The organism is Chryseobacterium pyrolae (assembly GCF_025153485.1).
GTDB classification, from domain to species: domain Bacteria; phylum Bacteroidota; class Bacteroidia; order Flavobacteriales; family Weeksellaceae; genus Chryseobacterium; species Chryseobacterium antibioticum.
Genome location: NZ_JANZQH010000004.1, coordinates 230,332 through 288,002, shown reverse-complemented (window position 1 = coordinate 288,002; position 57,671 = coordinate 230,332). Strand labels below are relative to the sequence as shown.

The window sequence follows — 57,671 nt, the reverse complement described above, 5'->3', positions numbered from 1 at the left end:
TTCTCATGAGGAATCCGGAGAAGTGATTATTGAGGCAACGCAGCAGAATCTGGAACTTTCCAGCCAGAAAAGAGCGATCATGCAGGGGTTTGGGAGGGACGCAGAGAAGAAAGATGAACCTGTTGAAAGTAAATTGCTGGAAATAAAAATTGAAAAAGACACTTTTATCCCTCTTGGAATCCCTAGTTTTAAAGGAAATAAAGAAAATGACAAGATCAAATTTAAAATAACAATTAAAGAAGGGACATTTGAAAAACTAACTTTCAAAATAAAAAATGAGGACGCCGAAATTTATTCAGAAGAAATAACTAAAAGTTTAAAAGCTGGAGATGATTATGACTTGGAATGGGATGGATTCCCCAAAAGTAAAATATATGACAGTACACTTTTTACCAATGATAAATTGACTGCTCAAGTTACTGATGGAACAAATACTTCAGAGGTAAAAATATCCGGCCAATGTAGAACAGAATGGATTGATTTGAAAATAGATGATAACAATAAAAAAGTAGATGTTACTCTTAGAGTGAATTTAAAAGACGGTGGAGTTATAGGAACAAATCCTCCAATCTATACATTCTCCGATTTAGAAAAAATGTGCTTAAATGGAATTAATTTGTATTGGAGTAGAATGAAAAGCAGATCTAGGATCTCTACAGATATTGTAACTATTTCCGGAAAAGAATATAAAGTTGAAGTGAAAGGGATCAACACTCAAGAGAAGTCAATGGACGATGTTTCTTTAGTATATAATGATTCTGATAAATGGCTTCGTTCCAGCAATCCAGGCTCCGTAAGCGGCTTACTTTCTTTGTTCGGACAATTTGCTCCTGAAAGAATAGTGTATAATGCTAAGGAAGCTAATGAGGAAAGAGACTTTACCCTAACATCTGCCCATGAAATAGGCCACGAAATAGTAAAAGAATTTGGAGGTGATACATACTCCTATGGGCATGAAGGAAGTTCCAATCCAATTTTACAAAGTCCTAATACAAATCCACTTCCTGCTTCCGGAGAAGTAAATGTAATGGAATATTATAGCGATGCCTATTATGATTATGACCGTACTATTGCATCAGAAAAAGATGTATTGGGATTATTATGGTGCTCTAAACTTAAAATAAACAAAAAATGAGAAAAACAATCTTTTTTTCAGCAGGTATATTACTGCTGACTTCGTGTACAGGCAGAATAAAAACACCTGATATTACAGGTACGGTATATGAAGCACACACGCTTAAACCCCTTGAAAATGCAGAGATTTACCTTGATGAGGATAGCAAGACAAAGACGGACGCACAAGGACGCTTTCATATAGGGAAAAAGATGTATTCTGAAAAGATTTCAGTCGGCGGAGAAGCACCACCAGTGATTTATAAAATGACTGTGTCAAAGAAAGAATACAAAGATACAATCATTCATTATAAGAATTTATTCGGTGGGGGCAACAAAAATTTAACTGTAAAATATGACAGTATTGTTCTGAAAAAGAAGTAAATAATATTGATTCATTTATGTGTGTTTGTATTTAAAAATTAGACTTATGTCAAAAAAAATCCAAAGGTATAACAGCTACACAAGTTGCAGGTTATTCCATATTTTGGAAAGAAAGTTAACATATACTACTATGAAACAATCATATATCTTCCTTATCTTCCTTATCATTTCATTTAATTCTTGTTTTTCTCAAAAAAAAGAAACAATAAAAATTAAAGAGCAGTACACACCTTTAAAAACATATGAAAATGATAAGAATGTAAAAAACGAAAGTAAAAAAGAAGTTTTTTCATATAATTATAAACTCAGCTCAAAAAGAGATACTATAAGATATTATAATGACACTTATGACACACAGGACAAGACTATCCCGGTAACTTTTATATTAAGCAGGAATAAACAAGAAAATAATGCCATAACCTTGTTAGTAGATGAAGAAGCAAAAGTCTTTGATAGTATAGTTATCAGATTTACCGATCAACAACAAGTCGTAACTATCAATCAAAATGATATGTACTTTTTGAACCTATCCTATTATACTGAACTCAAAAAAAGTATAATCAATGAAAACAATATGTTAGACTTAGTTGATTTGCTGGATGACGGTTTAGGAGATTATCCATATCAATTAAAATATTTAAATAAAATTACTTCTTATAAAAAATATAAAAATCTTGATTTTAAAATATTAAAAGCTGTAATAAAGACAAACAGAACGCAATCCGATGGAAAAGATATGTGGAATGTTACTTATAAGTATAACAATGATAATACACTTCAGTTAGTTACCAAAATATCAACTGATGGCGAATTCGCTTTTGAAAAAAAATTACTATCTAAAAATGGAACCGAGTATAAATACAAAGTTCATAATAACGTAGAGAGCAAGTATGAAGACAATGATGAAGTAACTTTTGATGTCAATAAAAACACTTATTCAATCGTGCAGAATCATTTTCAATTTGGACTGGTAAAAGAAGAGATTTCACAGATAAAAAGAATATTATTCACACAAGAATAAAAGAGCCATATCAAGAATTAATACGGAATCTTTACTAGATGTTGAGAGAATTAAAAACGTTATCCTGCCTTATTAGTTTCTTCATACTGGCAGGCTGTACACAAAAGGAAATTTTAGTGATTAAGGGAGAATCTGTGGACAACAGTGCTCCGAAAATTTATTCTCCGGATTGCTATATAAAAAATTTAAATCAGGAAATATTGATTAGAGAAGGGTTTTTATATAAAAATAATATTTTACAGAAATATATCACCCCTCAATCAGAAAGTTTACTGATTGATAATATTAAAGAAAATGGAAATAGTAAAGAAACTGAACTTTACAAAAGACTTGAATTAAAAAAAGAGAATAAAGAAATAATGCTATTTAATCAAAAATATGAAATTTTACGCGAAAGTGCAGATACCCTATTTCTTTCTCATGATATGATTATCATAGAATCTCCTCAGAGTATGAAATAGGATTTTTATTAAAAAGTCTTCTCAAGTTGTAAAGATAGCACGACTAATAAACCTTAGTCTTTTCCAATAAAAAAACAGTAAGGTCAACCTCTAAATAAATAAATAAATAATAATATGGCAGGAGTAGAATTTGACATAAAAAAAGACACCAAACGTAAAGGCATTGAGCCTACACAGGTCAAAAGCATCAAGCTTCTGACTCCTTTGGAAAAAGGTTCAGATAATGATGGTACTGGAAAAAACTTTAACCAGGACGGAGCTGTGTTTGGAAAGACTTATAAATTTATAGTAGATACTTATACCCATCTTCCCCCTAAGGATAAAAAGAAGATCAAATGGAAGTTTAAATATCATAGTCTTTCAAAGAACAAATGGGTAGAATATACTTCTCCAAAAACAGGCGAAGAATATAGTCTTTATCTGAATGAAAAAGACATCTGTGGAAGAACACTGCATATTATGGCATACATCAATGATGAAGAATCAGAAGGATATCTAAAAGTATGGCACCATAACAGATTTAGATTTTTTGACAGAAAACTGGTTGAAAAACAAGCAGAAGAAAGAGCTAAGGATCCTTGGAAGGTAAAACAGGCCAACAGTTCTCTATGTGGAATGGCTGCCTTATACAATGCCCTTATTAAAAGAAGTTCAAGTTCTTACCTGAAAATTGTTAAAGATCTGTTGAGAACCGGACAATGTACCATTGGTAGTTATGTAATAGCCCCACATCCTCAGGCCCTTGAAATGTATGATGTAAACCCGCAAAAGACTCAGGATTTTAAAGGCATGGGAATGTTTGAAGTAGACTGGTTGGTTTTAGCAACAACAAGAAGTAAAGAAAGTACTTCCAATTTAATTTATAAAGGAAAAGAAAGTGGTAGGATGGACATGCTTAAAGCGGTAAACTGGCCGGATATGCTTGCACGAATGGGAAAACAGGTTGGCGGATTCAGCAGTTCGACAGCACATGGACTAAGTTACAATAGCATCAATAACAAGAAAAGAATATTATCCGGCAGAATTCATGATTATTTTTCCAACAGCGATCTTGAGGAATTATTAGTAATAGATGGTCTTCACAAAAAAGGACGTCATATCCTCATGATGATAGATGCTGATATGATATATAATAAATCAAGCTATAGTTCATTAGCTGATGTTTTCAATGATTCACATTGGGTAGTTTATGAAGGAGGATTGACTTTTTATGATGCTGATAAGAATCCTACTTCAGATTTGGAAAAAGCAGCATCAGTAAGTTTTAAAATATTCACCTGGGGACGTGATCCTCAAACGGGTAAATATTTAACACTTGGCGGAAAGTGGGAAAATGATGCAGATGTACAAAAAATGATTGGAAAACCTGGACTAAATATTAAATCATTTAAAAGTAATTATTATGGATATATTGAAATGTACTAGCTATAAAATTTTCATACTTTATTTTATTTCATTCGCATTTATAGCCTGTTCACAGGAAAGACATTTGAAAAATGAAATATATGTTTATCACTGGAATGATAAAGACCCTATCAAAATTATTTCTCTAACAGAAGTTGAAGGAGAAAAAAAAATAAAAACGTATGATCAAAATATTGAGATAAAAAAGCAATATGACAGCTTAAACAAAACAGCTTATTTACAACTTGTTTTTAAAGATGTAACCCAGTTCCAGCTCAATAAAGATTATGAATTGAAAATTAATACCTCATCATATAGAATCAATGATTTTAAAATGATGTCAAAGAATCAAGGCGGAAATATCATGTACACCATCAATAATGAGCCGCAGGAAATAGGAGATGATAACATTATAAAAATAGAAGCAGGAAAATAAAGCACAAAAATTGAAATTAAAAATTTAAACATGATCTCATCAGCACCAGATCTTTTCCCGACTTCTACCTATTCGGTGCAGGATAAATGCACTATAAAAATAGGGAGAGAGCAGCATGATGCCTTACTCTCCTACACCCTGTACATAGAACCCGGAAAAAAAGACAGTGAAGAAATAATAATCAACAGATCGAATTTTAAGGTCAATGGCCAGAAAATAGACACCAAATTTCTTGAGGTATCCAACACGTATATGGATGCTCTGTTTCCTATAACCTGTAAAATAAACAAATACAGTTTTTCCATTGAAAACCTTAGGGAGATCAGAAAACGGATTCAAAAAGCAGACATCAGTATCTATGATATCTACAGTGGAGAAGGTATCGATCACATTCAAACGAATTTTTTTAGAGCTATCGAAACTGATGAAAAACTCACCCAATTCATCAAACAGCTCCACTTTATCAAAATGCTGGAATATGGCATGCAGAAGTTTAATCCTAAAAGGCAATACGAAACTTCGTGGAGAGTTCTACCCATTGGAACTTCAGAATGGAAAGGGGAAACCCAATATCAAAAAGAAAAAAACACATTGTCTTTTGAACCTAAAATTGACAATGCCCAGGATATTATGAATGATCTGATCAGATACATTCATCAACATGATTATTACGTCAACTTCGACGAAGAGCATCTCCCGCTCTATGCAGACTTTCAGAACAACATCAGCTATACGGGTAAAACCGGAAGGATAGAAAAAGCAGAAACCCAGGTTTGCATTGAAGCAGAAGATAAATTTTATTACCAGCACACCATCACCATAGAAACAAAATAAGAATATGTCAGCACCTATCCCATATACAGTTCAGAGCGGAGAAACGCTGCAGGATATCGCTAAAAAACTAGGTATCAAAGACTGGACAAAGCTTAAACAGTATCATAATGAGCAGGCTGGTTCCGGTCAGCAGACTTCCGATATTCCTTATGCAGGATTCATTCTTCAGACTCCGCCAAAGGATGAAATTTATACCATGAATGGTGAGACTCCTCCACCCGATCCTGTAGAAGAGCAAAAGAGTGCTGAACAGAAGCAAGATCAGGAAAAGAAAAAGGAAGAAGAGGAGAAAAAAGAAGAAAAAGCTTCTAAAAGTGATCATGACGGAAAATATTTTGTCGTCCACAATGCAAAATGCGTGTGTGACAAAGCGGAAAATCCAAAACAAACTGCCGATTTACAGGTTACCACCCATTCCATTATTGTCCTGAATGATGAGCAGGGTAAATTAGCCGCGACCGAAGAGGATAAAACGTTTATCCCTCCCGCCGCCACCTTTGGAAAATGTAAATTGAAACCTTCATCGGGAGGTTATCTTCCCTGTGCTTTAGCTCCTGCACCTAAATGGAGCAAAACCTATGAAAGCACACAGGTCATGGGCAAAAACACCCTTACGGAAATATCCGAACTGCAATGTACCGTAGGTGGAAAAATCACGATATTCAAGCATGGGCAAACCGACTCAGTGAGCAATGCCCACGCCGACAATACCAATCCGGTGGAACTTGCCATGGTCAATCCGGCAATAAATCAGCCTAAGAAAAAAGAGGAATACCCTTCCGTTACCTCTATTGTTTTAACTAAAGTAGAAAACAGAACAGCTTTTAAAGAAATCGATTCTAAAAATAAAAGCAGTATTATTTATCTCCGAAAAGATGAAGATGCTTCTTTTAAGGCCAATCTGAAAAGTGGTAATAAACAACTTACTTCATGGATGGTCTACAGTGATCATCAGGGGAAGAAAGAAAACAGGATTTTCCTGAGAGAACAAATCGGAACAGAGTTTTCGCAGAGCTTTGAGGGACTTGGGAAATTCAGAATAGAAGGTTATGGAAAACCTAAAAACCAGGATTTTGAAAAAGGAAAATATGACAAATGCGATCCTTCCTGCTCTATTGATGTAGAAGTGGTAGAAAATACGCTGATCGATATTGAATGTACTTCCGCGGATTTTACTACGCGAATCGATCCTTCCAAAAACAGAAAATTCCGGAAAGGAGTTCCTTCGGTTTTCAAAGCTAAATTTTTCATTCCCGATCTTACGGCAGAGGAAAAATCAAAACTTACACTATCGGTGCAGGATGGAAGTGGGAATACCATTACGGAAGGCGTTCAGGAGAATGGAGAGATCCTCACCTTCACGCCTAAAAACACCAAAGCAAAATATACCATTATAGCAAGATACACCAATGATCAGGGTGAAGTCATAGAAAAACAGATAGCCGGAGAAACGGAAGGCAATGCTGTATTGGGTATCAGTCATGGCGCAGAGGTTGTAAGACCCGGAACAGCTATGTCTTTCAGTGTTTCCAAGATGAAATATAAATTCGGAGCAGATAATTCCCCGTACGACCTTACTTCTGAAGAATCTTCAGAAATCAAATGGAACCTTAACGGCATTCCTCAGGGAACCGGAAAAAGCTTCACCATAGCAGGCTCCAAACTGATGGCTCCGGGAAAATACATCGTGGAAGCCTACAGCATCTCCGCCAACGCTACCGGAAAAAATGCAAAAAAAGAAGATGATGACTGGCATTTTGAGGTGAAGGAAAATGACGTAGTCAGTTTTACCTTAAGCGGAACTCCGAAGGTAGGAAAACCTATAACAGCCACTGTTGATAAAATGGTATTTGCAGATCTTCTCCCCAATGAAACCGTACACTGGCAAGGATTCTCTACCCCTGTTACCGGAAAATCCATAACTTTCACCCCGAAAACTCCGGGAACTTTAAGTATAACCAGTAAAATAAAGGGTAAGGGAGTAACGCAAAAAGTAAATGTGGTACAGCCCATTATTAACGATATCCAATTTACAGACAGTAACGGAAATAAAATTGAAAAAGCAAGCTGGGGACAAAAAATAAATATATGGATTGACCAAAATGGGCTTTCAAACGAAGAAATAAATGTAGTTCTCTGGGATAATGATACAGTACAAGATGATCCCGTTAAGACCATTACAATTAATCCTTATGATGGAGGATTGATTCCAGTAACACTAGATTCATATATGAAGGATAAAGCCGGAAATCAAGGATTAATTTATGCAAAAGTTTCTGTCCCAAAATTGATTGCAACCGGAGAAGGGCAGAGCTTTCCCAAAACTTATAAACTGGACGTTCAGGACAAAAGAGAAATATATAACGCCATCTTTGGAAGCGCTAATGGAAAAGAAAAACATACCATAGTAGACTATGATGAAATAAGTTATTTGTACGCCCATTCACGAGGTATTTCAGCTAGTGAAAACCTCTACTTGGAAATTCGGGATTCAGTATTCGGTAAAGATCCCTTATTATTATTCCAAACCAATATAAAAGCTGACCAAAGCGGAGTTATAAAGCAAAGAATAGTATGGAATAATATAAAAAACAAAGTAAATTCTCTCACCGTATATGCTATTATTAAGGAAAACAATAAGGAAGGAAAAGTATTATATGATGCAGACGGTGACTTCTCTATGGCAACTGCCAAACTAAAGAAAGGAAGTTCGTTGACAAAACTCGCAGAAAACAATAGTGCAGTCAAAGTGGGTGATGAAAAGATTGTAAAAAATACTGGAACATGTGTTTGTAGAGAACAATATAAAGATTTGATTTGGGGAGAAAAAGTAAGCTGTGAGTTTAGAAAGAAAGTGGTACAAATATGTGCAGAACTTTGGGGAGAAACTAGGAAAATGGAAATGGCCAGTGGTTTAATGGCTGTAATGAATGTAGAAACAGCAGGTTCTTTTAAAGCCCATCAAATAATGGGAAAAGCTTTAGGAGATATAAATTCCATCACAAAAGATGATTTCTGGCTCATAAAAAAAGACAAAAAGACAGGTAAAGAAATCTCCCGTACCTCTCGAGCAGTTGGCTTGATCCAATTTACACAAGCAGCACTACAAGCAATAGAAGAGTTTAAGTCCGGCACTGGATTTGACAAATTACACGAAGTGAAACTTCGTTTCGCAAAAATGGGGGAAATTAAACAGCTTGATTATGTAAAAAAATATTTTGAGCCGTCAAAGAATAAAATAAAAACTCCAGAAGATATTTATCTACATGTTTTCGCACCCAAAGGTGTTAATAAATCCGATAATTATATTTTATATGAAAAAGGAACTGTAGAGTATACTCAGAATAAAAGTGTTGATACACAAAGTAAAGGAATAAATAAAAGTGATGGAAAAATTCAGCGCTCGGAAATATTAGAGAGATATCACGATAGTCATAATCAGGGGGGAGGAACAAACAAAGTTCAAACATTTAATTGTAGTAATTCTCCAACAAAAAAAATAGAAGAAAACACGTCTAAATGTCCAGAAGATTGTTCACAATGTTTTGAATATGCGGATGTTATTGATAACCCTAAACTAAATAACCAAAGTAATAATGTAAATAAAAATAGATTTCATAGAACGCCTAGATATAATAATAAGCATCCAAAAGGATATTATCATACAGGTACAGATATATTAACTGCTCTTGACACAGATTTAAAATCAATGCTTTGTGGTGAAGTTGTGGAAGCACTTGATACAAAGGGGGATTTGGGGAAAATAGTTACCATTAAATCGAAAGATAAAAATGGTAAATTTATTTGGATAAGATATTGTCATTTAAACTCATATTCTGTATCAAAAGGACAAAAGATAAAACATGGAAAGATCATTGGCAAATCAGGGAATACAGGGAATGCAAAAGACATTTTACCACAATATTATCATGTCCACATTGAGGCTTCAACGGATGGTGTATTCTATGGAGGGAATACACGTGTTGATCCAGAACAATTTATGAAAACTAAATTTGATGAAACAACAAAAGGAAATCATATTAAATAAAAAAATGAATAAAATACTTATTATACTTTTAGCTTTTGTATTACAAAGTTGCAATGGACAGGAAAAAAATAAAATTGAAAGTGCCAAAAAAGTTGTTAATACCAAAAGAAATGAAATACCAAACGGTGATGAATCTTCTATTAATTTTCTTGATTCAAAATATCAAACAAATGGTTTTTTTATTCCTGATAATGTTAATTCCTACCCAACATATTCTTATTCAGATAAAGAAATGGGAGTTTTCAGTGTAGATTTTATAGGTAAAAAAAGTGAAACACAATATTTTTGGAATTTTAATAACTCTAAAGGTTATTTTTCAAAATCCACCAGTCCAGAAAATGATGCCCAAAATTCAAAAGCAATAAAAAACCTTATCAAAGAAAAGGATTATTATATAGTTGCTTCTTATCTTCCTCATAAATTTATCTCTTATATAGAAGGAAGTGATGAATTTGAGCCAAAGCAGAATGCCAAAACAATTTTCTATTTATATGAAAATAAAAAATGGAAAAATATAGGAGAAATAGAAACATCTAAAATACCGGAAAATATATTATCATTTGAAACCAGTCTAATTCAAAAAGATCTTTTTAAAGATGTAAAAAGCAATTCTCTACTTTATGATGGCATTCATTCTACCTCAGTAGAAACAGAAGCTACAACTACGGGTATTGCTTCTATTTCTTATAAATTTGATATTAATAAAAACAATGTTTCTCTTTCTTTAAATACATATAAGGAAAATAACCTTTGTGAGGGCAAATACACTGCACTTGAAAAAGATAATCAAATAGAAATCTATTATCTAGGAGATCAATTAGCTTGTGTATCTATTGAACCTAAATTCATTATAAAAAAAGACAAAAATCAATTTTATATTAAAGGTATTGGTGGAGAATCAACTTATAATGAATGGGTGTTAATGAAATAAAAAAGCACTTCCATCTACTATTATAGAAACAACAGGATATAAATGGAGGATATTGTATAATAAGTAAAAAATTTATAAAACTAAATTGGCATGGGTTACAAGAAGAGCAAAAAATATACAAAAACTTTAAAGTCTAACTTATACAAATTGGAAATTAATTTAGAATTATGAAAAAAGTAATAGTGATTTTTATTTTGCTCTTTCTATTATCTTGTCAAGGAAAGAAAAAATACACAAAAACAGGGAAAGAAACTGAAAAAATTGAAGTTTATAATAAGACAATTACTACAGAAAACTTAGTTCAATTAGCCAAAATTAATTGTAAACAAGAGACTTCTGATTTATCTAATTATATCTTAAATTGTGAAAATTTCAATATTTCAAATACAATTATTGAAGGAGTTGATAAAAATAGATATGAACTTATTACTATCGCTTTTTATGATATTGAAAAGGCTATTATTAGGAAAATTAATAATGAAGACTTAGAAACCTCATCTCCGATAATATACTTTTCAAACACTTCTAAAAATTATGTAATATTCTTTCCAATAAATGGAGATAATCATTTTGGATGGAAACTATACCTCTATAAAAATAAAGTTTTATACCCATTGGGACAAAGAGTAATGTACTGGAAGCCTGAATATGAAGAATCCACAACTAATTACTCTGACATATTAAATATCTATGAAAGCAACGATAATATTTTAGTTGAAGTACCTAACAAATACATTATTAAAAATGATAATGATTATAAAAATTATCCAAACTATTCTGACGGAAAATATTATGAGAAAGGCGATAATTTATATTATGAGTTTTCAATGTCAAAAATCGAATATTATAAGAAATATAAAAATGGTCTTTTTGAAGGAGATTACAATAAAATGATCAATAATAAGGTAATTGATTTAATAAAATAGTTTTGCTCCTATTATAAATTCGTTCGATAGCATTTTAATCTATATTGATGATAGACACTTAGAAAACTATTCTAATATCAAAGCTAAAATAATTATAAAAATATTCACAAAGCAGAATGTGAAAAGAATCAACTGGAGATTGACTGTAAAAAAGAAATGCACAAGAATTTTGAGGATTTATCAAAAATTATGAAAAAAGGAATAACTATTTTTATTCCACTCTTTCTGTTATCATGTGACGGTGGGCATAAAAAAGATATAAAAACAGAGAAAGAAATCGAAAAAATTGAGGTTTCAAATAAGAAAATTGCTACTGAAAACTTAGTTCAATCTTCAAACAAAAAAGAAAATAATCTTTGGCAAGGCACTTATAAATTAAATATAGATTATGGAAAATTAGATAATGTCTCAGAAATGTCAATAGACTATGATATAGAGATTACTAATGGGAAGTGTACTTTTTCAGGAATGGGATACAAAACCTACTTTACTGATTTATGCAAAATAGAAGAAAATGGAAATCAATTAACTCTAAAATATATAAAAGCAATCGATGGAGATGGCTTTTCTGACCATTCTAATCTTACTAATCTGGGTTCTATCATACATAAGGAGGGAAAATATTATTTAAAAAGTCCTATTGTAGCTGATAATAAATGGAATTATGATAAAGAGTTGCTGATGGTCAAGAAAGATTAAGGTTGGTGGGAACTTCCTTAAAAACATGGAAACGGCGGTCCATCTTATTCATATTTCTTTCAAAATAACCAAGGACGGTTTATTGTAAATAAAACAATAACACTTCGTAGACCTAGTAGCTGTTAAAATTAAAACAACGGTTTTTAAATTAAAAAAAGATAATGATTGGGAGATCTCATCAAAAGAAGAGAATATGAATTGATTTTGATACAGGTCTTTTTAGAGTATTGCTGACCAAATACAATACTCAAGTCAGAAAAAATAAAAAGAAATGAAATATTTAAAATTAATTTTAATTTTTTTAGTAATAAATTCCTGCAAAGGTCAAACAGATATAACTGATTTAAAAACAACCTGGTATGAAATAAAAAAACAGGGAGACAAATATTCAATTATTGATTGTGGGTATGAAGGAGAATGGTTCAGAATAAAAAATGATTCTATTTTCGAACATGGAGTCATGGAAGACAGTTCATTTAAAGTTCATGACATTACAAAAGGTGATAATTTAGTATCTCTCTACATTAGTGAAAAAGAAAAATATGATATTTCCTGGATTGACAAAAAAAAAGGAATTATAAAAAAAACAAATAATATAGATGGTAGCATTACTAAATATTATGTAAATGAATCACATCTGAACAAAATAAATAAGGTTAAAGGCAGTAGTAAGGATTGCATTTCTTCTGAAGAATTTGATATAGACAAATCAAAAAGTGCAGAAAATAATAATTACTTCATAAATGGAACTTGGAATATAAATTGTGAAAATCCAATAGGCATTACAATCAAAGATAATGAGTTGATTATGACCGTTGAACCTAACCAGTACTATATACATTTAATAAAAATCAATGATAAAACTGAAAAAAATGTTACTAAGTATAAACTAAAATCATTAGAAGGACAAGGTTCAAAGGATGTATATTCAGAAGTCTATTTTAACGACAAGGAAGTTGCCATTGTAAAAAATTTAGGTAATAACAAAATTGAATTTAATTGGCTAGGGTTCTATAACAAAGTAAATAAGCAAAGACAGTATACAGAACCTATTATTAGCAATGATAATCCTGTTATTATGAGTCAGTGTGGAAAATAAGGACTTAAATAAAATTCCCAAAAGGCTGTACGACAGAATTAATTAATTTTAGAATTATAATGATGGATAAAGATGTTAAAATAAAAAAATGGGTACTAGTAATGCTCTATTTATTTTTAATCAGCTGTAAAACCCATGATGAAAATAAAAAACACCCTACAGAAAAGCCCACTACTGAAAATGTAAAACTATCTGAGTCTAAATTTCTGGGAGAATTCTCAGCAGCCGTAGAAACAGAAGAAACGACTTCCGGTACGGCCAATATTACATATCATTTCGTTATAAAAAATGATGTCGCTATTCTAACTACCAGTACTTACCATGAACCTGTCAGATGTAATGGTAACTATAAGGCTATTGTAAATGATGATATGCTGGAATTATATTATTCAGGAAATGAAGAAAACTGTAAGTCTCAAAATGCCAGTTTCAAAATTAAAAAAGAGAACAACAGCTATTTTGTTCAGGGTCTGGGAGGAGAAACTACATTTAACGAATGGATAGAATTATCAAAGTTAAAATGACAAAACTATCTATCAGCTTTTTTTTGATACTATTTCTTATCTAGACTGGATCCGTTTTACATCAAAAAGAAAAGCCCCATAAAAGTTTTCCACAAAGCAATGTGGATAACTCTTAAAACATCTCACAAACACCTATAAACAAACGAAATAAAGAAATTTAAAATTATAGATATTATCCACAATTACCCATCATTTTCATGAATTTCTGTGGATAACCTCAGTATATCCTTAAAACAAACATCCCCGGCGTTCTTCGAACGCCGGGGATGTTTGTACAATATAATTTGCTTAAGCTTTTGCAGCCGGTACAAATACTCTTTGAGATAATTCCTGATCAAAAAGATAGAGTGCAGATGGATTATCGCAAACCATCTTGATTTTTGTTACATACTGCGAAGCACTAGCCTCCTCTTCTACCTGTTCGTTGATGAACCACTGCATAAAAGATGTTGTTGCAAAATCACCTTCATCATTAGCATTTTTTACGATGTTGAAGATGCTTCTTGTTACTTTTTTCTCGTGCTCCAATGCTTTTTCAAAAATATCAGTAGCATTTTCGAATTCATGAGGAGGTTTTGCAATTTCTCCGATGATGATCTCTCCGCCTACATCATTTAAAAAATCAAACATTTTATCCGCATGCATCAATTCTTCCTTGCTCTGAACTCTGAAGTAGTTCGCAATACCGTCAAGATCTTTTCCTGAAAACCAGGCAGACATTGAAAGGTAATATTGTGCTGCATATTGTTCGTGAGCTATCTGTTCGTTAATTAACGTTGCAATTTTTTCGCTGATCATAAGTATAAATTTATAGTCAAAAATAAGCAATAAAAGCCCGAAATCAAAAGTTTTAATGAAAATTAATACAAAAAGGACGGGTATTTCCCCGCCCTTCACACATTAAAAAATCAAAATTATGAACGTTTATTTTGCTTCCGGAGCAGCAGTATTCATAGGCTTTCTCATCATTTTTCTATCCTTCATTGCTGTCTTTCTCTGCTCCATTTTAGCATTTCTGTCGGCCTGCCATTTATTATACTGATCAGGAGTCAGAATCTTCTTCATATCCGCATCCATCTGAGCTCTTTTAGCTTTCATATCTTCCATCTTGGCCTGTCTTACTTCCTTGTTCTTATCAAAGTCAGCTTTCATTTCAGACTTTCTCTTTTCATGAAGTGCTTTTATCTGAGCTACCTGCGACTGGTTCAGGTTAAGATCTTTCTGCATCTGATCCATATGCTCCTGTTGCTTTTGCTGCATTTTTTGCTGCATCTCTGCTCTTCTCGCTTGTTTGTCCTGTGGAGTTGTATTCGTTTGTTGTGCCATTGCAAAACCTCCTATTCCAATAAATGCTATTGCTAAAACTAATTTTTTCATCTTAAAAAATATTTAATTAATTGTTATATACCTTTTTGATTAATAGTTAAAAGATAAGTTAAATCAAACTATTCATAAAAAATGTTAAATTTTAATATTAAAATCATAAACCGAAAAAAAAAAAAAAAAAAATAAAATAAAAAGGACAGATCCTAAAATCTGTCCTTCACACCACTTAAATATAATATATGAAAATTATTATCTGCTTACTAATTTGCTTCTGAAGCCACCATTGTTGCTATTCTGTGGGCTCGAAGTTGAACGTTCAGATCTGGAACCGCCATTGTTTCCTCTAAATCCTCCGTTGTTATTTTCTCTTCTCGGAGTATTTTCTCTTTTTACTTCATTATTTCCTCTGAAGCCACCGTTATTTCCAAGTCCGCCTCTCGTTCCATTATTTTCAGAATTCCCTCTGAATCCGCCGCCGTTATTTCTTACTCCATTATTATCATTACGGAAACTTCCTGAATGCTCATATCTTCCTCCATTATCCGCCTGATTACGGAAACCTCCCGAAGAACTGCCATCTCTTACAGATCCTCTGAATCCGTTATTCGGTCTGTCACTCGTTCTGATTACATTGAAGGTTGGATTATCCATTCTTCTAAACCTTGACCTGTCTACCCTGTACACATTGATATTTACATTTCTGTATCTCGGCATTACTGCATATCTCGGTGCATAATACGTTCTTCTGTAATTCTGGAAATAGGCGATCGGGTTTGTTCCGCGATAATAATTATTTTGGAAAACAACAAATACCCTTGGTCCCAAAATTCTTTGCAGGGCAAAAAATCTGTCATAATACCATCTGTCCGGATTATATCTGTAAAAATTATCCCATGTAGAAAAATTCACATACAGATTATTTAAACTTAAGATCTGATCCATCTGCCATCGGTCTAGCCTGTTTTCTCTAAAAAAGACATTCCAGTTGATATTGGTGATGCTGTTTCTGTAATCATTATAATATCCCTGATAATAATCACCTGGATAATAATCCTGAGGATAGTTGTAATAATAATCATCCGGGAAATAGTTTCTGTCATCTTCATCACTGTAACCTCCTCCATTCTGATAATATCCGTCATCTCCCCATCCGTTATTATTTGGATACTGCTGGGCGGAAGACAAAGCTGCCAGTCCCAAGGCAAATCCCAAAAGTATTTTTTTCATCTCTATAGTCGTTAATTGGTTAGTATATAGTAGAATATCTCTATTCTATCTTTTGGATATAAATAAAAAAAAGAAGTTAAATCCTAAGATCAAACTTCTTTTAAATTATAGTTAACCAATTGATAATCAAATGTTAAATTTACACTCTTCCACTATCTTTTATCCAAGAGGCAATTTTTTTGTTGAACATTTCCTTTTCTTTCAGATCTTCTAGCTTCAGATGCATCCTGTACCGCCAATAATGAGGGAAAACTGCAGGATTATTGATTCTTTCATTGTCCATATTCGGGTTGGTAAGCTCCGGATCCGTTGCCAGGAACTCTTGAATCGGGAAAATGGCCAGCATCGCATCATTATAAAGATGTTGCTTCATAATAATTTCAGCAAGATGAGAATTCATTTCCTCAGGAGCTTTTCCATACTGGATCAGCTGCTGGTTAAAATATTTCTGTGTCAATGCCGGATTTTCCTTCCACCACTGTCTCAGCGTAGAGCTGTCATGGGAAGAAGCCGTAACCACATTCATATAATCCGCATTTTTAGGATTGTAAAACGGAATATTATCTGACGGCATACGCTGTACTTTCAACGCAATAATAGCCAGTTCATCCATCGCCACTGGTACGCATGCGGGAACCATTCCCAGGTCTTCACCACAGATCAGCATCTTTGTAGCATTCAGAATAACCGGCAGCTTTTCCATCGCTTTTTCTAACCATAGATGATCCTGTCTTCTGAAGAAATAATCGTGATAGAGGTCATAGATCGCTTTCTTCTCCCATTCAGGCAGATAGGCATAGGAATCCGTATGGTAAACATTAAATCTTGGGTGATATACTGTTTCGCCGTTTCTTTCCTCAGTCAGGAACAAGACATTAGCACAGAGAGAAACAAGCTTTTCTTCAATAGCGCCCTTCGGATTCTTTTTGAAAAAATCGGTCAGCTTCCTTTGGGTATCAAATTCTTCCTTGAATGAGTACGTTCCGTTATGATGATTATGAATAAATTCAAGGGCCTGATTAATGTTTTCACCAAAATATTCCCAAAGAATTCTATCATTAATATAAGGCTTACAATAGCGGTTAAAATCAAACGGGATATGCCTGGCTTTAAATTCCTCCGAAACAACAGGAACAGCAGGATAAAAATACCCTAAAATCCCTTGTGTCGCAGAAACAGGCATTCTCCAAATTCTGAAAAACCCTAAAATATGATCAATCCGCATCGCATCAAAATACTGCTCAAGCGCTTTGAATCTATTTTTCCACCATCGGTAATCGTCTTCTTTCATGGCTTCCCAGTTGTACGTAGGGAATTCCCAGTTCTGCCCCAGTTCCGTAAACTGATCCGGTGGTGCGCCCGCCTGGAAATCCATACCGAATAATTCAGGCTCCGTCCATGCTTCCACAGAATACCTGTAAATACCGATCGGAAGGTCACCTTTCAACGAAACACCTAAGCTATGGGTATAATCTACAGCATCCTTCAACTGTAAATGAAGCTGATATTGTACCCAGGCATGAAGCATTGAAGCATCATAATCCTTACTCTTTACAGCAAAAAATTGCGAAATTTTTCCTGCAATATATTTCTTATGGGTTTTCCAGTCGTTGAAATTGGGCGTTTTATATTTGTCCCTCAACACACAAAAAGCAGCATAAGGAACCAGCCAGTATTCATTATCTTTTATAAACTTCTTGAAGTTCCTGTCTTTATAGATTTTCTCCTTTTCCGAATTAAAAACTGCCTTTAAAAACTTCCATTTGCCAGCAATCACCTTTTCATAATCAATCAGATCAAGGGCGTTTAATGCCTCCTTCTCAGACTGGTATTCAGAAACTAATTCTTCCGGTAAAGCAAAATCAAGATATTCCAGTGAAATATACTGCGGATGCAGCGCATACACGGAAACCGCTGCATATGGATAAGAATCCGTCCATGAATAATTCGCGGTTGTATCATTAATCGGAAGAATCTGGATAATCCCCAGGTTGGTTTCATTCGTCCAGTCAGCAAGCTTTTTCAGATCTGAAAACTCCCCTACTCCGAAACCGTTTTCACTTCTCAAAGAAAATACAGGAACTGCTACTCCGGCATCATGGTACATTTGATAGGACCTGAATTTAAAATAATGATTGGAAACGATTTGCAGAACATCCGGAAGCGGATTGGCAAGCGTAAACCTGTTTTCTCCGGTCTCAACATCAATAACGCGCCCTTCTTTTTTGTCGAAAATACAATACTTATATTGGATAAACTCGTTCTCAGGAATCTCAACAGAAGCTTCCCAGATTCCAAAATCAGTCTGTGAAAGATGGATTACTTTTTCATAATTCCAGTTTCCTAAAGATGCTGTATTGCCAAACAATACAATTTTCCAGTCCGGATTGTAAACAGGAGCCTCGATCCTGAATAAATGGGTGTGCTTTTTTAAGACCACCGCTTTTTCAGGAACAAACTGATTAAGTTTATTATAAAGAATTTTATTGTTTAAATAATTCTCAGGAAAATTTTTATTATTCCATTCATCGAAAATAATAAACTCCTTGTAATTATGAGGGAAATTAAGATGGTGCAGTACAAACTCTTCTCTCAGAACGTTTCCTTTTTCGTCTGTAAGCTGATATTTGTATGAAATTGATTTTGAGAAATAATCTACCTCACATTTCCAAATGCCGTTTTCTGCATAAAATAGGGTATGAGTCTGGACAGCAGCACCTTCACCATCTGCAATCAATAGCTGCAGATTCTGTCCGGCCTTTGCATTATATCCCACATTAAAGTATAACTTCATCTATATTTTTTTATAAAAATACATTTTAATATCGAAAAATAAAACTTATTGAAGATCAAATAATCATTAAAAAACCTTCTCAAAATAAGTTGAAAAGGTTTTATATTTTTATTAAACTCAAAATAAATTTTGGCCAATAATTGAAATGTTTTATTCTGTAACTAAAATTTTCTTGTTTAGAAGAACCTTTCCTGATTCCTCTGTGATGTTCACGATATATGCCCCGCTGATAAGGCTTTTCAGGTAGATCTGCTGGTTGAGTGAACCGTCTTTCACAGACAGATTCTGCTTCATTACATTTTTTCCGGAAATATCAAAAACAGTCAGGATAAGATTTCCTTTTATCGCTTTATCATTTACATTAACGTTGATTAAATGCTCATCCACTTTGGTTGGATAGATATCAATATTGGCCAAGGTATTTATTGAAGAAGCCCGGTCATTGGCAAAATATTTACTCGCCAAATCATAAATATGAGGTTTTTCTTCACCAGGAAGAGGTTTTGCCTGCAATGTTTCAAGATCTACTTCATATAAACGGTCTCCTTTGGCACTCGCAATGACTACTTTTCCTTTGGCGTTCACTGCAGATCCGTTCACTGAATAATGTTCAGGAATACCGGAAATCTTACCAACAAATTTCGCTTTTAATTCTTTAGCAATGATTTTAAAAACATTTCCTGAAGCCGAAAAAACATAAAAATTATTTTCAGCATCGGCAACCATATCGCCTCCGAAACCTGTTTCCATTGCTGTAAACGAATTCTTTCCGTTAGAAGCATCATCTTTAATGATTCCAAGATCATTAACGGTATATTGACCTCCTTTTTTGCTGATCTGTATCAGCTGCGTTCCCGCATTGTTAAGTGCGTAAATATTTCCGTCATACCCAGCCGTCATTCTTGTGATGTGGGAATTGATATCACAAGAAGTCACTTTTGTCACCGTATTTTCAACCAGCGTAATGTCTTTTGTCTTCGCATTTAAAATATAAATATTGGACGAAAACATTGGCATATACACCAGATTATTGTTCATCGGATCATAAGCCAGAGCGGCCATGGTAACCGACTGTGAATTGCCGTAAGAATTTTTGTCTTCCGACACATTACCTTTTCTTTCCTGAGAAAATACTTTTGCCGTAGCATCAGCTGAGAACAGTTTTTCTCCGGAAGTACCGTTGACCACATCCATCACACGGAAATCACTGAAAACAATACTGGAAGTATCTTTTCCTGCGATTGCAAAAAAATCCTGCTGTGCCTGAACATTAGCACTTAGCACAAACAGGAAAAGAGGGAATAAATGTTTTTTCATACAATGTAGAATTTAGATTCGTAATCATTTTAGTATAACTAAGTTACACAATTAAATCATTGAATCATAAAAAAATACAAGTATTCACATAACATTTATAATCATTTAATCTAAACATTGATATTATGATAATTTCAATGTTTAAACACAAATACCACAAATATTTCCACAAATCTAGCTACTTAATGCCCCGTATATTTATGTCCTTTATAAAAAAGATTAGTGCAATTAGCTTTTTTAACGCAAAGTTTGATGATTAAGTTGTATTAATTTAAAGAAGCAAAGATTGTCGGCTCCGCCAACTTAATTAAGTTGCCGATTTTAAAAAAAATTAAGTAGAAGTAGGAAAAGCTGCGAAAGATGATTATCAAGATCACTGGATCACAACAAAAAACTCCCGCTGATTACACGGATTACAACAGATTGTATGAGATGATCTGTAGAATCCACGCTATCAGCGGGAGCGGTATCATTTATTTTGAGATTTAATTCAGAACGTAACTTGTTCCGTCTCTTCCGTCTTTCAGTTCAATGCCTTCAGCAAGCAGTTTATCTCTGATCTGATCTGAAAGGTCAAAGTTTTTTGATTTTCTGGCCTGATTTCTCAGTTCAATTAAAACTTTTAAAGTCTGATCAAGCTTCTCGTTATTGTTTTCTTCAATATTCTGAAGTCCTAAAACATCAAATACAAATCCATTCAACGTTGACTTTAAGTCTTCAAGATCTTCAGCAGAGATTGTCTCTTTCTCATCATTTAAAGCGAAAATATATTTTACCGCTTCAAATAAATGAGCGATCAGAACCGGAGAATTGAAATCATCAGTTAATGCATCATAAGCTTTGTTTTTCCACTCTTTAAGATCAAAGCCAGATTGTTTTTCATTATCCGGAGTGATAGAGTTCAGTACTTTAATAGCTTCCATTAATCTGATAAAACCTTTTTCGCTTGCAATCATCGCATCATTGGAAATATCCAGCACACTTCTGTAATGTGCCTGCAGGAAGCAGAAACGTACGATGGTGGGATGGAAAGGTTTCTCAAAAAAGTCGTTTTCTCCAGTCACCAACTGCATCGGAAGAATGTAGTTCCCTGTAGATTTACTCATACGCTGGGAATTCATCGTTAGCATATTGGCGTGCATCCAGTAATTAACCGGAGCGGTATCATTGCAAGCTTTCCCTTGTGCAATTTCACATTCGTGGTGTGGGAATTTCAAGTCCATTCCGCCACCGTGGATGTCAAACTTTTCACCTAAATATTTCGTGCTCATAGCAGTACATTCAAGGTGCCATCCCGGAAAACCTTCGCCCCAAGGAGAATTCCATCTCATGATATGTGCAGGAGATGCTTTTTTCCATAAGGCAAAATCCTGTGGATTTTTCTTTTCACCCTGTCCGTCAAGATCACGGGTATTGGCAAAAAGTTCTTCTATATTACGTTTTGAAAGTTCACCGTAGTTTAGGCCTCTCCTATTGTATTCAAGAACATCAAAATACACAGAGCCGTTGCTTTCGTAAGCAAAACCTCTTTCGATAAGCTTCTGTGTCAGCTCGATCTGTTCTACGATATGACCGGTCGCTGTAGGTTCAATATTGGGAGGAAGCAGATTGAACATTTCCAGTACTTTATGAAAATCCACCGTATATTTCTGTACGATTTCCATAGGCTCCAGCTTTTCCAGACGGGTCTGCTTTACGAACCTGTCGTTTTCTACATTTCCATCGTCTGTAAGGTGGCCTGCATCGGTAATGTTTCTCACATATCTTACTTTATACCCTAAATGGATCAGAGTACGGTAGATAAAATCAAAGGAAAGGAAGGTTCTTACATTTCCCAAATGCACATTGCTGTACACAGTAGGTCCGCAGACATACATTCCAACGTTTCCTTCTAAAATGGGTTTAAATATTTCTTTTTCTGCTGTTAGAGAGTTATATAATTTTAATTGCATTTTTTTAAATTAAAAGATTCAATGATTAAAGGATTTAAAAATTAGTTAAAATAATTCTATCCACAACAAATAATTGTCGTGAGAAAAATTTTATTGGACACTTTTTTAAATATTACCATTATTAAATTGCTTTTAAGTGATACTGCAGATGATCGATATAATCCTGGATAATATATTCCAGTGTGAATGCCTGAGGAACCGTTTTTGTGGTGTCACAGGTTCTTTGCAGAGCTTCGTCCGGAATATTTTCTACGGTATGGACAATCTGAAGATTCAGCGACTTCCAAAGGCCGATGACCTCTGAAAACGGAACATTCTGATAATTCTGCGCTTTCACCCAAAAATCCTGATCATATACAATATTATCATTTTCTTTATACTGAGTCACTACAAATCTTCTGATATTCGTCAGTGCACTATCGCAAAGATGCCCTAAAATTTCTTTTTTAGACCACTTTTCAGGTGAAATTTTATACGCCCATTCTTCCTCAGAAATGGTTTCAAATCTCTGAAGTTCGGCATCTACAATATTTTTAAGAATCTGGTAGTTCATCTATTTACTAATAATCAAGTTTAGCATGGCTTCCTACATAATGCAGGAATTCCTGTCTGGTAATAGGATTGGTTCTGAAAATACCACTCAATTCTGCCGTGATGGTAGAACTTGCGGTATCTTTTATTCCTCTGCAGTTAACGCATAAATGTTTTGCATCAATAATACACGCTACATCTTTGGTACCAAGCGCTTCTTTTAAAGCATCTACAATCTGCATCGTCAGTCTTTCCTGAACCTGCGGTCTTTTTGCATAATAATCCACAATCCTGTTGATCTTGGAAAGGCCAATCACTTCGCCGTTTGAAATATAGGCTACATGGGCTCTTCCGATAATCGGCAGAAAGTGGTGTTCACAGAAAGAATATACGGTAATATCCTTTTCCACCAACATCTGGCGGTATTTGTATTTATTGGAAAACGTGGAAATTCCCGGTTTGTTTTCAGGAAGAAGTCCTCCAAAAATTTCATTCACATACATTTTGGCAACACGCATCGGTGAATCTTTTAAAGAATCATCCGTCATATCCATCCCCAGTGTTTCCATAATCTCACCAAAAAGTTCGGTAATTTTTTCTATTTTTTCCTGTGGCGATTTATCAAATGCATCTTTCCTAATAGGCGTATGTTCTTTTCCAGTGAAAATATCATCGTCGTTATCCGTAAAATCAACCATTTTTATTTAATTTGCAACAAAAATACGGATAAAATCTGTTCATCGATTTCAATTTGGACGAAAAACATTATCCATTCTCAACTTAGCCTATGATTATTGTCGAAGAAGTACAGACCGAAAACCAGAAAAAGAAATTTTTAGAATTTCCCGCCCAGCTTTACCAGCACGACAAAAACTATATAAGACCCCGAAATCAGGATATCGAAGAGATCTTTGATCCTGAAAAAAATAAATCTTTCCAGGAAGGAGAATGTGCACGGTTTTTATTTAAAAACAAACAGAATGAGACGGTAGGAAAAGTGGCCGTTTTCATCTCTCCTCTTTATGAGCAGAAACAGCCGACAGGAGGCATTGGATTTTTCGACTGTATCCATGATCAAGCAACAGCCGATTTTATTTTCGATCATTGCAAAAGCTGGCTACAGAAAAGAGGGATGGAGGCGATGGATGGCCCGATCAATTTCGGGGAACGGGATAAATTCTGGGGACTTTTAACGGAAGGGTTCGCTGAACCTCTGTTTGGAATGAATTATAATTTTCCTTATTACAAAGAACTTTTTGAAAACTATGGTTTCAGGATGTATTTTGAACAGCTTTGCTTTTCACGACCTATTTTCGCTGATGTTTCCCGGATTTTCACCCTCATGCATACCAAGCACAGCAGAAATCCCGCGATCTCCGCAAGGCCGATGAAAAAGAATAATCTGCCGAAATTCGCAAAAGATTTTACAGAAATTTATAACCAGGCCTGGGCCTGTCACGGAGAAGGTAAGCAACTGGAAGAAGCAAAGGTTCTGAAAATGTTCAGGACGATGAAGCCTATCATCAATGAACATATTTCCTGGTTCGTGTATGAAAATGAAAAGCCTATTGCGATGTGGATGAATCTTCCGGATGTAAACCAATGGTTCAAATATCTGAACGGCCGATTTGGAATTGTGGAAAAGCTGAAATTTTTGTGGATAAAACAATTCACCAAGAATGAAAAAATGGTAGGTCTTGTTTTCGGTGTGGTTCCGGAATGGCAAAAGAAAGGGATTGACGGCTACATGATCTGGGAAGGAACGCAGCATTTGAGAAAGCACACGGATTTCAAAACAACGGAGCTTCAGTGGATCGGAGATTTTAATCCTAAAATGATAAAAATAGCTGAGAGTCTTGATACAACTGTTACCAGAAAACTGGCTACGTATCGGTATTTATTTGACCGTGATAAAGAATTTGAAAGACATCCTATCCTTTAAATAAAAAACCCTGCCGTTTATTCAACAGCAGGGCTCCTTTCATTAGATACTCTATTAGAATAGCTCTCCGGCTACTTTTTTTATGTTATCACTTTTCCCCATGGAGTAAAAGTGCAGTACAGGAACTCCAAAATCAAGCAGTTCTCTGCATTGGGTAATGGCCCATTCTATCCCGATCTGTTTTACAGCTTCATTGTTTTTGGCTTTTTCCACTTCGTTGATCAGTTCTTCCGGAAGATCGATCTTGAATATCTGTGGCAGAATTTTTAAATGCTTTTTTGTAGCAATCGGCTTGATACCCGGGATAATAGGTACTGTAATTCCCATTTCCCTGGCTTTTGTCACAAATTCAATAAATCTTTTATTGTCAAAAAACATTTGGGTAACGATATAATCTGCTCCGGCATCTACCTTTTGCTTCAACCATTTCAGATCATAATTCATAGAAGGCGCTTCCATATGCTTTTCAGGATAACCTGCTACTCCGACACAAAATTTATTGAGCTCGTCACAGGCTAGCTCATCATTATGAAGGTATTTCCCTCTCCCTAAATCATTGATCTGATGAACAAGATCCATGGCACTGGTGTGACCTCCTGGTGTAGGCTCAAAGTATTGATGCCCTTTCATAGCATCGCCTCTCAAAGCCATGATATTATCTATTCCTAGGTACATACAGTCTACCAACAAATATTCTGTTTCTTCTTTGGTAAAACCTCCGCAAAGAAGATGGGGAACAGTATCTACATTATATTTATGCTGGATCGCGGCACAAATCCCTAAGGTTCCGGGACGCATTCTTGTGATACGGCGCTCCATGAGCCCGTTCCCTTTATCAAGATAAATATATTCTTCTCTGGACGTGGTGACATCAATAAAAGGAGGCTTAAACTCCATTAGCGGATCTATGTTGGTGTACAGATCTTCGATTCCAATTCCCTTCTGGGGTGGAACCACTTCCAGAGAAAATAAGGTCTTCCCGTTTGCGTTCTTAATGTGTTCAGTGATCTTCATTTTATAGTTTAGTTATTTTTATCTGATTGATGGTTGCTGTTTGTTTGTGACCTATTAATCATTAACGCACACAACTCAGACAGCCCTTGACTTTTAAGCCAGATTCGGGGATAGCCACCTTCTTGCTTCATCAATTGAACAGCCTCTTCTTTTCGCATAATCTTTAAGCTGATCTTCCGTAATTTTTCCGAGACCGAAATATTTCGCATGCGGACTTCCGAAATAATATCCGGAAACAGCTGCTGTAGGAAACATCGCCAGACTTTCGGTAAGGAAAACGCCAGTATGTTCTTCTACTTTTAAAAGATCCCAGATGGTTTTCTTTTCCAAATGGTCCGGGCAGGCTGGATATCCCGGCGCGGGACGGACTCCTTTGTATTTTTCTGCGATTAAATCTTCATTGCTCAGACTTTCCTGATTGGCATAGCCCCAATATTCTGTTCTTACTTTTTTATGTAAAAATTCAGCGTAGGCTTCTGCGAATCTGTCTGCAAGAGCTTTTACCATGATGGCATTATAGTCGTCGTTGGCTTTTTCATATTCATCCGAAAGTTCATCTGTTCCAAATCCGGTACAGACACAAAAAGCCCCCACATAATCAGTTTTGCCTGAACTTTGAGGAGCAATGAAGTCACTTAATGCCAGATATTCTTTTCCTTTAGAACGCTGAGCCTGCTGTCTTAGGGTTAGGAACCGGGCTTGTTCTTCATTATTTTCATTAAAAATTAAGATATCATCCGTTTCATTGGAATTCGCTTTGAAAATCCCGAAGACGGCTTTTGCCTTCAGTAATTTTTCATCAAGAATTCTCTTTAAAATAACCTGTGCATCTTTAAACAATTCTTTAGCCTGAGTTCCTACCACCTCATCTTCCAGAATATTTGGATATTTCCCGTGAAGATCCCAGCTTCTGAAAAACGGAGACCAGTCGATAAAAGGCAGCAATTCGTTCAAATCCTGATCTTCCAGTACGGTTACCCCTAAATTATTCGGCGTAAAGATCTCTTCGTTTTCCCAATCGATGCTGAAATGACTTTTCCGTGCCTCTTCAATAGAAACATAGTCTTTATCAACCTGTCTGTTTAAAAACTTTTCTCTGAAATCAGAATAATCACTTTTTAAATCATCTACATATTCTTTATTTCTGTCCCCCAATAAGGAACTCACAACATTTACCGCTCTAGAGGCATCATTAACGTGAACGACAGCATTTTTATATTTTAAATCTATTTTCACAGCGGTATGTGCTTTTGAAGTGGTAGCACCACCGATCAATAAAGGAAAATTGAGATTTTGTCTTTCTAATTCTGAAGCGATGTATACCATTTCATCAAGACTTGGCGTGATCAACCCGCTCAAACCAATGACATCAACCTTATGTTCTATAGCAGCCTGAATAATTTTTTCAGCCGGAACCATTACTCCAAGATCAACAATTTCATAATTATTACAACCCAAAACAACACTCACAATATTTTTACCAATATCGTGAACATCACCTTTTACGGTAGCCATCAGAATTTTTCCGTTGGCTGGTCTTGACCCGTCTTTTTCATCCTCAATGAAGGGTTGAAGGTAAGCCACTGCTTTTTTCATGACCCTCGCAGATTTTACCACTTGTGGAAGGAACATTTTTCCGCTTCCGAAGAGATCTCCTACAACGCCCATTCCGGTCATCAAATTAATTTCAATGACATGAAGTGGTTTTGCGGCAACCTGTCTGGCTTCCTCTACATCTTCTTCTATAAAACGGTCGATTCCTTTTACTAAAGAATGCGTAATTCTCTCCTGTAGAGGCCTGGTTCGCCATTCAAGTTCTTCGACTATTTCTTTTTTAACAGATTTATTCTTTTCAGAATAATCTAAAAGTCTTTCTGTAGCATCTTCTCTCTTATCGAGAATTACATCTTCTACAAGCTCTAATAACTCTTTATTAATTTCGTCATAAACTTCCAGCATTGCAGGATTCACGATTCCGATATTCATTCCTGCCTGAATGGCATGGTAAAGAAATACAGAATGCATCGCTTCTCTCACGGTATCATTTCCACGAAATGAGAAGGAAACATTGCTTACTCCTCCACTCACCGATGCATAAGGAAGATTTTGTCTTACCCATCTTGTCGCTTCAATGAAATCAATGGCATTTCTTCTGTGCTCATCCATTCCTGTCGCCACAGGGAAGATATTTAAGTCGAAAATGATATCTTCTGCGGGGAAACCAATTTGATTAACCAAAATATCATACGACCGTTTTGAAATTTCAACTCTTCTATCAAAATTGTCTGCCTGACCTTCTTCATCAAAGGCCATTACGATCACTGCGGCACCGTATCTTTTGACGGCTTTTGCCTGTTTGATAAATTCTTCTTCCCCTCCTTTTAAGCTGATGGAGTTCACCACACATTTCCCCTGTGCAACCTGAAGTCCAGCTTCCAGAATCTCCCATTTGGAAGAGTCTATCATGACCGGAATTCTTGCGATATCCGGTTCTGAAGCTATTAAATTCAGGAATTTGATCATCGATGCTTTTCCATCGATCAATCCGTCATCAAAATTGACATCAAGGATCTGGGCACCTCCATCTACCTGATTCCGGGCAATATCGAGTGCTTCAGAGAATTTCTCCTCTTTTATCAGTCTTAAAAACTTTTTGGACCCGGCAACATTAGTCCTTTCACCAACATTGATGAAATTACTTTCCGGTGTTATGATAAGAGGCTCAAGGCCTGATAATCTTAAATATTTCATTAATTTTTTATTCTGCTAAATTATAATAGGCACTGTCCGCATTCGGTCTCGGCAGATCTATAGCTCTGCTTAAAGTTGTCAACAGCGGAAACGTTTTATAAGCCAGCTTCTATTTGTTGTTTTAATAAAAACTACCTGATCACACAAATTCTTTTGCTTTTCTTGGCGGATATTGCGCCACCAAATCCGAAATTGCTTTGATATGATCGGGAGTTGTACCACAGCATCCACCAATAATATTGATTAATTTTTTCTCAACATATTCCTTGATCTGTCTTGCCATATCTTCCGGTGTCTCGTCATATTTCCCGAAAGCATTGGGAAGTCCGGCATTTGGATAAGCAGACACATAGAATTCTGAGTTATGGGCCAAAGTTTCCAGATATGGCGTGAGCTGATCTGCTCCTAAAGCACAGTTAAATCCTACGCTTAACAAGTTCAGGTGGGAAATTGAGATCAGGAACGCTTCGGCAGTTTGCCCGCTCAATGTTCTTCCAGAAGCATCTGTAATCGTCCCGGAAACCATGATCGGAATTTCTATATTTCTTTCTTCCTGAAGTTCATCAATGGCAAACAATGCAGCTTTAGCATTCAGGGTATCGAAAATGGTTTCTACCAAAAGGATATCTGAGCCCCCATCCAGCAAAGCTTCACACTGTTGTTTGTATGCTATTCTTAATTCGTCAAAAGTAATTGCTCTGTAGCCGGGATCGTTAACATCCGGACTTAAACTCGCCGTTCTGTTGGTAGGGCCTATGGAACCTGCTACAAACCTTGGCTTATCAGGATTTTGAGCAGTAAATTCATCACAGACTTTTCTGGCAATTTTCGCTGATTCATAGTTCAGTTCATACACGAGTTCTTCCATGTGGTAGTCTGCCATCGCAATGGTAGTTCCCGAGAATGTGTTGGTTTCTATGATATCTGCTCCGGCTTCAAGGTACTTTCTATGAACTTCTTCGATAGCTTGTGGCTGGGTAAGAGAAAGAAGGTCATTATTTCCCTTCACGGAATGTTCCCAGTCTTTGAAACGTTCTCCACGATAGTCTTCCTCCTCGAATTTATAACGCTGAAGCATGGTTCCCATAGCGCCATCCAGAACAAGAATTCTTTTTTCCAGTTGAGCATTAAGAGATAAAAGTTGAGCGTCTTGTCTACTATTTTTCATGTTCTATTTTCTTATAATAATTGGTAAATCCGCTGATTAGCTTTTTACATAAAAGGATTTTTGAGGTTACCTTCTCAAAATCCTTCTTCGAGATATAGTTCTGGTCTAAGGAACCATAAAGCTGAGTTTCCAGTTCATACAAAGATCCTCCTGCAATATGCAGAAACTGCAATGTATCTTCTGAGGTCTGGCTTTTGCATCCTTCAGCAATATTTGATGGAACTGAAGTAACGGCTCTTCTGATATGGCCGGTCAAATCAGACCATTCTTTCTTGGGATTCTTTTGGATGAAACTGTCTAACAGAACCACCAATTTTCTGCCTTCATTCCAAACCTCAAGTTGTGTATAATCTCTGCTCATAGGTATAAACTTTAACTATTAATTCTCAATTAATCTAAAGCCTGCTTCAGATCAGCAATGATATCATCTATATGTTCCAAACCTACTGAACAACGTACAAGCCCTGCCGTAATTCCCACTTCATTTCTTTCTTCCTCAGTCAGTTTTGAATGGGTCGTTGATGCAGGGTGTGTTACGATAGTTCTTGTATCTCCCAAATTGGCAGAAAGTGAACACATTTTTATTTTATCCAGGAAATTTCTTCCGCCTTCTATTCCACCTTTGATTTCGAATGCAACAATGTTACCTCCCAATTTCATTTGCTTTTTAGCTACTTCATAGCTCGGATGGGATTTTAAGAACGGATATTTAGTCAGCTCTACATTTGGGTGACTTTCTAAAAACTCTGCAACCTTCAATGCATTTTCACAATGCTTTTCAACACGGATAGCCAATGTCTCAAGACTTCTTGACAATACCCATGCGTTGAATGGTGACATAGCAGGTCCCGTATTTCTTGCAAAAAGATAGATTTCTCTGATCAGATCAGCTTTTCCTACAGCTACGCCTCCTAATACTCTCCCTTGTCCGTCAATAAGTTTCGTGGCAGAATGTACAACAACATCTGCACCATATTTAATAGGTTGTTGTAAGTAAGGTGTTGCAAAACAGTTGTCTACAACAAATATCAGATTGTGTTTTTTCGCAATTTTTCCAAAAAACTCAAGATCCAGAATTTCAATAGCCGGATTGGTAGGCGTTTCAAGGTATAAGATCTTGGTATTGGGTTTAATGTATTGTTCAACGTTTTCGGCATCTTCGGCTTTGAAATAGGTGGTTTCGATATTCCATTTCGGGAAATACTTCGTAAACAAAGTATGGGTAGATCCGAAAACTGACTGGCAGCTTACGATATGATCGCCCGCATCCAGTAAAGTGGCAAATGTGGAATAAATAGCCGCCATTCCGGTTGCAAATGCATATCCTGCTTCTGCACCTTCCATTTTAACGATCTTATCTGTGAATTCTGTCACATTCGGATTTGAAAAACGGCTGTACAGGTTTTTAGATTTTTCTTCAGCAAAACTTGCTCTCATATCTTCTGCATCCTCAAAAATAAAACTGGATGTAAGATATAAAGGCGTAGAATGTTCGTCAAACTGAGTTCTTTCAGTTTGGGTTCTTATTGCGGAGGTTTCAAAATTTTCCATATAGTTTAATTATCAATGTACCAATGAATCAATATAACAATGTACCAATGATTGCTAGACTGTTACATTGCTATATTGTTACATTATTAATATTATTTAGTTTCACTTACTCTTAAAATATCACCGAAAACTCCTCTTGCAGTTACCTGAGCTCCGGCACCGGCTCCCATGATTACAATCGGGTTTTCTCCATAGCTTTCTGTATAAATCTCAAAGATAGAATCTGACCCTTTAAGCTGCCCTAAAGCAGAACTTCCCGGTACAGAAACCAATTTCACATCAAGCTGACCTTTGTCTTTCTGAAGGTCTCCGTGAAGGTCTCCTACATAACGAAGCACGTGTCCAGGCTCTTGCCCTTCTTTGATTTTCTGGTATTCTTCATCCAGCTCATCCAGCCTTGAGATAAATTCATTTTTATCTACTGATAAAAGATTTTCCGGAATTAAATTTTGGATATCGATATCCTGGAATTCATTGATCAGGTCTAGTTCTCTGGCCAGGATCAACAGTTTTCTTGCCACATCATTTCCCGAAAGGTCTTCCCGAGGATCAGGTTCTGTATACCCTTTTTCCATTGCTTCTCCGATGATGGTTGAAAACTTATCGTTTCTCACAGAGAAGTTATTAAAGATATAGCTCAATGAACCGGAGAATACCCCTTTGATCCTTGTGATATTTTCTCCTGAAAGATGTAATAATTTTATGGTGTCAATTAGCGGAAGCCCCGCCCCTACATTGGTTTCATACAGGTATCGTCTGTTGTTTTTACTCAACGTATATCTTAGTTTACGATATTCCTCGATGGGAAGTGTATTGAAAATTTTGTTAGAAGAAACCAGGTCAAACCCATTTTCAGCCAGGGCGTGATAGTTTTTTACAAAATCTTTGCTCGCTGTATTATCTACGACGATCAGGTTTTCCAGCTGATTTTCTTTGGAAAAGTTGATCAGTTCTTCAACATTTGATGGATGTTGTGCTGTTAAAACCTCATCATTCCAATCTGCATTAAAACCTTTTTTATTGAAAGCAATTTTTCTGGAATTGGCTACTGCTACTACTTTAAGGTCAATTTTCTTACGTCTTCTGATTTCTTCAGAAGATTGTAAGACCTGTTCTATTAAAGTCTTTCCAACATTTCCATGACCGATAATTGCTAAATGAACGGTTTTTGGTTTTTTGAAAATTTCAGATTCAATAACATTTTTCGTTTTCTCATCCTGTGACGAGGTCACTACAATATTCACTCTGTTTTCTCCTGCAACCTGGTTTAAAAGAAGGGGAAAAACATTATTTCTGGCCAGTTCTCCCAAAACTTTATTGAAATCTTCCGCTACAAATCCAAGTACGGAAACATTATTGATGCTATAGATTTGTGAAACTTTTCCTGATTTTCTTTCTTCTTCAAATTCATCAATAAGACAAGCAACTGCTTTTTCTGCATCTGCCTCATTGACCAGAATAGAAAGCCCATTTTCAATGGCCTGCTGGGAGATCACCCCTACACTGATTCGCGCTAAGGTAAGCGCCTTAAAAATTCTCCCGTCGATCCCGATTTCACCCAGGAAATCTTCTCCTTCAAATTTGATGATTGATCTGTTTTTTAAAAACTTGATTTCGTTCGCATTTCTCATCTGTTCCTAATTTTTTGTTTGTCATTGTCAGATAAAATTTCGCTTTCGCGCCATTCCATTCTAAAAATATTATGTATGATATTATTTAATTGTTCGTATTCCATTAAGAAGGCATCATGCCCGTGAATTGACTGTATTTCATGATAGAAAACATCTTTCTTTTTCTCTTTCAGGTGCTCAAAGCACATTCGGATTTCTGAAGCTGGAAAGAATAAATCGGTATCTACAGCGATCAGGTGCATTCGTGCTCCTATTTTCTCCAGTTTAGAATTGTCCGTATTGATATTCATCAGCAGGTGATTCATCAGCTTGTATGAATTCAAACTAAACCTTTCGTTTAATGAATTCCCGTGATAAATGAGCCAATCTTCTGACTCTAAGCGCTGATTTTCATGATGATATCTGTTTTGAAACCTGTTGTTTAAGGACTGTGGAGTTCTGTAACACAGCATAGCGTGAATTCTTGCTTTCTGCAAGGGTTCATCGTTTCCGTTCAGCAGAAATTTCTGAACCAGACACTGGGCGTGAAGCCAGTCATGAGTTTTAAGATCGCAGGCAATGGGGATAAATATCTCAGCGAGTTGTGGCTGCTTGGCAAGCATTTCCCAGGCAATTCCTCCTCCGAGAGAACCTCCAATAATGGCATATAAGTTTTTGATATGTAAAGCTTCAAGACCTTTCAAAAATATTTCTGCAATATCTGAAGGGGTGAAGTCTTCGTATTCGTCAATTAAAAAATGATCATATCCGTTTCCGGGGATATTGAAACAGAGAACGGTGTATGTATTCGTATCGATTGTCTTATTTTCACCGATCAATTGTTTCCACCATCCTTTTTCTCCGGAAACATTCGAATTTCCGGTCAACGCATGATTGACCAATATAATGGGTGCTGTAAACAGGTCTTTCCCGAAGATCTGATAGCTCAACGGGATATGGTATTCCTTTTGGGAATAAGTCTGATACGAAAGATTAATATAGTTTAGTTCTGTTTTCAATTCTATTATTATTTTAATACAATTGAAAATGCCACAGGAAATGGCTGAAAAGAACTTCAGTAAGTTATCTGTCCAAAATAAATTGGTAGAACGTAGCACCTTCTTTGCTTGCACAAAGGGTTGCTAAGGTTTCATAGGGTCTAATCCCTCAACCTTTCTTGATAACATTTTCAATATTTGAATGAACGCTCTGCAAAGATATGTCTTTCTTTCTAATTTTTCAAGAAAAAATATTTAATATTAAAAAATCCTGTAATGATAAGTGTTTCAAGGCTATGTTAAGAATTCTTCAGATGAAAGGAATTGGAATTATTTTTCAAAAAAACTACCTTCGTATTGAAAAAAGTGATGAAATATGATTGTTGAGAAAGAAAGATTACAAGATTCCAAATGGAAAAACTGGGGTCCATACGTAAGCAACCGGCAATGGGGAAATGTACGTGAAGACTACAGCCCGAACGGAAATGCATGGCATTACGCTAACCATAATAACGCAGAAAGCTACGCCTACAGATGGGGAGAAGAAGGCATAGCCGGGATTTCCGATGTAAAGCAGATCTTCTGTTTTGCGTTTTCATTCTGGAACAAAAAAGATAAAATAGTAAAAGAACGTTTCTTCGGTCTGAGCAACCCTCAGGGTAACCACGGAGAGGATATCAAGGAGATTTTTTATTACCTGGACAATACACCCACCCATAGCTATATGAAAATGGTGTATAAATATCCAATCAATGCATTCCCATATGACGATCTTGTTGCTGAAAACGGAAGACGCAGCAAACAGGAACCTGAATACGAGATTTTTGATACCGGAATTTTTGACAATGATGACTATTTCGATATTTTCATTGAATACTGTAAAGCCGATCACAATGATATTCTGGCCAGAGTAACGGTTCACAACAGAAGTAAGCAGGATGCTCCTATCGTTATAGCTCCTACTGCATGGTTCAGAAATAACTGGAAATGGGGCTACAACACCTATAAAGGACAGATGAATGCTTCTTACGACGGATGCATCGATATTAACCATGACAGCATTTCAATCAAAAAGCTCTATTCGAGAAACCTGGCTGCGAAAAGTGCTTTCTGTGAAAATGAGACCAATGCACCAAAGTTATATGGGGCCCCCTATACCGGGAATACTTATTTTAAGGATGGAATCAATGATCATATCGTTTACGGAAGTAATACGGTAAATGCTGAAAAAAGAGGGAGCAAAGCTTCTTTTATAATTGATGAAATCATTGAAGCAGGACAATCTAAGACTTTTGATTTCAGATTATGTCCTAATGAGACGGATGAACCGTTTAATCAATTTGACGAGGTCTTTACTACAAGAATTGCTGAAACCAACGAATTTTATCAGGAGGTTCAGAGTGAAACGACAAACGAGGATGAAACAAATGTCCAGCGGCAGGCTTTTGCAGGACTGCTTTGGAATAAACAATTCTATCATTATAATGTCGGGAAATGGCTGAAAGGCGATCCGAATCATAATGCGCCAAGAAACTTCAATGATTATGTAAGAAATACGGAATGGAATCATCTTCACAATAAGGATATTATATCTATGCCTGACAAATGGGAGTATCCATGGTATGCAACCTGGGATCTGGCGTTTCACTGCGTTCCTTTTTCTATCATTGATGCTGAATTTGCCAAGGGACAACTTCTTCTTTTAACCAAGGAATGGTATATGCACCCGAATGGACAGCTTCCTGCTTATGAATGGAACCTGAGCGATGTGAATCCGCCGGTACATGCATGGTCCTGCTTCAGGGTTTTTAAAATTGATGAAAAGCAAAACGGTAAACCCGATCTTTTATTTCTTGAAAAGGTTTTCCAGAAACTTCTCCTGAATTTCACCTGGTGGGTCAACCGGAAGGATCAAAGTGGTAACAATATTTTTGGTGGCGGTTTCCTTGGACTGGATAATATCGGAGCTTTTGACCGTAATATGGAACTGAAAGACGGGCAACATCTTGAACAAGCGGACGGAACGAGCTGGATGGCCATGTACGCGCTTAATATGATGCGTATTGCCATGGAACTCGCCCAGTACTATCAGGTGTATGAGGATATGGCTATTAAGTTCTTTGAACATTATCTGTATATCGCGGAAGCAATGGAAAACTTAGGGGATGGCAAAGAAGGCTTATGGAATGAGGAAGACGGCTTTTTCTATGATGTGCTGCAACTGGGTAACGGCGAAAGTGTTTCTTTAAAATTAAGAAGTATTGTGGGGTTGATTCCAATGTTTGCCGTAGAAATCATAGACCATAAACTATTGGATAAGATGCCTAATTTCCAGGCTAGGATGGAATGGGTATTAAAAAATAAGCCCGAGCTAACGAAACTGGTTTCGCACTGGGATGAGGAAGGACAGGGCAGAAAACACCTGATGAGTATCTTACGTAAGAACCGACTGACAAAGGTTTTGAGGAGAATGCTTGACGAGAATGAATTTTTAAGTTCTTACGGAATCCGTGCGATGTCAAAAGTTTATGAAGAAAATCCGTTTGTGTTTTCAGTTCACGGTACGGAAAATGTGGTATACTACACTCCTGCCGAAAGTGACAGCCGCATGTTTGGAGGAAACAGTAACTGGCGTGGACCGATCTGGTTCCCCATCAATTTCCTGATCGTGGAAAGTTTACAGCGTTTTCATTTTTACTACGGAAACAGCTTAAAAGTGGAATTTCCTACAGGAAGTGGTGAAAAAAAGAATCTTGATGAAGTGGCACAGAATATCAGCAAAAGACTCTGCTCGTTATTTTTAAAGGATGAAGACGGACAGCGTCCTTTCAACGGCGGAAATGCCAAGTTCAATTATGATGAACATTTTAAGGATTACATTACGTTTTTTGAATATTTCCACGGGGATAATGGCCGCGGTGTAGGAGCTTCTCATCAAACCGGATGGACAGCAACAGTAGCCAAGCTTATGAAACCTAGATTAACAGTATAAAATGCAGATGCCGGCCCGAATGGGCCGGCATCTTATCATTAATTAAAAAGATTAGACTTTCTCTCCATTGACAAGAACTTCATATCCAATCTCTACGTTGGGTTCTAAAGTTTTTGATACGGAACAGTATTTTTCAAAAGACAACTGAGCTGCTTTTAATGCTTTTTTAGGATCAATATTTCCTTCCAGAAAAAATCTTACTTTAATAGATTTAAACGGTTTTGCATCATCTACAGGAATTCTTTCTCCTTCTACTTCTGCCTGAAAACCTGTGATTTCCTGACGCTGTTTTTTCAGGATAGCCACCACATCTATTCCACTGCATCCTGCAACGGCCATCAATACACTTTCCATGGGAGAAACACCTTTCGCTCCAGGCTGTGAAGTATTATCCAAAAGAATTGAATTCCCTTGAGAGTTGGTACATTCAAATAAAAAATCGTCGTTGATTCTGTTTAGGGTTATTTTCATTGTCCGGATTTATATTTCAGTATTTTTAAATATTCTTATTCAAATATAAAAAACTTTATGCATTAAACCCTAGCTAAGACAGGATATCAACTATAGCCTGAAAAAGATTATCGGGATTTTCTGCAATTCGGTTACACATGTACAAATACCATTCATCACCATACACAATATATTGTCTGCATGGGTAACCTCCTGTATGGATTTCATCCAATAGGCCTTCCTGTATTCCCAGTAACATTTCAAATTCATACTTGGATTTTGGAACGTCATATTTTTCAATGAGTTCTTTAACTCTATTTTGAATTTTATTATGATGTGTAGCAATAGAACATCTTCTATTTTTAAGGAAAAGAGTTTCAATATATTTAATGTACAGATCATCTAAGTGCTCTCCTCTCTCTACAGCATGTCCCGGAGGAACAGCAAAAGCACCTTTTACAATTCTTATTTTCCCTTGTGTTTCATTTAATATTCGTTCAAGATCTTTTGGAGTACGGTTTAAATAAGCCTGAAGAGTAATTCCCACATTTGAAAAATCAGGAGATATTTTACAAAAGGTATTAATAATATCATCTGTTCTTTCAACTCCTTCTGCGCTAATCACTACTTCAATATCCTTTTTGTGAGCTGATTCTGCTAATTCCACCAAATTACTATAAGCCAGATCTTTATCAACTGCAAGCCCAATGTGTGATAAATCCAAAGAAATGATAGAATCGATGTTCTCTTCTTTCACTTTGTTGATCAAATTAAGGAAATGTTGGGTTGCCGATTCTGATTCTCCTACTGAACGGGTACTTTCTCCCATAAACTCTAGTGAAGTAGGAAGCCCTTTCTCATTAATTCTTTTAGCAGTTGCTAGAGCTTCTTCCATCTTCTCGCCTCCGATGTATCTTTTAGCTGCTTTCAGTAGGAATTTAAAGAGCTCAGGATTATTAAGAATATAGTCTTTTGCACCCTCATTTAATGCTGCTATTTTCAACAGTGCACCTGCTCTTTCTCTTGTCTTTAGTTCCATTATTTTTTTTTGTACTTAAACTGTTTTTATAAGATTCCCCGCGCTTTTATCTCCAAATATTTATTGATAACGTCAATATTTAAATTTTCAGGCAAAGTATATACCGTATAGATCCCATACTTTCTAAGTTCCTGAATGATGAGTTTCTTTTCAAATTCAAATTTTTCGGCAACAATTTCATCATAAATTTCCTGCATACTTTCAGGGTTTTTATGAATCAGGGTCTGCAGTTCTGAGTTTTTGAAAAATATAACAACGAGCAGGTGGTTTTTGGCAATACCCCGGAGGTATTTCAGCTGTCTGTTTAATCCGTCCAGTGTTTCAAAATTGGTAAAAAGCAAAACAAGGCTTCGCTGGTTCAGGGAATATTTTACATCCTGGTATAAGCGGTTAAAATCACTTTCAAAAAAGTCTGTTTTAATATTATAAAGGGCTTCTGAGATCTTTTTCAGCTGTCCTGATTTATTTTCGGCGGCGATTTTATTTTCTGTCTTTTTGGAGAAGGTCATCATTCCTGCACGGTCACCCTTTTTCAGAATAATATGAGACAGAGCCATTGCTGCATTGATCGAATAATCTAGCAAGCTTAATCCGTTGAAAGGCATTTTCATCGTCCTTCCTTTATCTATCAGGATAAAAATACGTTGTGATTTTTCATCCTGAAACTGATTCACCATCAATCGGTTGGTTTTGGAAGTAGCCTTCCAGTTGATGGTTCTGATATCATCACCGGGAACATATTCTTTGATCTGCTCAAACTCCATGGTATGTCCCAGTTTTCTGATTTTTTTGATTCCCCCGAGCATGAATTCACTCTGCAGTGCCATCAATTCATATTTTCTAAGGTGAACGAAAGACGGATAGGCAGGCAACATCGCATCTTTCTGGAAATTGAATCTTCTGGATACCAATCCCAGAGGTGAAGAAGCATACACATTCAGGTTTCCAAAGCTGTATTCTCCTCTTTCTTTCGGCTCAAGGCTATATTGGAAATAAGTATTTCTACCCGACTGAATATCTTTTGTAATTAAAAAATCTCTCTTTTGAAACTGAAACGGAATTTCATCAATGATCTTCGTACGGATCTTAAAACTATAATTGTTTTTAATATCGATCTTCACAAAATTTTCGTCACCATTGGATAGTTTTTCCGGAAGTATTCTTTGGGCCAGGACTGCATTTTTTTGATTAAACAATAAGAGATAATCTACCATTGCAGCAAGAAAACAGATCAACAAAAGCAGGTGCGCCGCCCACATCAGAACAGGAAAGAAAAAAGCAAGGACATATATGATCCCCACTCCTATGAGCGAAAAGAAAAATCGTGTATTGATGTATAGGTTTTTCATTTTTTAAGGGATTAGGGGATAGGATTCAGAGACTAGGGGAAATTGTAATGAAACAAATATCTTCGCCCTCTAATCCCTAAATCCTAATCCCTACAATCTATCTAGGAATCTCTATTCCCTCTAAGATCTGGCGTATAATTTCATCAGCGGTCAGGCCTTCCATTTCTCTTTCGGGAGAAACAATCACTCTATGTCTTAAAACAGCGTAGCTTGCTTCTTTAATATCTTCTGGCGTCACAAAATCTCTTCCTCTCATGGCCGCGAACGCTTTGGAAGCGGTAAGAAGTGCCAATGATGCTCTAGGAGAAGCTCCCAGATATAAGAACTGGTTTTCTCTGGTATTGACTATAATTTTAGCGATGTAATCCATCAGCTGAGCCTCAACAATAATTTCTTTTACCAGATTCTGATAACTTTTTAGCTGTTCTGCACTAATAACACGGTTTACTCCTTCTGTTTTATCTTCCTTCCGGCTTTCGTGCTGATTTTTAATGATTGCTATTTCCTGTTCAAGATTCGGGTACCCTACATTGATTTTGAAGAGAAAACGGTCCAGCTGCGCTTCAGGAAGTCTGTAAGTTCCTTCGTGCTCTATTGGGTTTTGGGTAGCTACTACCAGGAATGGCTCATCCATAATGTAGCGAATTCCATCCATGGTGATCTGCCTTTCTTCCATCACCTCAAACAAAGCTGATTGAGTTTTCGCCGGGGATCTGTTGATCTCATCAATTAATATAAAACTGGAAAATATAGGGCCTTTTTTAAATTCAAATTCAGAGTTTTTCACACTGAAAACAGAGGTCCCCAGAATATCGGAAGGCATAAGGTCCGGTGTAAACTGAATCCTGCTGAAACCTACATCAATGGTTTTTGCCAAAAGCTTTGCTGTAATGGTTTTTGCCACTCCCGGAACCCCTTCAATCAGGACATGTCCGTTTGATAAAAGGGTGGCAATAAGATGCTCAACCATATTTTCCTGGCCGACAATCACTTTGGCTATTTCAGCTTTTACTTTGTCTAAACTGGTACGGAGCTCGATCATATCAATTCTCGACTGGAACTGATCTTCACTTTTATTTAGATTGATAGAACTTTGGGGCTCTAAGTTTTGGTTTTCATGGTTTTCCATAATTTTCTATCTGTGGTTTTAGTTGATCGTATATCTATTCTATCGGACTTCATCCGATGTTTTGGTAAATCGTCCCTCCGGGACTCTAACTTATTTTAATAATGTAGCAGTGGAACAATCTAGTAGTTTACCAATATACATTGTTACATTGTTACATTGTTACATTGTTACATTGTTACATTGTTACATTACTCAATTATTTCAATATCTCATCAAGAAGCTTATTCAATCTTGTGAGGTCTTCTTTCATTACGTTGGCGTATGGATCCTGTCCTTTCCTGATCAGGGCTATAGCTTCATTGATCGTTTCTATTGTTTTCCCTGTCTTTAACTGGAGTTTTTTAGCAAATTCTGCATCCAGATTCTGGGTATCGATCAGAAGATCCATTCTTACTTTGTTCAGGAAATATTGGGCCTTTTTAGCCATCATATCATGGAAATCCCCTTCCTGAAGATAAAGATTTCCGATGCTTTTCACAAAATCTACCGAGGTATTTCTCAGCGGCTCTACAACAGGGACTACGCGCTGTTTTCTTTTAGCATTAAAGAAAATAAACAGTATAAGCCCTCCTAAAAGTAACCACCAGGCATACTTTAATGCCGGATTAGAGAGGACAAACCTCATAAAGAAGCGCGAAACTTTGGTGTCGTTTTCTACAAACCAGATCGTTTCTCTGTCCTGAAGATACGAAAAAACATCCTGAGCGTATTTTATACTGCCGGGTTTCAGGAGATAATAGTTGGTAAGGAAAAGAGGCTCACTGTGGGCATAGATCGTTCCCTTTCCAAAGCTAATCTTGATAAAATTAGCCTGATCTGAATTATTTTTCTCCACCGTTTTTCCCAGTACTTCTACCTTTGGTTTAATGTATGAAAATCCTCTGCCTGACGGAAATTTATCTAATTTAATAAAATCATTCTGATATTTTTTATCTGTCAGTTTTAATACGTTTTCCTCCTCAAAAGAAATATCCGAGCTATGATAGCCGATGCTGTCTGAAATATCTTTGGGAACATGGCTCATCAAAATCATGGCATCTGAACCGTTCGACACCTGATCCAGGATCTTTTTCCAGGATTCTTTATCAAGCTCCTTTTCAATAACGATGATATTATGTATTCCTTTTTTGTGCTGACTGTAATACTCGTAAGGAGTCTCTTCTATTTTTCTCAGATTATTTTTAAACAGATCTTTCGCTTCATTATTAAAAACAAACAGACCGAAAGGAGATTTTTCATTGATATTAAAATTCTTACGCCAGTTGGTTGTTTCTTTTTTATTGACTTCAAGCAACGCCAGAATAACCATCACAACGATGAATATCACAGCATATATTTTGAAGGTTTTTTTCATGGTAAATGGTTTAATTACAGTCTGAATGACTGATACTGGTTTTTAAATTTCTGGTAACTCTGCTCGTCAATACTGAACTCTCCATACCAAACATAATCGAAAATATAAGAAAGTCCGGCAAATTCATCTTTCAGACGCATGTCTTTCAACTCTGCCGCATAGTCTTTATTCGTTTTTTCGGGATTCCAATTGATCTGTTTTTTATCACTCAGTTTTTTCAGGATAAACAGGAACTGGTAGCGGACCGCTGAACGGAAATCTCCTTCGCGTTCAAATTTCGCAATGCTTTCAGGAAAATTGATTTCATGGATGTTTTCATGAAGCTCTTCTGCATTGATGTTTATCTTTTTATTTTTCTTCCCAAAAAAGAGGTTTCCGTCTTTACCCATCAGGTATTTAATGATAAAATAAAGAAGAAATCCTACCAGAATAATCGCAAACAGACGGATAAGGATAGTCGTGATTTTAGCTGAATTGGTAAAGACCGTTTCCCCAAAAACACTCTGAAGGATCTTGTCTATTCTCCTCATCAGTTTCTGGAAGAAAGATTCTCTCGGTTTAGAAACGGAATAATCAAACTCATTTCCCTTGTATCTGGACTGGAGATTTTCCTTGAACTTTTTCGGATAGATGGTATTTTCTGAAACCGGTTTCAGGATCAGTACAGAATCTGCACGGAGCATGTTCCGGTAATGTCCGGTGCCCAGAGAGTCCACCATATAATCTTCTACTGTATCATCGCCATCGTTGTCCTGTGCATGAACAGGACCAATGGAGAAAATAAGCAGCAGAAAGAAAAGGATTTTATTCATTAATACCTATAGTTTCTATTTCTTCAAGTTCAATTTTCTGGTGCAGATCTGTTCTGCTGTCGTAATACATCAGCCCTGCATTGATATACATCAGATTGGAAAGGAATAACGACACAAGCATTGAAATTCCATACAACACAAAGAAAACAATTCCTGCAGTTCCTGCGAAAGGATTTTCTTCAAAATTCCCATCCGGTGTAGAGCTAAGGAGCGATCCGTACACAAACATCAGCGGAATAAAAGTAAATACCGAAGTAACCACATACAAAATAACGAACATGATGATGGATGCTCCCCAGTATTTCCAGTACGGAGATTTTTCATTTCCGTTCGGATAAGAAAACTGGGCTCTTATGGAATAACTTAAGCTTTCAAAAAAGCCTCTTTTTGTATTAAAATAATCGTACATCAGAAATGACGAAACATTAAAAGCTGTAGGATAAACGAGCAGTATCAGGAAAAATCCTATTATGATCAACAGCAACACATAAGAAAATCCTACGATGATCATGGTTACCGGAAGGACAATAAACAGCATTCCTACGCACATTTTAAAAATTTTTCCTGCATTTTTTTTAAAATCATCCAAGATCTCATCTGTTTTGATCTTCTGTGCTCCCCCGGCTATCCTTTTCATATAAAAAACAGGGTACAGGTAGTTGACAATCGCCAAAAGGGCAAAAAGCACAAAAACCAGTAGTCCGGCTACAATCAGCATTCCTGCATTATCTGCAAAATACCTTTCAAAATAGTAGCTTTCTCCGCTCATATTGGAGCCGACAAGCTGTCCGAAAATCTCTCTGAATCCAAAGATCACTACAGCAATTGTTAAAATTAACAGCAGCCCGTTGATCAGGATATAATTTTTGAAATAATTTTTCCCGTATAATTTGAAAAAATTAAAGCTGTCACTGATGAAAGCTCCAAATTCTCTTTTTTTATAAAACTGCATCATGGGTTTGATTATTAGTTTTTTTATGAACCATCAAAGGATAAACAAAATAGTAAAATCCTATAATGGCCAGTGAACTGAATATTATGACTAAGTTGATTGCCAGTGGCATTTTCAAAGCATGTCTTGTAACGTAGCCTTCAATAATTCCGGCACATATGGTAAAAGGAATGGTGCTCAAAAATATTTTAAAAGAATCTTTAAAGCCTGTTTTAAAAGAATTAAATCTTGAAAATGTTCTCGGAAACAGGATACTCGCTCCCAGAATAAGACCGCACATAGCTTCTACAACCATAGCAAAGATCTCAAAAACGCCGTGAAGCCAGATTCCTCTTGCACTGTCTTTCAAGGCTCCATAATCGTAGAAGAAATACTGGAAAGACCCAAGCATAACACTGTTGGAAAGGAGGGCAAATAAAGTTCCTACTCCTGCTGTGATTCCATAAATATATAATTTGGCTCCTACTCCGATATTATTGAAAATGATCCCTATCGTACTTCCCCAGGTAGAACCACTCTGATAAACGCCTACAGCATTTCCTTTTTTAATATTTTCTATGGTTTCGTTGACATAGTTTTCTCCCAGAATGATATTCGCAAAATCTTTATCATAAGCTCCGGACAGCACGCCTATTGAAGTAAACAGAATGAAAAAGAGAAAAGCATACATAAGATATCTCCTGTACTGATACACCAGCAGGGGAACTTCCGTTTTAAAGAAATAGATCAGTCTGTTCTCCTCTACTCTTTTCGTCTTGTAAATCTTCTGGAATATCTGTGAAGACAAATGGTTCAGGTATACTGTAGTATTGCTTTTGGGATAATAGGTCTGTGCAAATGAAAGATCATTGATCAGGTTGATATACAACGAAGACAGGTCATCAGGATTTTTTTTTACTTTCCCTTGAATAACCTGTTCAATTCCCAACCATTTTTCTTTATTTTGTTTAATGAAATAAACTTCTCTCATAATTGTAAGGCTAAAATAATAAAAATTATGTCTCAAATTGCGATAAATACCTCACAAAATGTAAATATTAACTTTAATATTGCCAGTGTCGGGGAAAGAATGCTTGCCTTCATTATCGATCTTTTGATAAAGGTCGCTTATGTCCTCATTGTGTTCTATCTTTTCTTCAACGTTTTTGACCTTGGGTATTTATTGGCAGGGCTCGATCAATGGTCTGTTATGGCCGTTTATATTGTCCTTACATTCCCCGTTTACATTTACCCTGTTGTTCTGGAAAGCCTTATGGAGGGACAGACTCCCGGGAAAAAACTTATGAAGATCAGGGTCGTAAAAATCGACGGTTACCAGGCTAGTTTTGGTGATTATCTGATCCGATGGATGTTCAGACTGATCGACACTTCTGCAGCCGGAGTTATAGGCCTGATTTCTATGATTGTGTCTAAAAATAACCAGCGTCTGGGAGATATAGCTTCAGGTACGGCAGTAATTTCGTTAAAAAATAACATCAATATATCTCATACGATCTTAGAAAACATCAATGAAGATTATATTCCATCCTTTCCTCAGGTGATTGCTTTAAGCGATAATGATATGAGGATCATCAAAGATAATTATACCAAAGCCCTGAAAGTAGACGACAGACAGATCATCAGCAAACTTTCCGATAAGATAAAAAGTATTTTAAAACTGGATATAGATCCCAAAAAGATGACGGAGAGACAGTTTATTAATGTGGTGATTAAAGACTATAATTACTATACGGGGAAGGACAGCTGATCAGAACTCATCAATGATAAATGATAAATGATGATTGATAAATGATCACAGCAATGGTCAATTTTGCTTCGCAAGTGAATGGTCAATTGATTGCCGTACCTAACAATCTTCAAATTTATTTGATTTAAAAATTGACGGCGAAGCAGATTCACCATTCACTATTACTCTCTAATAATTACTTGTCGGTGCAATTTTTGTATCTTTAATAGCAAAGCTTTGAATTATGAAATTTGAAAACAATAAATCAGGAAACGGCGGTGTTCTTATGCTGAACAATGAAATAAAAGAAGTAGGAAGATTAACCTATACTATTTTTCCTGAAGAACATAAATTTATTATTTCCTTTGTACTGGTACACCCGGAATTCGAAGGGCGGGGAACGGGAAAATATCTGGTTGAGGAAGCTATAAAATTTGCGAGAGAAAACAACTGGAAAGTCTATCCTCACTGTTCCTATGCCAGAGCTGTGATGACCAGAATGAATGATGTGGATGATGTTTTTCTAAAGAATTAGGACTTCATTCACCAAAATCTCTTCAATATCATTCGGATAATCTACTTTTAAGTGATGATCTGAAGCGACCCACTCCATAATTTCCTGAAGATTTAATGATTTAGAATTTGGAATTCCCATAAGATCCAGGGCACAGGCATTGCATTCCTGCTCATACTGGTTGTGAATGGGGATGACAAACAGTTTTTTATCCATGAACAGAGCTTCGGCCGGTGTTTCAAAACCTGCATTGCATAATATACCGTCACAGCTTTCAAAATATTTCAAATATTCTATCTCGTCAATTGGGAAAACCTCCACATTTTTTATTTTGACCTGTACTTTGCTATGTTTTGAAAACACTTTCCACTGAACAGGGATTTGTTTCAAAACTTTGATAATATTCTCATCTGCAAAACTTGGAAGATAAACGAGATAATATCCTTTTTTATCAGGATTAAGATTTCTGATTTTTTTTCTGATGACAGGCTTTTTGATCTGCGGATGATAATTTTCAAAATGAAAACCGATCTTCCTTTCGCTTGGAACATAGTATTTAAGAATCAGCTCACCAAGAAAGTCTTTCTTTTCCGGCTTGGGTGTTTCGGGAAAACTCATGGAAGCCTGATGGCTCAGTTCAATCATGGGAAGCTTTTTCAATTTACCGGCCCATCCGGTGAGAGGTTCATAATCATTAATGATCAGATCGTATTGTGAAAGCTCCAATTCTCTGATAGTTTTTGCAGCTTCAAGAAATTTATTTTCAGTAAATGTTTTACGGTAGGATAAGCCGCCTGTTTTGTTATAAAGAAGGGAAATGCCCCGATGCTGGTAATTAATGTCAAAATCAGCCTTCAACTGAGACTGATGGCCACTGATCAATGTGTCTACTGAGGCGTATTTTTTGAGAATTGGAATAATTTCCTGTGCTCTGGCAATATGTCCGTTCCCTGTCCCTTGAAATGCATACAAAACTTTCATTTAAGAAAAATTAGTTACTATTTTCAGAAGTTCGGAGTTATCCATGTCCTGGATTTCGTCCACTTCATCGTCTTTAAGTGAATCTTTATGATCATCATAATAGAATATTTTCCATTCTTTATCTTGATATTCCAAAGCTGAAAGGTTTTCGATCCAGTCTCCGGAATTCAGGTAAGTACATGAACCTTTCTTATTGATGACCTCACGAATCTGAGGCTGATGGATATGACCGCAAATTACGTAATCGTAGTGATTGTCTATCGCCAGTTCGGAAGCCGTCAGTTCAAAGTCTCCGATGTACTTAACCGCTTTCTTCACGTTGTTTTTGATCTTTTTAGAAAATGAATATTTTTCTCTGCCCATTTTCTCCAGAAACCAATTGACAACATTATTGATGACGATCAGGAGATCATACCCTTTTCCTCCAAGCTTGGCAATCCATTTGGAATGCTGGACAGATGCATCAAAAACATCTCCATGAAATATCCAGGTTTTCTTTTCATCAATATCAAGACATATCTTATTGCAGACTTTGAGTTTTCCTAATTCAAAATCTGTAAACTTACGGAACGTTTCATCGTGGTTCCCCGTAATATAGTAGACCTGTGTATTCTTTGTAGCAAACGAAAGGATCTTTTTGATCACTTTCAAATGAGGTTTAGGGAAGTAAGACTTTTTAAACTGCCAGATATCAATAATATCACCGTTCAAAACTAATGTTTTTGGCTGGATAGAATTGAGATACCGTAACAGCTCTTTAGCCTTACATCCATAAGTTCCCAAATGAACATCCGATATAACCACTAACTCAACGTTTCTTTTCATAGTTTTATACAAAGAAACTAATTGAAAGTTAACTGTATATGAATGCTATATTATTTTTTAGAGTGTGTTCATCAGCTCTTCTGTGACTTCCATGTTATGATAAACGTTCTGTACATCATCATCATCTTCAAAACGCTCCAGCATTTTCATATTGGCTTTGAACTGATCCCCATTCACGTCCTTACTATTGTTTGGAATTCTCTGAAGCTCTGCGCTTTTCGCTTCGATCCCCAATTCATCTAATTTATGTGATAACGAACCGAAATCTTCGAAAGCCGTCGTAATCATTACTTCCTCTTCATCTTTTTCCACATCTTCTGCCCCTCCATCAATCATTTCCATTTCAAAGTCATCCCAATCCATTTTGATTTGAGATAAATCAAGAGTAAAAATTCCTTTTCTGTCGAAGATAAAGGCAAGCTCTCCGTTCTTACCCAGGTTACCATCAAATTTATTGAAGATAGCTCTCACATTGGCTACGGTTCTTGTTGGGTTATTGGTTGTACATTCCACGAAGAAAGCTACTCCTCCCTGCCCGTATCCTTCATATGTAATTTCTTCATAGTTTTCAGCATCAGCACCTCCAGCCTTTTTGATAGCTCTTTCTACATTATCTTTAGGCATATTGGCACCCTTGGCATTCTGGATACATCTTCTTAAAGCCGGATTGGCTTCAGGATCTGTTCCTCCGGCTTTTACTGCCAGCGCAATGTCTTTACCTATTTTAGAAAAAGTTTTAGCCATTTTATCCCATCTGGCCATTTTCGAAGCTTTTCTATATTCAAATGCTCTTCCCATTTTAATTTTTAAATTTTCAACAAAATTAACTAAAAGTCTACAAAAAAAAAATACCCCCAAAAAATTGGAGGTATTTATTATTTAGAAAAATTAATTATTTTTTCTTTTTAGCAGCAGCTTTTTTCTTAGCTGGAGCTTTTTTTGTAGCTTTCTTAGTTGCTTTTTTTACAACTGGAGCATCAGCGTAATCTTTCTTAGAGATTGCATTCCACTCGTTAGCATCTTCAACAGCAGTTACAACTACTTTTCTATCAGCTTGTCTTTCAGCATCAGAAGCTTTTTCAGATACTGTAGCTTTAGTTTCACCAACTCCGATTGATTTAAGAGCGTTAGCATCTACACCTCTAGCTTCTAAAGCAGAAACTACAGAAGCAGCTCTTTGTCTAGAAAGTTTCAAGTTGTATTCAGCAGCACCTTTAGCATCAGTTTGACCTTCAACTAAATAGTTACCTCCGTCAGTTTTGATGATTTTAGCAGCGTTATCTAGTTTTGCGCTAGATTCTGGTCTGATAGTCGCTTTATTGAAGTCAAAGAAGATACCTTTAAGAGCTTCTGTTGTTTCAATAGCAGTTTGTTTCTTAGGCTTAGGACATCCGTTGTATTCTGGAAGACCTGGAACTGTAGGACAAGCGTCATCTTTATCTAAGATTCCGTCACCGTCTGTATCTGGCCAAGGACAACCGTTGTTTTCTGCAGGACCTGCAACTGTAGGACAAGCATCATCTTTGTCGATAACACCATCACCATCTGTATCTGGCCAAGGACAACCGTTGTTTTCAACTGGACCAGCTACTTCTGGACATTGATCGTCTTTATCTGGAACTCCGTCACCGTCAGTATCAGGACATCCCTGGAATTCTGGTAGACCTGGAGTATCTGGACAAAGATCATCTTTATCTAGGATACCATCCTTATCTCTATCTCTGTTACCGAATCTGAATAAGATCGATGCAGAAGCTTGCCAGAAGTTAGCAACTGTAGATTTATCACCTGGAGTTGATACATAATCACCCTGAACACCAAGACCGAAGTTCTTAGTTACCCAGAAGTTAGCACCAGCACCTGTAGAAACTGTAAAGTGATTAGCTTTACCATTTTCATTACCACCATCTCCGTTAGATACAAGCTCTCCTTTGTAGTCATATCTAGGGAAAGAAAGTGCAGTATAATCATGTCTCAAGTAGTTAGCACCAACTCTTAAATACGGATCGAACCAAGATTCTTCATCCCATAAAAGACCAGCTGCTTTAGCTTGGAAACCAAGACCTGTCATTAGGAAAAATTCTTTCCCCATGTTAAATCTCTTGTTGTCAACATTACCTACGGAAGTCTGCCAGTCGATAACTAAACCTTTACCGATGTTTCTAGCAACTGTTAATTTAGATAATGGAGGTGTAATAGAGAAATTGTTCACGTTGAACATTCTCTTCGTTAAATTATTAGCAGAGAACGTGTTACTGAATTCTGTCTGCACTGCCTTGTGGTTTTCTGCATGAGCACCAACCCCGATTAACCACGGATTGTTGGTCGTCTGCGCGAAGACAGTAGAGGCAACAGTAAGCGCCAATGCTGAAATTCCTAATTTTAGATTTTTCATAGAATTAAATGATTAAATAATTGATAATGCAAAATAAATATAATTTTTCTTTAAAAACAAAGTTTTTTGAATGATTTTTAACTTTTCTTTAATATTCTATCCAGGTTACGTTTATTTTCTCTATCTTTTATCGCTTCCCTTTTATCAAAGAGTTTTTTCCCTCTGGCAAGCGATATCAGCACTTTTGCTTTACCCTTGTCTGTGATATATAATTTAAGAGGTATAATTGTGTTACCAGCATCCTTTAACTTTTTTTCAAGTTTCTGTAATTCTTTTTTGTGCAACAGCAATTTCCGTTCCCTTTTTGTTTTGTGATTATAAAAAGTTCCCAATTTATACTCATCAATCATCATATTAATAATGTATAACTCCCCATCAATAAACTGACAGAAGGATTCTGTGATGGATGCTTTGGATGAACGTAAAGATTTTATTTCTGTACCCGTCAAAACCATCCCAGCTTCAAATTCTTCAAGGATTTCATATTCAAAACGGGCTCTTCTATTTAATATACTGACTGTTTTTTCGATTTTCATTTTAAAAATGCGTGTGATTATATTTAACTGGGCTTACCCAATCCTTCATTAAGCCGTCCATTCACGACTTCATCTTATTTTATTAATGAAATATAGAAAAAATACCTCATATTTAAAAACTTGACTTTTACATTATTACGAAATACCCAAATTCTTTTCGTAATTTTGCGCCAAATTTACAAAACTATATGTTAACAGTATCTAACTTATCTTTACAATTCGGGAAAAGGGTTCTTTTTGACGAGGTGAACATCATGTTTGCGAAAGGAAATTGTTATGGGATTATCGGAGCTAATGGAGCAGGAAAGTCGACATTCCTTAAAATATTAACTGGAAAACAGGATCCTACTACAGGTAATGTATCATTAGAGCCAGGAAAAAGAATGTCAGTTTTGGAGCAGGATCACTTTGCATACGATCAATTTACTGTTCTTGAAACTGTACTGAGAGGAAATAAAAAATTATTTGAAATAAAGGAGGAAATGGATGCGCTTTATGCGAAAGAAGATTTCTCTGATGAAGATGGTCTAAAAGCAGGGGAACTGGGAGTTATCTATGATGAAATGGGCGGATGGAACTCAGAATCTGATGCACAAACGATGCTTTCTAACGTTGGTATCAAAGATGGTATGCACTGGCAAATGATGAGTGAGCTTGAAAACCAGGACAAAGTAAAAGTTCTTTTGGCACAGGCTCTTTTTGGAAACCCTGATGTATTGATTCTGGATGAACCTACGAATGACCTTGACATAGAAACGATCGCTTGGCTGGAAAACTTCCTTGCAGATTATGAAAACACAGTAATTGTGGTATCTCACGACCGTCACTTCCTGGATACAGTTTGTACGCACATCGGAGATTTAGATTATGCAAAACTTAACCTTTACACAGGTAACTATACTTTCTGGTATCAGGCTTCTCAGCTAGCGACAAGACAAAGAGCTCAGGCTAATAAAAAAGCGGAAGAAAAGAAGAAAGAACTTCAGGACTTCATCGCAAGATTCAGCTCAAACGTAGCAAAAGCAAAACAAGCTACCGCGAGAAAGAAAATGATCGATAAATTGAACATCGATGATATTAAACCATCTTCAAGAAGATACCCGGCCATTATTTTCGAAATGGAAAGAGAAGCTGGAGATCAAATCTTAGATGTTAAAGGTCTTGAAAAAACAAAAGACGGAGAATTATTGTTCTCAAACATTGACTTAAACCTTAAGAAAGGAGATAAAGTTGCTGTACTTTCTAAAAGTTCTTTAGCAATCACAGAATTTTTCGAAATTCTAGCAGGAAATGCTGAAGCTGATAAAGGAACTGTTGCCTGGGGAGTTACAACAAACCAGTCTCATATGCCTTTGGATAACACTAAATTTTTCCAGGAAGATATCAGCCTGGTAGATTGGTTGAGACAATTTACTAAAAATGATGAAGAGCGTCACGAAGAATTCATGAGAGGGTTCTTAGGAAGAATGCTATTCTCTGGTGATGAAGCGTTGAAATCTTGTAAAGTACTTTCAGGAGGCGAAAAAATGAGATGTATGTTCAGCAGAATGATGCTTCAGAAAGCCAACATTCTTTTATTAGACGAACCTACCAACCACTTAGACCTTGAAAGTATCACCACTTTGAACAACTCATTGTCTAACTTCAAAGGAAATCTTTTGTTGTCATCTCATGACCACGAAATGCTTTCAACTGTCTGTAACAGAATCATCGAACTAACTCCTCAAGGAATTATCGATAGAGAAATGACTTACGATGATTATCTTTCTGACAAAAGAGTAAAAGAATTGAGAGAAAAAATGTATTCTTAATGTATTAAGACCTCATTACAATTCACCATAAAAAATTCCTCAAAGACAACTTTGAGGAATTTTTATTTTAAGTAAAGGTTACGTTATTTTGTAAGCTTGGTTTTTGGAATAGCAATTGTTCCCGGGTCTTTCCATAAACCATCTTTTTCTGCTCTCTTCTTAATAGCCTGTGCTCTTTTTTCACTGTCAGGGTGAGAGTTGAACATTTTCTCAAAACCAGTCTGTGTACTTCCTTCCGAAAGCAAAGCCAATTTTTTGAATGCAGAATAAGCTCCCACTACATTATAATTGTTAGCCTTCATAAAGTCGTAAGAATAAGTATCTGCTTCAGACTCCTGTTTTTTGCTGTGGGAAGCATCCAGGAATTCGTTGGCCATCTTTCCTACCTGGCTTTCATTCAACGCCGCTACAGTCCCTGATGCAGATGATGCTGCATCCAGTGCTGCTGCCTTTAAATAAGCAGATTTAATAGCATCTTTCGTGTCCTGATTTTTCACGTGACCGATCTCATGTCCGATTACTGCTAACAGCTCATTATCCGTCATGATATCCATTAATGAAGAAAATACCCGAACACTTCCGTCTGCACAAGCAAAAGCATTGATGTCTTTTACTTTATAAACCTTATAGTTCAAAGCAAGTCCGTCCTGAGATTTGTGTTTTGCAAAAAGCTTGTTCAATCTAACGGTATAAGGATCTTTTGGACCTGCAACCTGATTGTTTTTGTCCATCCAATCAACAGATTCTTTTGACAGCTTCACTGCATCTTCATTGGTAAAAGTAAGAGCCTTTGCTCCTTTCGAAACAACGCCTACAGCTTTTCCAAGATTGATTTTCTGTGCCGTCACAGCATTCATTGCGCCTAATAATAAAAGGCAGATTGTCATTTTTTTCATAATTATTTTTAGTTTGGACCGCGAAGATAGATATTTTTTTTTAACATTCAGAGAGTCAAGTTCATGGCCAATCATTTCAAAATGCTGTTTTTTTTCCTTATTTTTGTGAAATGAGTCAGAAATGGATTTACAAGCCCGAACCCGATGAGGAAGTTGTGGACAGATTAAGTTCGTCACTTGGTTTTGGTACTTTTGAATCTAAACTCCTCGTTTTAAGGGGAATCGACAATTATCAAAAGGCCAGAGAATTCTTCAAACCCAACCTTAACGATATTCACAGTCCGTTCTTAATGGCAGATATGCAGAAAGCTGTAGAGCGTATCGCAACTGCAATTGAAAACGGTGAAAAAATACTGGTATATGGAGATTATGATGTAGACGGAACTACAGCTGTTGCTCTGATGTACCTTTACCTCAGCAAAATTGTTGAGAAAAAATACTTAGATTATTATATCCCTGACAGAAATTCTGAAGGATACGGAATTTCTACCGAAGGTATTGATTTTGCCAAAGAGAATGGTTTTTCACTGATCATTGCTTTAGACTGTGGTATCAAAGCCATAGACATGGTACAATACGCACAGGACAAGGGCATCGATTTTATTATCTGCGATCACCACCTTCCGGGTGAAGAGATCCCTAATGCAATAGCTGTTTTGGATCCAAAGAGAATAGACTGCAGATATCCTTTTAAAGAACTTTCAGGATGTGGTGTAGGCTTTAAGCTTTGCCAGGGCCTGAATACCATCTATAAAATTCCGGAAGCTGAATTATTCGAGCTTACCGATCTACTTGCTATTTCCATTGCCGCTGATATTGTGTCCATGACTGGTGAGAACAGGGTGCTTGCTAAAATGGGATTAAAAGTTCTCAGAAAAACAAGAAACCTGGGATTAAGATTATTGATTCCTGAAGACAAACTGTCTCACTTTGAAATTTCAAATATTGTTTTTGAAATTGCTCCAAAGATTAACGCTGCAGGAAGAATTTCTCAGGGGAAAGCAGCTGTAGAATTGATGGTTTCTGATAACCTGAAGCACGCGAACCAGATTGTTAGTGACATTATGGATCTTAATGATGAAAGGCGCGAGCTGGATATGAATTCTACCCTTTCTGCTTTGAATCAGATCATAGAATCCCAACAGCAAACCAAACATTCTACCATTGTTTATCATCCTGAATGGAACAAGGGAGTGATTGGAATTGTAGCTTCAAGACTTATCGAAACGTATTACAAACCTACTCTGGTATTCACAGACGGCAATAATGGGGAAATGGTGGCTTCTGCCAGATCTGTTTCTGATTTTGACGTACATGAAGCACTGGATATGTGTTCTGAATATTTCCTGAAGTTCGGGGGGCACCACGCTGCTGCAGGACTTTCCATGGAAAAGGATAAATTTGAAGCCTTCAAAATAAAATTTGAAAAAATAGTTTCCGAAAAAATCCAGTTACATCAACAGGAGCCTTCTGTAACGATCGACTCTGAAATTAAAGTCGATGAAATCAACAGGGAATTTATCAATTTCCACAGAAAACTGGCTCCGTTCGGTCCTCATAATATGAAACCGATCCTTACACTGACGGACCAGAAGCTTTCGGGTTATGTAAAAACGATGGGGAAAGATAACAATCACCTGAAGTTTTATATCAAACAGGAGTCTACAGGGAGAAACATAGAGTGTGTAGGCTTCAAACTAGGACAGCATGCAGAAGATTTTAAAAATAAAAAATTCGATCTTGCTTTCACTTTAGAGGAAAACCACTGGAAAGGAAACGTAACCCATTATCTTAATATAAAGGATGTGAAGTTCAGGGATTAGGAGTAAGGGATAAGGTAATAGGGATAAAGCTATGGGAAATTATAAGGAGTTATTGGTCTGGCAAAAATCAGTAGATTTTGTTACTGAAATTTACACTTGTACTAAAAGTTTCCCCAAAGAAGAACTTTATTCCCTTACCAGCCAGATTCGCCGTTCTTCCATATCTATTCCATCCAATATTGCTGAAGGACATTCGCGAAGATCTACCTTAGATTATCTACAGTTTTTAAAAATTTCACGAGGGAGCTGTGCCGAAATGGAAACCCAACTTATTATTGCAAGAAATTTAAATTACTTAAACCCTGAAGAGTTTGAAAAGTTAAGTGGAAAAACATCCGAAATATCAAAAATGCTCAATGCCATTATCACTAAATTGCAATCCAGCCCTAATCCCTAATCCCTAATCCCTTAATTCTAAGCCCTAACAATCAATGAAAAAAATCGGCTTATTTTTCGGTTCTTTCAATCCGATACATATTGGACATTTAATCCTGGCTAATTACATTCTGGAACATTCCAATATGGATGAATTATGGTTTGTAGTAAGTCCACAGAACCCTTTTAAAGATAAAAAATCACTTCTGAAAGATCACAACAGGCTGGACATGGTGCAGCTTGCCATAAAAGGCTATCCTAAAATGAGAGCCTCGAATGTAGAATTTTCTCTTCCCAAGCCGAGCTATACGATTGATACCCTGACCTATCTTCATGAAAAGTATCCTGATTATTCTTTCAGTCTTATTATGGGTGAAGATAATCTGGACAGTCTTCATAAATGGAAAAATTCTGAACTTTTGATCAAAAATCATCATATCATTGTTTATCCTAGAGTTTTTGAAGGCGAAAAGAAAGATTCAGAATATTTGCAGCATGAGAATATTTCAATGATCAAAGCTCCGGTTATCGAGCTTTCTGCTACGGAGATCAGAAATATGATTAAAGAAGGAAAAAATGTACGTCCAATGCTTCCACCGGAAGTTTTTGAATATTTGGACGGAAGCAGTTTTTATAAATAATTAAGATGAGGTTCTATTTATTTATACTTTTTTTCTTTTTTCAAGCTTTTGCTTTGGGGCAAGCTATCTCTAATGAAGATTCTATCAGTAAGCAAAAAAATTTGGAAGAGCGAATAAGAATTTCTAAAGAATCTATGAAAATTTATAATGAACTTTGTCATCAAGATTCTCTTAGAGCTAGTATTGATTCTAAAACACAAAATAAATATTTTCTTTATAATATAGCTCCCGTCGGAAGTGATTTTCCTGCGAAAGAAGAGTTTAAAACTATTTTAGAAAAACATAATATTATTTGGGGAGGAATGGATATGAGCATTGATAGACCCCACATTTATACTCCTGATAAATGTTATAATATTTTCATGAACACTTTTACAGAAAAGAAGTTTGGTGAAAATTTCATGCAAAATCTTGTACAAAAATCCCTTATAGAATACATTTATAAAAATCCCGCAATTATTTTCGAGCATAATGATCATCTTGATTGGATTTATGAAAATAACGATGCTATTGCAGATTCATTAATTAATAAGCTTTTCTTTAAAAGCTTTACTTATCCAACAGGTTATAAAACTTTAGCTCAAAAAGAACAATCTTTTACTGAAGTAAATTTAGAATTAGATGAAACAACATATATTCTAAAACTTGAAAGTTTTAAACATCGTATTAATAATAATCATAACGAAAAATTCATCCCTCATTTTGAAAAAGAGATCAGTAAATTTATTAAATCTCATAACTTTGTACTCTCAAAAAGAGAGGTTTTACACAATGGTGTAAAAACGTCCTTTAAAATATACTATAAATAATCGTAATGAATTTCATCGAAAATTTTTTCTCAAAATATCCTCAGGAAAAAGTCATCAAATGGTTTAAGCAAATCTGTTTGGCTGAAGCTATTTCATGGTTTTTTCTATTCACAGCAATGACCTGGATACGCGTTGATCCGGAAGGCATTTTCCCAATCGTCTATATCAGTACTATTGGAAGTATTCATGGGTTCTTTTTTA

52 protein-coding genes and 1 riboswitch (2 of these 53 only partly in view) are annotated in these 57,671 nt (G+C 36.1%); of the genes, 23 read left to right on the top strand and 29 right to left on the bottom strand.

Annotation, left to right across the window (positions count from 1 at the left end; all coding sequences use genetic code 11):
• The 13 genes from NZD88_RS11035 to NZD88_RS10975 form a co-directional block, all read left to right on the top strand.
• Positions 1 to 1,135: the 3' portion of a hypothetical protein gene (locus NZD88_RS11035; RefSeq protein WP_259829189.1), read on the top strand. 71 nt of this gene lie to the left of the window's left edge; only the last 1,135 of its 1,206 coding nucleotides appear in the window; its start codon lies off the left edge, out of view; it ends in the stop codon at positions 1,133 to 1,135.
• The gene (locus tag NZD88_RS11030; protein WP_259829188.1) at positions 1,132 to 1,497 is read left to right on the top strand and encodes a peptidase associated/transthyretin-like domain-containing protein; all 366 of its coding nucleotides are present in this window, start codon (positions 1,132 to 1,134) and stop codon (positions 1,495 to 1,497) included. The genes NZD88_RS11035 and NZD88_RS11030 overlap by 4 nt, the downstream gene beginning before the upstream one ends.
• 46 nt (positions 1,498 to 1,543) lie before the next feature.
• On the top strand, positions 1,544 to 2,518 hold the full coding sequence (locus NZD88_RS11025; protein WP_259829187.1) for a hypothetical protein: 975 nt from the start codon (positions 1,544 to 1,546) through the stop codon (positions 2,516 to 2,518).
• A gap of 38 nt (positions 2,519 to 2,556) precedes the next feature.
• Positions 2,557 to 2,979, top strand: a complete 423-nt coding sequence (locus NZD88_RS11020; protein ID WP_259829186.1) for a hypothetical protein — start codon at positions 2,557 to 2,559, stop codon at positions 2,977 to 2,979.
• Between the two features lie 114 nt (positions 2,980 to 3,093).
• The gene (locus NZD88_RS11015; protein ID WP_259829185.1) at positions 3,094 to 4,404 is read left to right on the top strand and encodes a hypothetical protein; all 1,311 of its coding nucleotides are present in this window, start codon (positions 3,094 to 3,096) and stop codon (positions 4,402 to 4,404) included.
• Entirely contained in the window at positions 4,382 to 4,819 is a 438-nt protein-coding gene (locus tag NZD88_RS11010) for a hypothetical protein (RefSeq protein WP_259829184.1), read from the top strand. The genes NZD88_RS11015 and NZD88_RS11010 overlap by 23 nt, the downstream gene beginning before the upstream one ends.
• 30 nt (positions 4,820 to 4,849) lie before the next feature.
• Positions 4,850 to 5,653 (top strand): hypothetical protein, encoded by an 804-nt coding sequence (locus NZD88_RS11005; RefSeq protein ID WP_259829183.1) that lies wholly within the window; start codon positions 4,850 to 4,852, stop codon positions 5,651 to 5,653.
• 4 nt (positions 5,654 to 5,657) lie between these two features.
• Positions 5,658 to 9,701, top strand: a complete 4,044-nt coding sequence (locus NZD88_RS11000; RefSeq protein WP_259829182.1) for a PAAR-like protein — start codon at positions 5,658 to 5,660, stop codon at positions 9,699 to 9,701.
• On the top strand, positions 9,670 to 10,632 hold the full coding sequence (locus NZD88_RS10995; protein WP_259829181.1) for a hypothetical protein: 963 nt from the start codon (positions 9,670 to 9,672) through the stop codon (positions 10,630 to 10,632). Before NZD88_RS11000 ends, NZD88_RS10995 begins: the two co-directional genes overlap by 32 nt.
• A 167-nt stretch (positions 10,633 to 10,799) precedes the next feature.
• A complete protein-coding gene (locus NZD88_RS10990; RefSeq protein WP_259829180.1) occupies positions 10,800 to 11,558 on the top strand; it encodes a hypothetical protein in 759 nt (252 codons plus the stop codon).
• 189 nt (positions 11,559 to 11,747) lie between these two features.
• Positions 11,748 to 12,257 (top strand): DUF5991 domain-containing protein, encoded by a 510-nt coding sequence (locus tag NZD88_RS10985; RefSeq protein ID WP_259829179.1) that lies wholly within the window; start codon positions 11,748 to 11,750, stop codon positions 12,255 to 12,257.
• Positions 12,258 to 12,528: 271 nt separating this feature from the next.
• A complete protein-coding gene (locus NZD88_RS10980; RefSeq protein WP_259829178.1) occupies positions 12,529 to 13,356 on the top strand; it encodes a hypothetical protein in 828 nt (275 codons plus the stop codon).
• Between the two features lie 101 nt (positions 13,357 to 13,457).
• Complete coding sequence (locus NZD88_RS10975) at positions 13,458 to 13,880, top strand: hypothetical protein (protein WP_259829177.1); 423 nt, start codon at positions 13,458 to 13,460, stop codon at positions 13,878 to 13,880.
• 288 nt (positions 13,881 to 14,168) lie between these two features.
• Here the strand turns inward: NZD88_RS10975 and NZD88_RS10970 are convergent, their stop codons facing one another.
• From NZD88_RS10970 to folE, 8 genes are all read right to left on the bottom strand, one after another.
• Entirely contained in the window at positions 14,169 to 14,678 is a 510-nt protein-coding gene (locus NZD88_RS10970) for a ferritin (protein ID WP_169234859.1), read from the bottom strand.
• Positions 14,679 to 14,804: 126 nt separating this feature from the next.
• Complete coding sequence (locus NZD88_RS10965) at positions 14,805 to 15,257, bottom strand: hypothetical protein (protein WP_259829176.1); 453 nt, start codon at positions 15,255 to 15,257, stop codon at positions 14,805 to 14,807.
• Between the two features lie 198 nt (positions 15,258 to 15,455).
• On the bottom strand, positions 15,456 to 16,433 hold the full coding sequence (locus NZD88_RS10960) for a hypothetical protein (protein WP_259829175.1): 978 nt from the start codon (positions 16,431 to 16,433) through the stop codon (positions 15,456 to 15,458).
• 139 nt (positions 16,434 to 16,572) lie between these two features.
• Positions 16,573 to 19,227: a 4-alpha-glucanotransferase gene (locus tag NZD88_RS10955; RefSeq protein ID WP_259829174.1), complete on the bottom strand. Its 2,655-nt coding sequence runs from the start codon at positions 19,225 to 19,227 to the stop codon at positions 16,573 to 16,575.
• A gap of 150 nt (positions 19,228 to 19,377) precedes the next feature.
• Entirely contained in the window at positions 19,378 to 20,544 is a 1,167-nt protein-coding gene (locus NZD88_RS10950; protein ID WP_259829173.1) for a T9SS type A sorting domain-containing protein, read from the bottom strand.
• Positions 20,545 to 21,029: 485 nt separating this feature from the next.
• Positions 21,030 to 22,496 carry a cysteine--tRNA ligase gene (cysS, locus tag NZD88_RS10945; RefSeq protein ID WP_259829172.1) on the bottom strand — a complete coding sequence of 489 codons (1,467 nt, stop codon included), beginning with the start codon at positions 22,494 to 22,496 and terminating at the stop codon, positions 21,030 to 21,032.
• Positions 22,497 to 22,617: 121 nt separating this feature from the next.
• Complete coding sequence (locus NZD88_RS10940) at positions 22,618 to 23,049, bottom strand: DinB family protein (protein ID WP_259829171.1); 432 nt, start codon at positions 23,047 to 23,049, stop codon at positions 22,618 to 22,620.
• Between the two features lie 7 nt (positions 23,050 to 23,056).
• Positions 23,057 to 23,725: a GTP cyclohydrolase I FolE gene (gene folE, locus NZD88_RS10935; RefSeq protein WP_169234866.1), complete on the bottom strand. Its 669-nt coding sequence runs from the start codon at positions 23,723 to 23,725 to the stop codon at positions 23,057 to 23,059.
• Between the two features lie 89 nt (positions 23,726 to 23,814).
• On the opposite strand from folE, the gene NZD88_RS10930 reads away from it, so the two are divergent.
• Positions 23,815 to 24,969 carry a hypothetical protein gene (locus tag NZD88_RS10930; protein ID WP_259829170.1) on the top strand — a complete coding sequence of 385 codons (1,155 nt, stop codon included), beginning with the start codon at positions 23,815 to 23,817 and terminating at the stop codon, positions 24,967 to 24,969.
• A gap of 54 nt (positions 24,970 to 25,023) precedes the next feature.
• Here NZD88_RS10930 and metF read toward each other — a convergent pair whose 3' ends face one another.
• The 7 genes from metF to NZD88_RS10895 form a co-directional block, all read right to left on the bottom strand.
• Positions 25,024 to 25,983, bottom strand: coding sequence for a methylenetetrahydrofolate reductase [NAD(P)H] (metF, locus tag NZD88_RS10925; RefSeq protein ID WP_259829169.1), 960 nt, complete (start codon positions 25,981 to 25,983; stop codon positions 25,024 to 25,026).
• Between the two features lie 93 nt (positions 25,984 to 26,076).
• Positions 26,077 to 28,734 (bottom strand): methionine synthase, encoded by a 2,658-nt coding sequence (metH, locus tag NZD88_RS10920; protein ID WP_259829168.1) that lies wholly within the window; start codon positions 28,732 to 28,734, stop codon positions 26,077 to 26,079.
• 139 nt (positions 28,735 to 28,873) lie between these two features.
• On the bottom strand, positions 28,874 to 29,902 hold the full coding sequence (locus NZD88_RS10915) for a homocysteine S-methyltransferase family protein (protein WP_259829167.1): 1,029 nt from the start codon (positions 29,900 to 29,902) through the stop codon (positions 28,874 to 28,876).
• Positions 29,892 to 30,263: a four helix bundle protein gene (locus NZD88_RS10910; RefSeq protein ID WP_169234871.1), complete on the bottom strand. Its 372-nt coding sequence runs from the start codon at positions 30,261 to 30,263 to the stop codon at positions 29,892 to 29,894. The genes NZD88_RS10915 and NZD88_RS10910 overlap by 11 nt, the downstream gene beginning before the upstream one ends.
• A 29-nt stretch (positions 30,264 to 30,292) precedes the next feature.
• A complete protein-coding gene (locus NZD88_RS10905) occupies positions 30,293 to 31,453 on the bottom strand; it encodes an O-succinylhomoserine sulfhydrylase (protein WP_259829166.1) in 1,161 nt (386 codons plus the stop codon).
• 92 nt (positions 31,454 to 31,545) lie between these two features.
• The gene (locus NZD88_RS10900; RefSeq protein WP_259829165.1) at positions 31,546 to 33,084 is read right to left on the bottom strand and encodes an ACT domain-containing protein; all 1,539 of its coding nucleotides are present in this window, start codon (positions 33,082 to 33,084) and stop codon (positions 31,546 to 31,548) included.
• Positions 33,081 to 34,082 carry an alpha/beta fold hydrolase gene (locus NZD88_RS10895; RefSeq protein ID WP_259829164.1) on the bottom strand — a complete coding sequence of 334 codons (1,002 nt, stop codon included), beginning with the start codon at positions 34,080 to 34,082 and terminating at the stop codon, positions 33,081 to 33,083. Before NZD88_RS10895 ends, NZD88_RS10900 begins: the two co-directional genes overlap by 4 nt.
• A gap of 61 nt (positions 34,083 to 34,143) precedes the next feature.
• A riboswitch (SAM riboswitch) is annotated at positions 34,144 to 34,250 on the bottom strand.
• 187 nt (positions 34,251 to 34,437) lie between these two features.
• Here NZD88_RS10895 and NZD88_RS10890 point away from each other — a divergent pair.
• Positions 34,438 to 37,053 (top strand): MGH1-like glycoside hydrolase domain-containing protein, encoded by a 2,616-nt coding sequence (locus NZD88_RS10890; RefSeq protein WP_259829163.1) that lies wholly within the window; start codon positions 34,438 to 34,440, stop codon positions 37,051 to 37,053.
• A 51-nt stretch (positions 37,054 to 37,104) separates the two neighbouring features.
• On the opposite strand, the gene NZD88_RS10885 is transcribed toward NZD88_RS10890, so the two are convergent.
• From NZD88_RS10885 to NZD88_RS10850, 8 genes are all read right to left on the bottom strand, one after another.
• Positions 37,105 to 37,524 carry an OsmC family protein gene (locus tag NZD88_RS10885; RefSeq protein WP_259829162.1) on the bottom strand — a complete coding sequence of 140 codons (420 nt, stop codon included), beginning with the start codon at positions 37,522 to 37,524 and terminating at the stop codon, positions 37,105 to 37,107.
• Positions 37,525 to 37,597: 73 nt separating this feature from the next.
• Positions 37,598 to 38,542 carry a proline dehydrogenase family protein gene (locus NZD88_RS10880; RefSeq protein WP_259829161.1) on the bottom strand — a complete coding sequence of 315 codons (945 nt, stop codon included), beginning with the start codon at positions 38,540 to 38,542 and terminating at the stop codon, positions 37,598 to 37,600.
• 26 nt (positions 38,543 to 38,568) lie between these two features.
• Positions 38,569 to 39,891, bottom strand: coding sequence for a DUF58 domain-containing protein (locus NZD88_RS10875; RefSeq protein ID WP_259829160.1), 1,323 nt, complete (start codon positions 39,889 to 39,891; stop codon positions 38,569 to 38,571).
• Positions 39,892 to 39,988: 97 nt separating this feature from the next.
• Positions 39,989 to 41,020: an AAA family ATPase gene (locus tag NZD88_RS10870; protein ID WP_259829159.1), complete on the bottom strand. Its 1,032-nt coding sequence runs from the start codon at positions 41,018 to 41,020 to the stop codon at positions 39,989 to 39,991.
• Positions 41,021 to 41,216: 196 nt separating this feature from the next.
• Positions 41,217 to 42,374: a hypothetical protein gene (locus NZD88_RS10865; protein WP_259829158.1), complete on the bottom strand. Its 1,158-nt coding sequence runs from the start codon at positions 42,372 to 42,374 to the stop codon at positions 41,217 to 41,219.
• Between the two features lie 14 nt (positions 42,375 to 42,388).
• Complete coding sequence (locus NZD88_RS10860) at positions 42,389 to 43,186, bottom strand: DUF4129 domain-containing protein (protein WP_259829157.1); 798 nt, start codon at positions 43,184 to 43,186, stop codon at positions 42,389 to 42,391.
• The gene (locus NZD88_RS10855; RefSeq protein ID WP_259829156.1) at positions 43,179 to 44,141 is read right to left on the bottom strand and encodes a DUF4013 domain-containing protein; all 963 of its coding nucleotides are present in this window, start codon (positions 44,139 to 44,141) and stop codon (positions 43,179 to 43,181) included. Before NZD88_RS10855 ends, NZD88_RS10860 begins: the two co-directional genes overlap by 8 nt.
• Complete coding sequence (locus NZD88_RS10850; RefSeq protein WP_259829155.1) at positions 44,125 to 45,108, bottom strand: stage II sporulation protein M; 984 nt, start codon at positions 45,106 to 45,108, stop codon at positions 44,125 to 44,127. The genes NZD88_RS10855 and NZD88_RS10850 overlap by 17 nt, the downstream gene beginning before the upstream one ends.
• Before the next feature lie 27 nt (positions 45,109 to 45,135).
• Between NZD88_RS10850 and NZD88_RS10845 the strand changes: the two genes are divergently transcribed.
• Both NZD88_RS10845 and NZD88_RS10840 read left to right on the top strand, forming a co-directional pair.
• The gene (locus NZD88_RS10845) at positions 45,136 to 45,885 is read left to right on the top strand and encodes an RDD family protein (protein WP_259829154.1); all 750 of its coding nucleotides are present in this window, start codon (positions 45,136 to 45,138) and stop codon (positions 45,883 to 45,885) included.
• A gap of 223 nt (positions 45,886 to 46,108) precedes the next feature.
• Positions 46,109 to 46,399, top strand: a complete 291-nt coding sequence (locus tag NZD88_RS10840) for a GNAT family N-acetyltransferase (protein ID WP_259829153.1) — start codon at positions 46,109 to 46,111, stop codon at positions 46,397 to 46,399.
• Here the strand turns inward: NZD88_RS10840 and NZD88_RS10835 are convergent.
• The 5 genes from NZD88_RS10835 to smpB form a co-directional block, all read right to left on the bottom strand.
• On the bottom strand, positions 46,388 to 47,359 hold the full coding sequence (locus NZD88_RS10835; RefSeq protein ID WP_259829152.1) for a glycosyltransferase family protein: 972 nt from the start codon (positions 47,357 to 47,359) through the stop codon (positions 46,388 to 46,390). The genes NZD88_RS10840 and NZD88_RS10835 overlap by 12 nt on opposite strands.
• Positions 47,360 to 48,184: a UDP-2,3-diacylglucosamine diphosphatase gene (locus NZD88_RS10830; protein ID WP_259829151.1), complete on the bottom strand. Its 825-nt coding sequence runs from the start codon at positions 48,182 to 48,184 to the stop codon at positions 47,360 to 47,362. It abuts the gene before it with no gap.
• A 57-nt stretch (positions 48,185 to 48,241) separates the two neighbouring features.
• Complete coding sequence (locus tag NZD88_RS10825; protein ID WP_259829150.1) at positions 48,242 to 48,982, bottom strand: YebC/PmpR family DNA-binding transcriptional regulator; 741 nt, start codon at positions 48,980 to 48,982, stop codon at positions 48,242 to 48,244.
• A gap of 94 nt (positions 48,983 to 49,076) precedes the next feature.
• Complete coding sequence (locus tag NZD88_RS10820) at positions 49,077 to 50,579, bottom strand: OmpA family protein (RefSeq protein ID WP_259829149.1); 1,503 nt, start codon at positions 50,577 to 50,579, stop codon at positions 49,077 to 49,079.
• A 77-nt stretch (positions 50,580 to 50,656) separates the two neighbouring features.
• Positions 50,657 to 51,115: an SsrA-binding protein SmpB gene (smpB, locus tag NZD88_RS10815; RefSeq protein ID WP_034702920.1), complete on the bottom strand. Its 459-nt coding sequence runs from the start codon at positions 51,113 to 51,115 to the stop codon at positions 50,657 to 50,659.
• Positions 51,116 to 51,303: 188 nt separating this feature from the next.
• Here smpB and NZD88_RS10810 point away from each other — a divergent pair, with 188 nt between their 5' ends.
• The gene (locus tag NZD88_RS10810; protein ID WP_169234888.1) at positions 51,304 to 52,926 is read left to right on the top strand and encodes an ABC-F family ATP-binding cassette domain-containing protein; all 1,623 of its coding nucleotides are present in this window, start codon (positions 51,304 to 51,306) and stop codon (positions 52,924 to 52,926) included.
• Positions 52,927 to 53,009: 83 nt separating this feature from the next.
• Here the strand turns inward: NZD88_RS10810 and NZD88_RS10805 are convergent, their stop codons facing one another.
• Complete coding sequence (locus NZD88_RS10805; protein ID WP_259829148.1) at positions 53,010 to 53,822, bottom strand: M48 family metallopeptidase; 813 nt, start codon at positions 53,820 to 53,822, stop codon at positions 53,010 to 53,012.
• A 110-nt stretch (positions 53,823 to 53,932) separates the two neighbouring features.
• On the opposite strand from NZD88_RS10805, the gene recJ reads away from it, so the two are divergent.
• The 5 genes in view from recJ to NZD88_RS10780 are tightly spaced (at most 34 nt apart) and all read left to right on the top strand, a layout consistent with a single transcriptional unit that may run on beyond the window.
• Complete coding sequence (gene recJ / locus NZD88_RS10800) at positions 53,933 to 55,645, top strand: single-stranded-DNA-specific exonuclease RecJ (protein WP_169236930.1); 1,713 nt, start codon at positions 53,933 to 53,935, stop codon at positions 55,643 to 55,645.
• 31 nt (positions 55,646 to 55,676) lie between these two features.
• A complete protein-coding gene (locus NZD88_RS10795) occupies positions 55,677 to 56,042 on the top strand; it encodes a four helix bundle protein (protein ID WP_259829147.1) in 366 nt (121 codons plus the stop codon).
• Positions 56,043 to 56,076: 34 nt separating this feature from the next.
• Entirely contained in the window at positions 56,077 to 56,661 is a 585-nt protein-coding gene (gene nadD / locus NZD88_RS10790; protein ID WP_259829146.1) for a nicotinate (nicotinamide) nucleotide adenylyltransferase, read from the top strand.
• A gap of 5 nt (positions 56,662 to 56,666) precedes the next feature.
• Positions 56,667 to 57,470 carry a hypothetical protein gene (locus tag NZD88_RS10785; RefSeq protein WP_259829145.1) on the top strand — a complete coding sequence of 268 codons (804 nt, stop codon included), beginning with the start codon at positions 56,667 to 56,669 and terminating at the stop codon, positions 57,468 to 57,470.
• Positions 57,471 to 57,475: 5 nt separating this feature from the next.
• Positions 57,476 to 57,671, top strand: the 5' portion of a protein-coding gene (locus NZD88_RS10780) for a DUF3817 domain-containing protein (protein ID WP_259829144.1). The gene runs 143 nt beyond the window's last position; only the first 196 of its 339 coding nucleotides appear in the window; the start codon lies at positions 57,476 to 57,478; its stop codon lies beyond the right edge, outside the window.

Coding starts and splice junctions, on each gene's coding strand:
- recJ (WP_169236930.1), top strand. CDS start 53,933: ATGAGTCAGAAATGGATTTACAAGCCCGAACCCGATGAGGAAGTTGTG.
- metF (WP_259829169.1), bottom strand. CDS start 25,983: ATGAAGATCACTGAACACATTAAGAACGCAAACGGGAAGACCTTATTT.
- NZD88_RS10850 (WP_259829155.1), bottom strand. CDS start 45,108: ATGAGAGAAGTTTATTTCATTAAACAAAATAAAGAAAAATGGTTGGGA.
- NZD88_RS10910 (WP_169234871.1), bottom strand. CDS start 30,263: ATGAGCAGAGATTATACACAACTTGAGGTTTGGAATGAAGGCAGAAAA.
- NZD88_RS10930 (WP_259829170.1), top strand. CDS start 23,815: ATGATTATTGTCGAAGAAGTACAGACCGAAAACCAGAAAAAGAAATTT.
- NZD88_RS10865 (WP_259829158.1), bottom strand. CDS start 42,374: ATGAAAAAAACCTTCAAAATATATGCTGTGATATTCATCGTTGTGATG.
- NZD88_RS10870 (WP_259829159.1), bottom strand. CDS start 41,020: ATGGAAAACCATGAAAACCAAAACTTAGAGCCCCAAAGTTCTATCAAT.
- smpB (WP_034702920.1), bottom strand. CDS start 51,115: ATGAAAATCGAAAAAACAGTCAGTATATTAAATAGAAGAGCCCGTTTT.
- NZD88_RS10960 (WP_259829175.1), bottom strand. CDS start 16,433: ATGAAAAAAATACTTTTGGGATTTGCCTTGGGACTGGCAGCTTTGTCT.
- NZD88_RS10795 (WP_259829147.1), top strand. CDS start 55,677: ATGGGAAATTATAAGGAGTTATTGGTCTGGCAAAAATCAGTAGATTTT.
- NZD88_RS10845 (WP_259829154.1), top strand. CDS start 45,136: ATGTCTCAAATTGCGATAAATACCTCACAAAATGTAAATATTAACTTT.
- NZD88_RS10980 (WP_259829178.1), top strand. CDS start 12,529: ATGAAATATTTAAAATTAATTTTAATTTTTTTAGTAATAAATTCCTGC.
- NZD88_RS11005 (WP_259829183.1), top strand. CDS start 4,850: ATGATCTCATCAGCACCAGATCTTTTCCCGACTTCTACCTATTCGGTG.
- NZD88_RS10830 (WP_259829151.1), bottom strand. CDS start 48,184: ATGAAAAGAAACGTTGAGTTAGTGGTTATATCGGATGTTCATTTGGGA.
- NZD88_RS10885 (WP_259829162.1), bottom strand. CDS start 37,524: ATGAAAATAACCCTAAACAGAATCAACGACGATTTTTTATTTGAATGT.
- NZD88_RS10875 (WP_259829160.1), bottom strand. CDS start 39,891: ATGAAAAACCTATACATCAATACACGATTTTTCTTTTCGCTCATAGGA.
- cysS (WP_259829172.1), bottom strand. CDS start 22,496: ATGCAATTAAAATTATATAACTCTCTAACAGCAGAAAAAGAAATATTT.
- NZD88_RS11015 (WP_259829185.1), top strand. CDS start 3,094: ATGGCAGGAGTAGAATTTGACATAAAAAAAGACACCAAACGTAAAGGC.
- NZD88_RS10805 (WP_259829148.1), bottom strand. CDS start 53,822: ATGAAAAAAATGACAATCTGCCTTTTATTATTAGGCGCAATGAATGCT.
- NZD88_RS10985 (WP_259829179.1), top strand. CDS start 11,748: ATGAAAAAAGGAATAACTATTTTTATTCCACTCTTTCTGTTATCATGT.
- NZD88_RS10835 (WP_259829152.1), bottom strand. CDS start 47,359: ATGAAAGTTTTGTATGCATTTCAAGGGACAGGGAACGGACATATTGCC.
- NZD88_RS10820 (WP_259829149.1), bottom strand. CDS start 50,579: ATGAAAAATCTAAAATTAGGAATTTCAGCATTGGCGCTTACTGTTGCC.
- NZD88_RS10880 (WP_259829161.1), bottom strand. CDS start 38,542: ATGGAACTAAAGACAAGAGAAAGAGCAGGTGCACTGTTGAAAATAGCA.
- NZD88_RS11010 (WP_259829184.1), top strand. CDS start 4,382: ATGGATATATTGAAATGTACTAGCTATAAAATTTTCATACTTTATTTT.
- NZD88_RS10955 (WP_259829174.1), bottom strand. CDS start 19,227: ATGAAGTTATACTTTAATGTGGGATATAATGCAAAGGCCGGACAGAAT.
- metH (WP_259829168.1), bottom strand. CDS start 28,734: ATGAAATATTTAAGATTATCAGGCCTTGAGCCTCTTATCATAACACCG.
- NZD88_RS10825 (WP_259829150.1), bottom strand. CDS start 48,982: ATGGGAAGAGCATTTGAATATAGAAAAGCTTCGAAAATGGCCAGATGG.
- nadD (WP_259829146.1), top strand. CDS start 56,077: ATGAAAAAAATCGGCTTATTTTTCGGTTCTTTCAATCCGATACATATT.
- NZD88_RS10975 (WP_259829177.1), top strand. CDS start 13,458: ATGCTCTATTTATTTTTAATCAGCTGTAAAACCCATGATGAAAATAAA.
- NZD88_RS10990 (WP_259829180.1), top strand. CDS start 10,800: ATGAAAAAAGTAATAGTGATTTTTATTTTGCTCTTTCTATTATCTTGT.
- NZD88_RS10860 (WP_259829157.1), bottom strand. CDS start 43,186: ATGAATAAAATCCTTTTCTTTCTGCTGCTTATTTTCTCCATTGGTCCT.
- NZD88_RS10965 (WP_259829176.1), bottom strand. CDS start 15,257: ATGAAAAAATTAGTTTTAGCAATAGCATTTATTGGAATAGGAGGTTTT.
- NZD88_RS10855 (WP_259829156.1), bottom strand. CDS start 44,141: ATGATGCAGTTTTATAAAAAAAGAGAATTTGGAGCTTTCATCAGTGAC.
- NZD88_RS10970 (WP_169234859.1), bottom strand. CDS start 14,678: ATGATCAGCGAAAAAATTGCAACGTTAATTAACGAACAGATAGCTCAC.
- NZD88_RS10840 (WP_259829153.1), top strand. CDS start 46,109: ATGAAATTTGAAAACAATAAATCAGGAAACGGCGGTGTTCTTATGCTG.
- NZD88_RS10940 (WP_259829171.1), bottom strand. CDS start 23,049: ATGAACTACCAGATTCTTAAAAATATTGTAGATGCCGAACTTCAGAGA.
- NZD88_RS10810 (WP_169234888.1), top strand. CDS start 51,304: ATGTTAACAGTATCTAACTTATCTTTACAATTCGGGAAAAGGGTTCTT.
- NZD88_RS11030 (WP_259829188.1), top strand. CDS start 1,132: ATGAGAAAAACAATCTTTTTTTCAGCAGGTATATTACTGCTGACTTCG.
- NZD88_RS11000 (WP_259829182.1), top strand. CDS start 5,658: ATGTCAGCACCTATCCCATATACAGTTCAGAGCGGAGAAACGCTGCAG.
- NZD88_RS10900 (WP_259829165.1), bottom strand. CDS start 33,084: ATGAGAAATGCGAACGAAATCAAGTTTTTAAAAAACAGATCAATCATC.
- NZD88_RS10995 (WP_259829181.1), top strand. CDS start 9,670: ATGAAACAACAAAAGGAAATCATATTAAATAAAAAAATGAATAAAATA.
- NZD88_RS10950 (WP_259829173.1), bottom strand. CDS start 20,544: ATGAAAAAACATTTATTCCCTCTTTTCCTGTTTGTGCTAAGTGCTAAT.
- NZD88_RS10905 (WP_259829166.1), bottom strand. CDS start 31,453: ATGGAAAATTTTGAAACCTCCGCAATAAGAACCCAAACTGAAAGAACT.
- NZD88_RS10915 (WP_259829167.1), bottom strand. CDS start 29,902: ATGAAAAATAGTAGACAAGACGCTCAACTTTTATCTCTTAATGCTCAA.
- NZD88_RS10785 (WP_259829145.1), top strand. CDS start 56,667: ATGAGGTTCTATTTATTTATACTTTTTTTCTTTTTTCAAGCTTTTGCT.
- folE (WP_169234866.1), bottom strand. CDS start 23,725: ATGGTTGATTTTACGGATAACGACGATGATATTTTCACTGGAAAAGAA.
- NZD88_RS11025 (WP_259829187.1), top strand. CDS start 1,544: ATGTCAAAAAAAATCCAAAGGTATAACAGCTACACAAGTTGCAGGTTA.
- NZD88_RS11020 (WP_259829186.1), top strand. CDS start 2,557: ATGTTGAGAGAATTAAAAACGTTATCCTGCCTTATTAGTTTCTTCATA.
- NZD88_RS10890 (WP_259829163.1), top strand. CDS start 34,438: ATGATTGTTGAGAAAGAAAGATTACAAGATTCCAAATGGAAAAACTGG.